At 34.4% G+C, this 57,671-nt stretch carries 45 protein-coding genes (1 of these 45 running past the window's edge); 30 read left to right on the top strand and 15 right to left on the bottom strand.

Going from position 1 to position 57,671, the window contains the following annotated elements; all coding sequences use genetic code 11:
• Nucleotides 1-699 precede the first annotated feature (699 nt).
• Both NCC77_RS22295 and NCC77_RS22300 read right to left on the bottom strand, forming a co-directional pair.
• Nucleotides 700-7,599: a S8 family serine peptidase gene (locus NCC77_RS22295; RefSeq protein ID WP_250837531.1), complete on the bottom strand. Its 6,900-nt coding sequence runs from the start codon at nucleotides 7,597-7,599 to the stop codon at nucleotides 700-702.
• Nucleotides 7,600-7,885: 286 nt separating this feature from the next.
• Nucleotides 7,886-8,569 (bottom strand): DUF4294 domain-containing protein, encoded by a 684-nt coding sequence (locus tag NCC77_RS22300; RefSeq protein WP_250837532.1) that lies wholly within the window; start codon nucleotides 8,567-8,569, stop codon nucleotides 7,886-7,888.
• Nucleotides 8,570-8,650: 81 nt separating this feature from the next.
• On the opposite strand from NCC77_RS22300, the gene NCC77_RS22305 reads away from it, so the two are divergent.
• The 6 genes from NCC77_RS22305 (at nucleotide 8,651) to NCC77_RS22330 (ending at nucleotide 17,376) form a co-directional block, all read left to right on the top strand.
• Entirely contained in the window at nucleotides 8,651-9,739 is a 1,089-nt protein-coding gene (locus tag NCC77_RS22305; protein ID WP_250837533.1) for a M42 family metallopeptidase, read from the top strand.
• A gap of 66 nt (nucleotides 9,740-9,805) precedes the next feature.
• Nucleotides 9,806-10,486, top strand: coding sequence for a response regulator transcription factor (locus tag NCC77_RS22310; RefSeq protein ID WP_250837534.1), 681 nt, complete (start codon nucleotides 9,806-9,808; stop codon nucleotides 10,484-10,486).
• A complete protein-coding gene (locus NCC77_RS22315) occupies nucleotides 10,483-11,844 on the top strand; it encodes a sensor histidine kinase (RefSeq protein ID WP_250837535.1) in 1,362 nt (453 codons plus the stop codon). The genes NCC77_RS22310 and NCC77_RS22315 overlap by 4 nt, the downstream gene beginning before the upstream one ends.
• Before the next feature lie 84 nt (nucleotides 11,845-11,928).
• A complete protein-coding gene (locus NCC77_RS22320) occupies nucleotides 11,929-13,176 on the top strand; it encodes a TolC family protein (RefSeq protein WP_095930002.1) in 1,248 nt (415 codons plus the stop codon).
• Between the two features lie 12 nt (nucleotides 13,177-13,188).
• Entirely contained in the window at nucleotides 13,189-14,274 is a 1,086-nt protein-coding gene (locus NCC77_RS22325; protein WP_250837536.1) for an efflux RND transporter periplasmic adaptor subunit, read from the top strand.
• Between the two features lie 3 nt (nucleotides 14,275-14,277).
• A complete protein-coding gene (locus NCC77_RS22330) occupies nucleotides 14,278-17,376 on the top strand; it encodes an efflux RND transporter permease subunit (RefSeq protein ID WP_250837537.1) in 3,099 nt (1,032 codons plus the stop codon).
• Between the two features lie 164 nt (nucleotides 17,377-17,540).
• On the opposite strand, the gene NCC77_RS22335 is transcribed toward NCC77_RS22330, so the two are convergent.
• Entirely contained in the window at nucleotides 17,541-17,921 is a 381-nt protein-coding gene (locus NCC77_RS22335; RefSeq protein WP_250837538.1) for an ankyrin repeat domain-containing protein, read from the bottom strand.
• 388 nt (nucleotides 17,922-18,309) lie between these two features.
• Here NCC77_RS22335 and NCC77_RS22340 point away from each other — a divergent pair, with 388 nt between their 5' ends.
• Nucleotides 18,310-18,846 carry an SRPBCC family protein gene (locus tag NCC77_RS22340; RefSeq protein ID WP_250837539.1) on the top strand — a complete coding sequence of 179 codons (537 nt, stop codon included), beginning with the start codon at nucleotides 18,310-18,312 and terminating at the stop codon, nucleotides 18,844-18,846.
• A 69-nt stretch (nucleotides 18,847-18,915) separates the two neighbouring features.
• Here NCC77_RS22340 and NCC77_RS22345 read toward each other — a convergent pair whose 3' ends face one another.
• The 7 genes from NCC77_RS22345 to NCC77_RS22375 form a co-directional block, all read right to left on the bottom strand.
• Nucleotides 18,916-19,311 (bottom strand): ankyrin repeat domain-containing protein, encoded by a 396-nt coding sequence (locus tag NCC77_RS22345; RefSeq protein WP_250837540.1) that lies wholly within the window; start codon nucleotides 19,309-19,311, stop codon nucleotides 18,916-18,918.
• 148 nt (nucleotides 19,312-19,459) lie between these two features.
• The gene (locus NCC77_RS22350; protein WP_250837541.1) at nucleotides 19,460-20,593 is read right to left on the bottom strand and encodes a glycoside hydrolase family 26 protein; all 1,134 of its coding nucleotides are present in this window, start codon (nucleotides 20,591-20,593) and stop codon (nucleotides 19,460-19,462) included.
• Between the two features lie 31 nt (nucleotides 20,594-20,624).
• The gene (locus NCC77_RS22355) at nucleotides 20,625-21,578 is read right to left on the bottom strand and encodes a phosphoribosylaminoimidazolesuccinocarboxamide synthase (RefSeq protein ID WP_250837542.1); all 954 of its coding nucleotides are present in this window, start codon (nucleotides 21,576-21,578) and stop codon (nucleotides 20,625-20,627) included.
• Between the two features lie 132 nt (nucleotides 21,579-21,710).
• Complete coding sequence (locus NCC77_RS22360; RefSeq protein WP_250837543.1) at nucleotides 21,711-22,541, bottom strand: Cof-type HAD-IIB family hydrolase; 831 nt, start codon at nucleotides 22,539-22,541, stop codon at nucleotides 21,711-21,713.
• Between the two features lie 138 nt (nucleotides 22,542-22,679).
• Nucleotides 22,680-23,042: a DUF1801 domain-containing protein gene (locus NCC77_RS22365; protein WP_250837544.1), complete on the bottom strand. Its 363-nt coding sequence runs from the start codon at nucleotides 23,040-23,042 to the stop codon at nucleotides 22,680-22,682.
• A gap of 3 nt (nucleotides 23,043-23,045) precedes the next feature.
• Nucleotides 23,046-23,543 (bottom strand): hypothetical protein, encoded by a 498-nt coding sequence (locus NCC77_RS22370; RefSeq protein WP_250837545.1) that lies wholly within the window; start codon nucleotides 23,541-23,543, stop codon nucleotides 23,046-23,048.
• 132 nt (nucleotides 23,544-23,675) lie between these two features.
• Nucleotides 23,676-24,626 (bottom strand): PhoH family protein, encoded by a 951-nt coding sequence (locus NCC77_RS22375; protein WP_144212431.1) that lies wholly within the window; start codon nucleotides 24,624-24,626, stop codon nucleotides 23,676-23,678.
• Nucleotides 24,627-24,887: 261 nt separating this feature from the next.
• Here NCC77_RS22375 and NCC77_RS22380 point away from each other — a divergent pair, with 261 nt between their 5' ends.
• The 6 genes from NCC77_RS22380 to NCC77_RS22405 all read left to right on the top strand — a co-directional run bounded on the left by NCC77_RS22380 (nucleotide 24,888) and on the right by NCC77_RS22405 (nucleotide 31,252).
• Nucleotides 24,888-25,715, top strand: a complete 828-nt coding sequence (locus tag NCC77_RS22380; protein WP_095930015.1) for an SAM hydrolase/SAM-dependent halogenase family protein — start codon at nucleotides 24,888-24,890, stop codon at nucleotides 25,713-25,715.
• A gap of 320 nt (nucleotides 25,716-26,035) precedes the next feature.
• Nucleotides 26,036-26,332: a putative quinol monooxygenase gene (locus NCC77_RS22385; RefSeq protein WP_095930016.1), complete on the top strand. Its 297-nt coding sequence runs from the start codon at nucleotides 26,036-26,038 to the stop codon at nucleotides 26,330-26,332.
• Nucleotides 26,333-26,479: 147 nt separating this feature from the next.
• A complete protein-coding gene (gene gldF, locus NCC77_RS22390) occupies nucleotides 26,480-27,205 on the top strand; it encodes a gliding motility-associated ABC transporter permease subunit GldF (RefSeq protein WP_095930017.1) in 726 nt (241 codons plus the stop codon).
• On the top strand, nucleotides 27,205-28,890 hold the full coding sequence (gene gldG / locus NCC77_RS22395) for a gliding motility-associated ABC transporter substrate-binding protein GldG (protein WP_250837546.1): 1,686 nt from the start codon (nucleotides 27,205-27,207) through the stop codon (nucleotides 28,888-28,890). Before gldF ends, gldG begins: the two co-directional genes overlap by 1 nt.
• Nucleotides 28,891-28,997: 107 nt before the next feature.
• Nucleotides 28,998-30,116, top strand: a complete 1,119-nt coding sequence (dnaN, locus tag NCC77_RS22400; protein ID WP_095930019.1) for a DNA polymerase III subunit beta — start codon at nucleotides 28,998-29,000, stop codon at nucleotides 30,114-30,116.
• A gap of 506 nt (nucleotides 30,117-30,622) precedes the next feature.
• On the top strand, nucleotides 30,623-31,252 hold the full coding sequence (locus tag NCC77_RS22405; protein ID WP_250837547.1) for a DsbA family oxidoreductase: 630 nt from the start codon (nucleotides 30,623-30,625) through the stop codon (nucleotides 31,250-31,252).
• A gap of 90 nt (nucleotides 31,253-31,342) precedes the next feature.
• Here the strand turns inward: NCC77_RS22405 and NCC77_RS23000 are convergent, their stop codons facing one another.
• Entirely contained in the window at nucleotides 31,343-31,474 is a 132-nt protein-coding gene (locus NCC77_RS23000; RefSeq protein WP_256469706.1) for a hypothetical protein, read from the bottom strand.
• 222 nt (nucleotides 31,475-31,696) lie between these two features.
• On the opposite strand from NCC77_RS23000, the gene NCC77_RS22410 reads away from it, so the two are divergent.
• From NCC77_RS22410 to pdeM, 6 genes are read left to right on the top strand one after another with little or no spacing between them, the layout of a single operon-like run.
• Nucleotides 31,697-32,017 (top strand): hypothetical protein, encoded by a 321-nt coding sequence (locus tag NCC77_RS22410; RefSeq protein WP_250837548.1) that lies wholly within the window; start codon nucleotides 31,697-31,699, stop codon nucleotides 32,015-32,017.
• A gap of 17 nt (nucleotides 32,018-32,034) precedes the next feature.
• Nucleotides 32,035-32,421 (top strand): YidH family protein, encoded by a 387-nt coding sequence (locus NCC77_RS22415; protein WP_172426903.1) that lies wholly within the window; start codon nucleotides 32,035-32,037, stop codon nucleotides 32,419-32,421.
• 41 nt (nucleotides 32,422-32,462) lie between these two features.
• A complete protein-coding gene (locus NCC77_RS22420; RefSeq protein WP_250837549.1) occupies nucleotides 32,463-33,473 on the top strand; it encodes a ligase-associated DNA damage response exonuclease in 1,011 nt (336 codons plus the stop codon).
• 40 nt (nucleotides 33,474-33,513) lie between these two features.
• Nucleotides 33,514-35,115, top strand: coding sequence for an ATP-dependent DNA ligase (locus NCC77_RS22425; RefSeq protein WP_250837550.1), 1,602 nt, complete (start codon nucleotides 33,514-33,516; stop codon nucleotides 35,113-35,115).
• The gene (locus NCC77_RS22430; RefSeq protein ID WP_250837551.1) at nucleotides 35,116-37,575 is read left to right on the top strand and encodes a ligase-associated DNA damage response DEXH box helicase; all 2,460 of its coding nucleotides are present in this window, start codon (nucleotides 35,116-35,118) and stop codon (nucleotides 37,573-37,575) included.
• Nucleotides 37,576-37,581: 6 nt separating this feature from the next.
• Nucleotides 37,582-38,220 carry a ligase-associated DNA damage response endonuclease PdeM gene (gene pdeM, locus NCC77_RS22435; RefSeq protein ID WP_250837552.1) on the top strand — a complete coding sequence of 213 codons (639 nt, stop codon included), beginning with the start codon at nucleotides 37,582-37,584 and terminating at the stop codon, nucleotides 38,218-38,220.
• 165 nt (nucleotides 38,221-38,385) lie between these two features.
• On the opposite strand, the gene NCC77_RS22440 is transcribed toward pdeM, so the two are convergent.
• The 3 genes from NCC77_RS22440 to NCC77_RS22450 are packed head-to-tail and all read right to left on the bottom strand — an operon-like array spanning nucleotide 38,386 to nucleotide 39,797.
• Nucleotides 38,386-38,907 carry a hypothetical protein gene (locus NCC77_RS22440; protein ID WP_250837553.1) on the bottom strand — a complete coding sequence of 174 codons (522 nt, stop codon included), beginning with the start codon at nucleotides 38,905-38,907 and terminating at the stop codon, nucleotides 38,386-38,388.
• Nucleotides 38,885-39,346: a hypothetical protein gene (locus tag NCC77_RS22445; RefSeq protein ID WP_250837554.1), complete on the bottom strand. Its 462-nt coding sequence runs from the start codon at nucleotides 39,344-39,346 to the stop codon at nucleotides 38,885-38,887. The genes NCC77_RS22440 and NCC77_RS22445 overlap by 23 nt, the downstream gene beginning before the upstream one ends.
• A 4-nt stretch (nucleotides 39,347-39,350) precedes the next feature.
• On the bottom strand, nucleotides 39,351-39,797 hold the full coding sequence (locus NCC77_RS22450; RefSeq protein WP_250837555.1) for a hypothetical protein: 447 nt from the start codon (nucleotides 39,795-39,797) through the stop codon (nucleotides 39,351-39,353).
• A 247-nt stretch (nucleotides 39,798-40,044) separates the two neighbouring features.
• On the opposite strand from NCC77_RS22450, the gene NCC77_RS22455 reads away from it, so the two are divergent.
• The 3 genes from NCC77_RS22455 (at nucleotide 40,045) to NCC77_RS22465 (ending at nucleotide 43,270) form a co-directional block, all read left to right on the top strand.
• On the top strand, nucleotides 40,045-42,063 hold the full coding sequence (locus NCC77_RS22455; protein WP_250837556.1) for a sensor histidine kinase: 2,019 nt from the start codon (nucleotides 40,045-40,047) through the stop codon (nucleotides 42,061-42,063).
• A 3-nt stretch (nucleotides 42,064-42,066) separates the two neighbouring features.
• Nucleotides 42,067-42,807, top strand: coding sequence for a LytR/AlgR family response regulator transcription factor (locus NCC77_RS22460; protein WP_095930034.1), 741 nt, complete (start codon nucleotides 42,067-42,069; stop codon nucleotides 42,805-42,807).
• A gap of 133 nt (nucleotides 42,808-42,940) precedes the next feature.
• Nucleotides 42,941-43,270 (top strand): DUF4870 domain-containing protein, encoded by a 330-nt coding sequence (locus NCC77_RS22465; protein WP_095930035.1) that lies wholly within the window; start codon nucleotides 42,941-42,943, stop codon nucleotides 43,268-43,270.
• Nucleotides 43,271-43,402: 132 nt separating this feature from the next.
• Here the strand turns inward: NCC77_RS22465 and NCC77_RS22470 are convergent, their stop codons facing one another.
• Nucleotides 43,403-43,696, bottom strand: coding sequence for a winged helix-turn-helix transcriptional regulator (locus NCC77_RS22470; RefSeq protein WP_250837557.1), 294 nt, complete (start codon nucleotides 43,694-43,696; stop codon nucleotides 43,403-43,405).
• A gap of 89 nt (nucleotides 43,697-43,785) precedes the next feature.
• Between NCC77_RS22470 and NCC77_RS22475 the strand changes: the two genes are divergently transcribed.
• The 8 genes from NCC77_RS22475 to nadB form a co-directional block, all read left to right on the top strand.
• Nucleotides 43,786-44,031 carry a hypothetical protein gene (locus tag NCC77_RS22475; RefSeq protein WP_250837558.1) on the top strand — a complete coding sequence of 82 codons (246 nt, stop codon included), beginning with the start codon at nucleotides 43,786-43,788 and terminating at the stop codon, nucleotides 44,029-44,031.
• Nucleotides 44,032-44,134: 103 nt separating this feature from the next.
• Nucleotides 44,135-46,489, top strand: coding sequence for a mechanosensitive ion channel family protein (locus NCC77_RS22480; protein WP_250837559.1), 2,355 nt, complete (start codon nucleotides 44,135-44,137; stop codon nucleotides 46,487-46,489).
• A gap of 210 nt (nucleotides 46,490-46,699) precedes the next feature.
• Entirely contained in the window at nucleotides 46,700-47,293 is a 594-nt protein-coding gene (locus NCC77_RS22485) for a phage tail protein (protein ID WP_250837560.1), read from the top strand.
• 48 nt (nucleotides 47,294-47,341) lie between these two features.
• Complete coding sequence (locus NCC77_RS22490; RefSeq protein WP_250837561.1) at nucleotides 47,342-48,472, top strand: ABC transporter substrate-binding protein; 1,131 nt, start codon at nucleotides 47,342-47,344, stop codon at nucleotides 48,470-48,472.
• A gap of 14 nt (nucleotides 48,473-48,486) precedes the next feature.
• On the top strand, nucleotides 48,487-54,756 hold the full coding sequence (locus tag NCC77_RS22495; protein ID WP_250837562.1) for an MBG domain-containing protein: 6,270 nt from the start codon (nucleotides 48,487-48,489) through the stop codon (nucleotides 54,754-54,756).
• Nucleotides 54,757-54,785: 29 nt separating this feature from the next.
• Entirely contained in the window at nucleotides 54,786-56,102 is a 1,317-nt protein-coding gene (locus NCC77_RS22500) for an OmpA family protein (RefSeq protein ID WP_250837563.1), read from the top strand.
• A gap of 260 nt (nucleotides 56,103-56,362) precedes the next feature.
• On the top strand, nucleotides 56,363-57,295 hold the full coding sequence (gene nadA, locus NCC77_RS22505; RefSeq protein WP_250837564.1) for a quinolinate synthase NadA: 933 nt from the start codon (nucleotides 56,363-56,365) through the stop codon (nucleotides 57,293-57,295).
• Nucleotides 57,296-57,324: 29 nt separating this feature from the next.
• Nucleotides 57,325-57,671, top strand: the beginning of a protein-coding gene (nadB, locus tag NCC77_RS22510; RefSeq protein ID WP_250837565.1) for an L-aspartate oxidase. Its footprint extends 1,168 nt past the window's final position; 347 of the gene's 1,515 nt are visible here — the first part of the coding sequence; it begins with the start codon at nucleotides 57,325-57,327; its stop codon lies off the right edge, out of view.

Consider the following 57,671-nt stretch of genomic DNA (forward strand, 5'->3'; position numbering starts at 1 on the left):
TTGAGATCTTTTCAATCCCGTTTTCTCTAATTTTTCTCCCAGTCTCTCAATGAACTTTCCGTGTTTTGCGGGGTGCAAATGTAAAAAGCATTTTCAAATCTCGCAAGCTTTTTCGAATCTTTTTTTTGAAAATTTCTTTTCGTCTGATTCTCCTTTCCTGCCAGTATTTCGATGAACGCCTTCGCTGTTGCGGGTGCAAAAGTAGAACCTTTTTCCGCTTTCGCAAGCTTTTTCAAAGAGTTTTTTTGATCTTTTTTTATCCTTTTTCTTAACGGTCTCATAACAGGTGGTTTACATTTTAACTTTTTTCAATTCCCTGTGCGGTTTTTCTTCGTTTTGCTTTTCTTTGGGGTATTCCGTCACAAAGGCGCTAGGGCTCAAAGCTGGATTTTATTTAATCTCGCAAAGGCACAGAGGCGCAAAGTTTCTTTTTGGTGCTGGTTTTTCTTCTGGGACCGTCCATTCTTCCCTGTTTTTTTTCTTCTGGAAACCGGTGCCCTAGCCCCGATAGAAGCGGAAATCCTTTTTGTGGCGGGGTTCGGCGCAAAAGATTGGAGCGGATAGCGGGATAAAGCTCCTTGTCAATATTAAAACGCCAATGCCGAAAATTGCAAATTCCAATAAAAACTCTTTTATAATATATGTATATAAAAAACGGTTACTATATAAGTAACCGTTTTCAATTGTTTTAAAAGTCTCTTATTTAATAATCAGTTTTTGAATTGTTGTATTTTCATCCTGCTCAACCTTTATTAAATATACTCCGCTTGAAAGATGCGAAACGTTCACTTCTTTTTTGTCTGTTTGAATTGAAACCAATTTTTTACCAGACATATCAAATATTAAAATCTTCTTTGAACTGCTAGATGATGTTTCTATATGTATTTTTCCTTCTATAACTGGATTTGGATACAATACAAAACCTTTGATAGTATTTTCAGGCAGTCCTAGAGTACAATTTTCAGCAGACACATTTACAGTACGTGTAATAACAGTTTGATTTTGGAAAGAATCTTTAACTGCATAGGTTAATATGTACTGTCCTGTTGTGTTTACATCAACATTACCAGAAACAATAACTGATGTAGTAATATCTGCATTTAAATTATCTGTCGCGACATAGCCTGGTTCTATAAATACGCATCCTTTATCAATTGAAATTATTTCATTGCCTAACAAAGTAATAGTTGGTTTAGCCATTTCGATTGTTACTGTCCAATATTCTATATTACCGTTTTGAGCTGTTACGTTATAAACTACTGGAGCGGTATAATTTAATGTCGTTACACCACTATTTTGAAGATAAGTACCTATACGTAATGCTGCAAAATCTGAGAGTTGCACGTTAGGCACTAATGTGCTTAAATTTGCATTGTTGTTTACTAAAACTTTTACAGTTTTAGCTATAGGATCAATTACAGATACTCCTACTTGATTTGCTAGGGTATAACTAAGAATACTTGCTTCGGAATTTTTCGCATTAATTGTAACTACATAATTTGTCTCAGAAAGTTTATTTTCTGAAACTACTGTTACAAAGAGACTGTTTCTATAATCGGAAGCGATTACTTTTGAGTTTAGCTGTTTTACTCCGTCTACATAAAGTTCTGCTCCAGGAGAAACACTAAAATCTGCTATTAGGTTTGAAACATTATACCCAAATGGCACTGTCTTACTTGCGTTGTTTCCAACAATATCTGTATTGATTTCCTGTACCAATCCAGGGTTTGAAACTGTTTTAAAATCATACGCAAGTAATTTACTTTCATTACTTAAACCTGTAATAACTTTAATTGTATAGGTTTCAGAAATTCCTGTATTGAACCCAACACCTTCTACTGTTAAAGTAACAGGATTTGTATAGTTGTTTGGTGTTACTCCGTTAACTTGTGTAATACCATTTATTCTTGCAATACTTTTCATTCCTAGAGAAAAATTAGCTATTGCGGCAGTTATGTCAGCTCCGTCATTTAATATTACCGAAAATGTTTTAGTAGAGGCATCGTAAGATGATGCTAATTGATTAACAAACTCTACTTTTTGCAGCAATACTGGTATATTCCAAAACTTACCTACTCCTATACCATCAGTATCTGCATTTGTAACTACAGCAGTATTGTCACTTATGGTACTATCAAAAACAAATGGTTTATCTCCTTCTGAAAAAGAATAATAAGCCAATAAACCTGGTTCGTTTCCAAAGTATTTTGTTAACGCATTTGCAATAATTGTAGCTTGATTTCTAACTCCTGCCCATATACGAACTTCATCTATGTTACCAATTAAACCACGAGCCAAACCTGCATTATTACCAATATAAGCTGGTGCTGACGCATTGCTAGAAGCTGCTCCAGCTGTACCAGTACTTGTATAAGGAACCGAAACTCCGTCAATATAAACAGTATAAACATTAGCAGCACTTACTGTATAAGCAATATGATGCCATGTATTTTGCTTAATAGAATTTGCTCCTGTATTAATTACGTACGAACCTGCTGCCGTTGTAATAGAAATTACTAGACTGTTTTCTTTATAAGTTGCTAAATTATTGTTGTTATGTATAAAAACCAGTGCTGTACTCTTATCTAATAGTCTTCCAAAAACCGATGGCTTATTTTGATTTACCCACAATTCATAGGTATAATTATTAGTAAGATTTAAAGCTGGTGTAACATCTGTTTTAATAAAATCATTTACCCCGTCAAAAGTACCTGCGACGTTTACAGGATAATTTGCAGCATGCGAAAGTGTAACTGATTTTAAATCGTTAGTTGGATCAGTATCTCCAGGTAATTTCGTATACACATCTATTGTATAATCTCCAGGGGCTCCGAGATCGGCTTTAGTGGTAAATGTAAAGTTGGCAGTGCCAGCTGCGGCTATTGAAGCTGTAAAATTTTGAACCACTTCTGTACCATTATTGATTTTGTAGGCTACTGGAAAATTTGTAATTGCTGAATCTGAATAATTTCGAATCACAGCAGTAACCGATACTGGCGCATTGCCTGGTTTAATTGGCGCCGCTATTCTTTCGATGCTTGCATTAGCGAGCGTATAAGGCAATACATTAATCGTATATTCTTCTACTTCAAAGTCGCCTCTTGAACTTGTTAATCCATCAAAAGTTGGTCCTAAATTAACATTATAATATTCTGATGGAGAACGGAACATATGTATTACACGCATTAATTTCTCTCCTGAAGTTGTACCCGCCGGAATGGTTAACCCTCCTGTTAAAGTAAAATTATTTCTAAAATAATGTGTACTTGTTGTTGATGCTATTGCAGGTGATGCAGAAGCTGGAACTGTATTCACCCAGAATGTTCCTGCATAAAATTCATCAGTTAAATTACCATCTCCATTCAAATCAATAACAATCATTGTAAAAACCCCTACTACCGATGCTGACTGATCTCTGGTAATTGGCGTTTCTGGTTTAGTAATTGTCACTTCAGGTTGATATGTAAAATCAGCATACACTGGAATTTTTATATTCTTGAAATCAGAATAAGCTGTTGTTCCTGAATTATTCACAACATCATTCCATTTTAATTTTGAAATTGCGTATCCATTTGTGTTTGTATGAACAGGCAACTCATTTTGATTGTATACAATTTTCTCTCGTATGTCATTTGCCGCGTTATCATCTGCTATATCAACTCCACTTTTAATGGTGTATGTCGCACCTACGACAGATAGATCTGCTTTCGCTGCAAAAGTAAAACTAACAGTAGAATAAGCAGCTATTGATGGAACTAGCTCGGTAACTTTTGCTCCATCATTGACCTGATAAAATACAGGATGATTTATTAAAGCAGTAGGTCCTAAATTAGAAACTCTAATTGTTACGTCATGAGTACTTGTTTTTTTTCCCAAAACCTCAGGTGTTACGATAGAAGCTATAGCTGCATCATTAACAATTGGTTTTGCAACACAGGTAATATCTGCAATCCATCCTCTTCCGTTTTCAATCTGATCTGAAACCAATCTAAAAGTCAGTTCTCCTCCAGAAGCTGTTGAAGTTAATGATGGTGGCAAATTACCTCCTGTAAATGTACCCATTAAAGGAGAAGTTGTTGTAGGACCATTATATACGTATAAATAATCATAATCCTGTTCCAAATCAAAATCAGTGAAGTTCACATTAATACTGCTACCAACCGTTTCTGGCTTAAAAGTAATAACTTGTGTAAGCTGGTCTCCATAATTTCCATAACGCGTTCCGTTATCTGTAAATACAGCTGAACAGGTAGATACCGAAGCTGCAGATCCCATTACAATATCAGATCCTACATTATAAATTGTCTTGTTAATTGTATTATTTGAATCAACAGCATCATTTGGATAATCTACTTTTCCAATTACGTTATATACACCTGCAACTGAAAAATCTGCTTTCTGAACAAAATCATAAGAAACTTCACTAAGTGGACTTATAGGTCCCGGAATAGTTTCAACTACTTCTGTTCCTCCATTGATTTTATAAGACACTGGAATATTACTTACTCCAGCCGGAGAATGATTATATACTTTTATCTTTACTGTTTCAGCAGCTGTAAGTCCGATATTGGGTATCAATGAAGATAATTCAAGGTCTGTAGCTGTGGCTTCAAAAATTGAGACATTGTCAATAAATACAGAACTATAAACATTCTCATTGCTCACTACTATTGCGTCATTATCTATAACCGATTCAAAAGCTATGCTGAATGTCGTTCCTGCATAAGCAGATAAGTCATATATTAACTCTTTACTTCCTGACAAAGCAAGTCCACCATAAACCCCAATATTTTCTTGGCTATTTAGTGGAGTCCCATTTACAGTAAGTCTAAAAAAGTTTTTATTTGCTGCACCAACACTATTCCATATCACATTAAATTTTACACGAATTGATTTTCCTGCTAGACTTATTGCGTCTATGTCGCAGAAAGATACTTTTTTAATAAAATTTGGATTGTTTGCAAAAGCATTAGCTGTTGTACTTGCTACCCATGGAGCTGCAGAAACATCACCAGAACCTGCCATTTTTGCTCCATCTAAAAATGTTGGGTTTATATATTCGTACTTGACAAGACCAGTTGTCCCTTTAGAAAAAACATAATTAGTTGCTTTTCTTGCATCAAAATTTTCTAAAAATGGTAAAGTCACTGCACTTAGTACAGGTGCAGAAACAGGCTCTACATTTATAGCTCTAACTCTTTCAGAAACAATTCCGGTTGCAATATCTACAGTTCTTACCGAAAACCAGTTATCCTCGCCAGAAGTCACATTTGTAAAAGTATAGGTAGGATCTGTTACTGTTGCAACAACATCAAATTTATATCCATTCATTTTCAGAACTTCATACTTTGCTCCTGCAATTGGATCCCAATCCATTTTATAAGAAGAAACACCACAAGCAGATGGGGCGATAACCAAATTTTTAGGTTCTGTAATAATATTAAAAACTGCGGTTGAAACATCTACCTTACTTCCGGCACTTACTCTTATTTTTGTATTTGCGACAATTCCTGCTGGAACTTTCCATGCAAAATTTCTTGCGGTCGATGGAATATCTTTAGCTATTAACTGATAAGTCACTCCTCCATCTAAGGAATATTCAAGTGTAAAGTTTTTTTCTTCACCTTCATAATCCCAACGAATATATTCTGTAGTTTCTGTATTAAATTTTTCTCCTCCTACAGGATAAGTTAAAATTAATTCAGGGGCTACATAATCATACACAACAGAGAATTCTTGAGTAGACAGAGGAACTTTTGTACCTGTAACAATAATTTTATAAGTCCCTGCTGAAGGATTATCCAAAGTTATCTGCTCAATATTATTCATGTTATCCACTCCACGTACAGCATTTACATTTGGTGTGGTTGGATTTAAAACCCATGGCAAAGTAGTTACACCGTCTTTTACAATTTTAACATCTAAATCATTTACCAGAACAGAAGTTGCTCCAGGAGTTCCTTGCACATCAGAATAAGCAAGCAAAACTTTCAGACTTACTAATCCTGCAGGAACTACAATCTCTTTTTCATAACTGGCTCCATTTGCAACGGCTCCGGTATAAAACATCTTATTATCTAAAACTTTAACTGCTCTTAAGCCATTTAGATTACCAAAACCGTATTTATAATCAGGACCTGGATTACCAACATCTTTTGCTGTATTTGTAACCAAAGCTTTCATTAAGGATGCTAAAGGTTTTGTTCCGTAAATATTTTTATATCGTTCGTAAAGTAAGGCTACCGTTCCTGTAGTTCCAGGTGTTGCCATTGAAGTTCCGCTCATTACCTGATAGGAATTACTATAATCTAAGGAATACACATCTGTACCAACTGCAGCAATTTGAGGTACTAAACGACCATCTATAGTTGGTCCAAAACTGCTGTAACTGCTAATTAAATCATCAGGATTATTTGCTGCAACATGCAAAGCATTCTTTGAGTTTTTTGTAGAAGTATTAAATCCGCCACCAGCAGGATAAGCCGTTTGCGCATTTCCGTTAGAATAAATCGTTAAAAGATAAGGAAACAAAGTAGTAACATTATCATCTCCACGATCTCCCGAATTATATCTTCCAGTATTAAACCCAGAAGTCAAATTTAGTCCAAAAGAATTGGAAGTGATCTCAATACCATCCTGATTAGCAGCTATAACTCTCTCCTGTTGTACTGTTAGACCATTAGACTGCGTATTAAAATTCCATCCAAACATTTGCACTTCTGGTGCCATACCTCTAGCTTTCGGGTCTATTAAACCTGCACCTCCAATTGTTCCTGAGACGTGATCACCATGCGAAGAATTTGATTCATATTCTCTATTAATAACTCTTCCAGTATGGTCTTTATGCTGTTCAAGATTTCCGTCCCAAACACCAATTTTAACGCCTTTGCCTGTTAATCCATAACCTAGTCCTGCGATTGAAGAACCCAAAATATTTGCTTTGTGCGAGCTTACACCTGGTTTATTATCACTTTCTACCGGTGCAGCTACTAACTCGATATTCTGAACCCAGTTAAATTTGGCTATTTCTTCTAGCTTTTCTTTGCTCGCCTGCACATAAACCTCGTTAAAGGTCGCATCATTTTTACTGCCTTTTAAAAACAAGCTTGCTAAATCCTGCGAAATAACCTTGACATCAACACCTTTAAAGTAACTAATCACTACTTTAATTCCATCTGCACCCTCTAGAGCAAAATCGGGTATCGCATTGTCAACAATCAATGGATCCAATTTATACTTTGGATCAATTGTTATTGAAGCTCTTATATTATCAGATACACTGCTCTTATTATAAAATTCCGAGCCTATTGCCGCATAGTACGCATTATTAGATAAGTAGCTCAATAAAGTTATTCCTTCGGATTTAAGTTTCTCCTGTTCTGCTACTGAAGGAATTTTTGTGAACTGTAACAGCGTATACTCCGTTACAGGATTTTGCCTACTTGTACTTTTCTTAGCTTTAAACTGCTGTTTAAAGTTTTCCGTAGTATAAATTTTATGTCCATTTACCGATACAGTATAATCTGAATCAGACCCCTTTTGCGACCATAAATGAATGGTCAAAAATAACATTAATGTACTAAGTAATTTTCTATCCATAAAAATAATATTTTGCTTAATAAATAACTGCGAGATAGTAAACGTACAAATTAAACTACAAAAAACAACTATTTCTTACCAATTACTTGTTAAAAAAAATACATATAAACAGCAAACTAGCCAAAAATCTAACAAAACAGCAACTTTATAATTATACAAAAAACACACATCAAAATAAATAACAACACTATTTTTAATATTTTGATTAATAATTGAAACGGTATTATTTCGCAAAAAAAAGACCCACAAATTCTGTGAGTCTTTTTTTGTATGAATAAATGTTTTTTTAATTTGTCGGTTTCTGGTTCTTTGCCTTTTCTTCCCAATGATTCATTAATTCGTCATAATTTATTGGAGTAGCTGGTTTTTGATTTGACAATCGACCAGATTCAAATGCTCTGACCAAAATGGTTTCTATCAAATAGTCTTCATTGACATCATAGGGTTTGTATTCTTCTTTTAAACTAATATCAAACAAATTGGCGGTGGTATTCGAAACGAAGGCTTTGAATCCGCTTTTTAGTGTTTTTATGAGTTCGTACGTTGTAATTCCTGTTTGGCGGTGGACCAGCTTTACTAAAATCTGCCCCTGTTTTCTAGAAAGCTTTTTAAGTCTTTCTTCAAATTCATTATTTAGATAATCTTCTACAATTTTGAAATACTTCTTTTTTTCACGGCTGGTTTTCAAACGTGCCATTCCGTTATTCAATGCCGTTAATCGTTCTGCAGCCAATTTTGCATACGGATAAACTTTGTAAACTCTATTTTGAAGAATTTGAAATTGTTTCATTTCTTCTGGGCTCATCTTCTGCCCTTTTGAAATAATTATTTCTGGGAGTTGAATGGTGTCGCCTAAAATAGAATCTTTCTCTGTTAATATATAACCCATTTGTTCGTTCTCTTTGGGAGTAACTTGGGCTTTAGAAGAAAAACAAACTAAGAGTATAAATAAAAAGGTGGTTAATCTCATTGAATCATAATTTAAGTGTAAAATTATATATTTATACACAACTCTAATACCAAATTTATATTTTAGCAGAAAAATATTTTTATGAGCACAAATTCTATCTTAAATGATACTTCTATAGCATTCTTAGAAAGCTACCTAAATAACGCTTCTCCTACCGGTTACGAAAGTGAAGGCCAAAAACTTTGGATGGAGTACTTGAAACCCTATGTTGACACTTTTATAACGGATACTTACGGAACTGCTGTGGGAGTAATCAATCCTGACGCACCCTATAAAGTGGTTATTGAGGGGCATGCTGATGAAATTTCGTGGTATGTGAATTATATTACGGAAGACGGTTTAATATATGTTATTAGAAATGGTGGTTCTGATCATCAGATTGCTCCTTCTAAAAGAGTCAATATTCATACTAAAAATGGAATTGTTAAAGGCGTTTTTGGATGGCCTGCAATTCATACTCGTTTGCGCGACAAGGAAGAGATTCCTAAACTAAGCAATATTTTTATTGATTTAGGTTGCGAAAACAAAGAGCAAGTTGAAGCTTTAGGCGTTCATGTTGGATGTGTTATTACTTATCCGGATGAATTTATGATTTTGAACGAAAACAAATTTGTCTGCCGTGCGATCGACAATAGAATGGGCGGTTTTATGATTGCTGAAGTTGCTCGTTTATTAAAAGAAAACAATAAAACCCTTCCTTTTGGTTTATATATTGTAAATTCTGTTCAGGAGGAAATTGGTCTTCGCGGTGCCGAAATGATCGCACATAGAATAAAACCAAATGTTGCGATTGTAACCGATGTTTGCCATGACACCACTACTCCAATGATTGATAAAAAAGTGGAAGGCGACCTTAAAATGGGGAAAGGTCCTGTTATTGGGTACTCTCCTGCTATTCAGAATAAACTTCGCGATTTGATTGTAGATACTGCCGAAGAAAACAAAATTCCTTTTCAGAGACATGCTACTTCTCGTGCAACAGGGACAGATACTGATGCTTTTGCTTACAGTAATGGAGGTGTTCCTTCTGCATTGATTTCGCTTCCATTGCGTTACATGCATACAACTGTAGAAATGGTTCATAGAGATGATGTTGAAAATGTTATTCAATTGATTTATGAGTCATTACAGAAGATTGAGAACAATGAGACGTTCTCTTATTTCAATTAAAACAATACCTTATATTAAATTCGGCTGTTTCTTAAAAATGGCCGAATTTATAAATTTCCTTCAAGAATGAAAATACTACTACTCGAAGACGATTTTACTTTGTCTAAAGAAATCTCAGCATTCTTTACCTCTAAGAAGTTCGAGTGTATTCCTTATTATGATGGTTCGTTGTTACTGAAAAAATATTTTCCGTACGAATACGATTTGATTATTCTTGACATCAATGTCCCTGGATTAAACGGAATAGAAGTTTGCAAAGGCATTCGTAAAATCGATAATAAAACGCCAATAATCATGCTGACTGCTTTTAGTGAAATCGAAGATAAACTTTCTTCTTTTGATAGTGGCGCAGATGATTATTTGGTTAAACCATTTCATTTTGAAGAATTATACGCTAGAGTACAATCCCTTTTAAGACGAAAGGAAGTTCCGCAGCAGATAGAAAGCAAAATTGTAGTCAAAGATTTAGAAATTTTTGAAGAAGATATGAAAGTTTTTAGATCTAATGAAGAAATTAAACTTACTCCGAAAGAATTTAAGTTGATTTTAATTTTGGCTCATGCCAAAGGAAAAGTGCTTTCGAAACAATTTATTGCTGAAAAACTTTGGGACTACCATATTGAAACCAATCAAAATACAATTGAAGTTTACATTAACTTTTTGAGAAAGAAAATAGACAAGGATCACGAAATAAAACTTATCCGTACTAAGGTTGGCTACGGCTATTATCTAAGCGATCAGGAATGACATTAAAAAATAGAATATCACTTTTAGTAAGTTTACTGTTTACCATCCTTTTCGGACTGGCATCTACAGTGATATTCATTTTGTATTCTAATTATAGAAAAGAAGAGTTCCGCGATCGATTAGAAATTAAAGCTTTATCGAACATCAAATTATTGGTGAATGTCAAACAGATCGATAACCAGCTTTTAAAAATAATAGATCAAAATTCTATTAACAAACTATATGACGAGAAAACCTTAGTTTTCGATTCTAATTATAAGCTAATCTATAGCAGTATTGACGACGCCAAAATTAATTGGTCGGTTGAAGACTTGAAATATTTAAAAAAGAATAAAACTTTTTTTAAGCAACAAGGAGATTATGAAGTCTATGGCGTTTTTTATGATACAAACGACAAGGACTTTTATGCTTTGATATCAGCAACTGATGATTATGGCAAAAAGAAATTACTTTTTTTAAGATACACATTAGTTGTTTCGTATATTTTCTTTACTACTATCTGCTGGCTATTAACTTCTTTTATGGTTAGAAAAGCGATGAATCCGCTTCTTGCTTTCCATCAAAAAATAAAAAACATTAACGAAAATAATCTCGATACCAGAATTGCATCCAACAGCACCAAAAATGAAGTCGATCTGCTTGCTGATGAGTTTAATTTTATGATGGATCGAATTGAAGTTTCGTATCAAAAACAGAAGGAATTTACCGCTCATGCCTCACATGAATTAAGAACACCGCTTTCTAGAATGACTTCTCAGATTGAAAACGCTATTGCTGATCCAGATCTAAAACCGAAGAATAATTCTTTCCTTAAAAATATATTGGCTGATGTCAATCATTTGGGCGAACTAATTAATTCGCTGCTTATTCTTTCAAAAATTGACAATAGAAATACAGAAAACATCGAAATTCAGCGTCTAGATGAAATTTTATTTTCTTCAATAGAAAAAATCAACAAAACATTTCCCGATTTTGTTATTCTTTTTGAAATGGAGGAAAGTGATGATCTGGATACTGCTTTGGAAATAAAAGGAAACAAAAATCTTTTGGAAATTGCTTTAACTAATATCTTAAAAAATGCCTACATCTATTCGGACAATAAACAGGCAAAAGTAAAAATAAGCACTGACCATTACCATCTTATCATTTCCGTTTCGAATACTGGAGACACTTTAAACGAAGAAGAACAAAAAAATCTTTTTGAGCCTTTTATGCGCGGGCAAAATTCAAAAAGAACTTCTGGCTTTGGACTTGGGTTACGAATTGTTCAGCGCATTCTTACGGTTCACAAAGCCAACATAACCTACTCAACTCCAAATATTAACACGAATTTATTTCAATTATTTTTCGAATTGTAAACTTTTTTAAGCTATTTTTAAGGTAGATTTTAAGCTCCCCTAAAGCCTGTTGATAGCATATTTGTATAACTCAAAATCAATACAATGAAAAAGTTATTCGCATTGCTGTTATTTGCAGTTTTGAATCAGACTGCAATAGCGCAAAAAACAGTCACTCTTCAGGACTGTGAAAGCCAATTTTTAAAAAAGAATTTATTCTTGCTGGCATCGCAATATAACATCGATGCTTCAAAAGCTCTAGCCATTCAGGCGCGCATTTGGGAAAACCCTGTAATAACAGCCGAACTGAATGCGTACAACCCCGAAAGAGATAAGTTTTTTGACATAGGCAAAGAGGGGCAAAAAGTATTTGGCATTGAGCAACTTATTTATCTTGGCGGTAAAAAGCGTAATGAAATCAAACTTGCGCAAACCAATGCGCAATTGGCAGAACTTTCATTCAATGATTTACTTCGCACTTTAAAACTACAGTTGCGTAAAAGCTTTTACACCGTTTATTACAATACCAAAAACCTTGAAAACACGGATAAACAGTTAGCTCATATCGAAAATTTGATCAATTCTTATTCAGTTCAAGCTCAAAAAGGGAATATTCCTTTAAAGGATGTTGTTCGTTTGCAATCGTTGTATCTCAACTTCAAAAATGAACGATTGGAAGTAATAAACAACAATATAGATGAACAAGCTAATTTGAAACTGCTGTTGAATGAAACTGAAAATGTAATTCCTTCTGTTAGCAAAGATGATTCGAATAAATATTTAAAAGTTATTGCTTTTGACCTTAAAAGCTTTGAAGAACAAGCCATTGCAAATCGACCTGATTATTTAGCAAAACAAAAAGAGATTGAAGCTAATGAATTGAATGTGAAATGGCAGAAATCACTTGCGATTCCAGATCTTACTCTAGGAGCCAATTATGATCAGCGAAGCGGAGCCTTCAACAACGAAGCCAATGTTAGTGTTGGGATTCCGTTGCCGTTATGGAATAAGAACAAAGGAAACATTAAATACGCCCAAACTATCTTAGAACAATCTAAAGTTGAAAAACAGAATTTTGAGCTACAACTTCAAACTGAAATTACTTCAGCTTGGACAAAATGGGATGAATCTAGGCAAAACTACAGTGTCATTAAGCCAACTGTAAACTCAGACTTTGAAGCCGTTTACAATGGAATGCTAACCAATTTTCAGAAACGAAATGTAAGCCTTTTAGAATTTACCGATTTTATGGAAAGCTACAATCAGGCAATAATTCAGTTAAACGAATTAAAGAAAAAAGTAGTAATAGCCGGCGAAGAATTAAATAGTACCATTAACAAAGATTTATTTTAAAACAGTAAAGAAATGAAACATACATTATTCATAGGAATCGCAATTGCAAGTCTATCCCTAACAGCCTGCAAAAAACAAGTAGAGAATCCTGAAACAAATACGTCTTTTGTTTTAAGTAATACTATGCTAAAAACCACTACAACAGCCGAAGCTAAAACTCAGCCTTTAAAAAACGAACTTAGTTTTTACGGAAAAATTACTGCTGACAACAATAAAATGATTGATGTCTACCCACTAGTTGGTGGAAATGTTATGAAGGTAAATGTTGAACTTGGTGATTATGTAAAAAAAGGACAAGTTCTGGCAACTATAAAAAGTACCGATGTAGCCGATTTTGAAAAACAATCTATAGATGCTAAAAGTGATTTGCTTGTTGCTAAAAATAATTTAAAAGTTGCTCAAGAATTGTTTGATGGTAAATTAAATTCTGAAAGCGATGTTCTCCAAGCAAAATCTGAAGTAAACAAAGCGCAGTCGCAATTAAGCAAGATTCAAGAAACGTATAAAATTTACAATATCAAAGCGGGATCTATTTACGAAGTAACAGCTCCTATAAGTGGTTTTATTATTCAAAAAAGCATTAATCAAGATATGCTTTTGCGTAACGACCGTTCTGAAAACATATTTGATATTGCAGAAATTAGTGAAGTTTGGGCAATGGCCAATATTAATGAAATTGACATCAATAAAGTAAAATTAGGAACTTCTGCTGCCGTAACTACTTTAAGCTACCCAGATAGAATATTTCAAGGAAAAGTTGACAAAATCTACAACGTAATTGATCCAGAAACTAAAGCAATGCAGGCTAGAATCAAACTAAGCAATCCAGATTATATGCTTAAGCCAGATATGAATGCTAATATTAAGTTGTCTTTCAACGAAAATCAATCTATGATAGCCGTGCCGAGTAAGGCAATTGTTTTTGATAAAAGTAAAAACTTTGTTGTGGTATTTAAAGACCGTAATAATATAGAAACAAGACAAGTAGAAGTTTACAGAGTTGTTGGTGATACTACTTACATTTCAAGCGGATTAAAAGAGAATGAAAAAGTAATCACAAACAATCAGCTATTTATTTATGGTGCTTTAAACAACTAGGACATGAACAAATTCATAAAAAACATTATTGCTTTCTCTTTAAAGAATAAAGCATTCACCTTCTTTTGGGTAGGATTATTGGCTGTTGCTGGATTTATTTCATTCAAAAATATGCCTATCGATGCTTTCCCAGATGTTACCAATACACAGATTATCATCATCACGCAATGGAACGGAAAAAGTGCTGAAGAGGTAGAGCGTTTTGTAACCTCTCCAATTGAAATTGCGATGAACTCTGTTCAAAAGAAAACAAGCGTTCGAAGCATTACAATGTTTGGCTTATCGGTTATAAAAATTATTTTTGACGATGGTGTAGACGATACTTTTGCCCGTTTTCAAGTAAACAATTTATTAAAGAATGTTTCACTTCCAGATGATGTAGAACCAGACGTACAGCCTCCTTATGGCCCAACAGGAGAAATTTTCAGATATATCGTAAAAAGCAACAGTAGAGATAGTAGAGAATTGTTGACTTACCAAAACTGGGTAATCGATAAACAGCTTCGTTCTCTTCCTGGCGTTGCCGATCTAAATGTATTTGGTGGACAAACTAAAACATACGAAGTTGGAGTTGATCCAATTAAACTAGCCAAATATAATATTACACCACTACAGGTTTATAATGCAGTAAATGCAGGAAACTTAAACGTGGGAGGTGATGTTATTGAGAAAAACGGACAAGCTTTTGTTGTTCGCGGTGTTGGTTTATTAAAATCAAAGGCAGATATTGGAAATATTATTGTTGATGATGCTGGTGGAAATCCTATTTTGGTTAAAAATCTAGCAGAAGTTTACGAAAGTTCCATGCCAAGAGTTGGTCAAACAGGCCTTGGAGATAATGACGATGCCGTTGAAGGAATTGTAGTAATGAGAAAAGGTGAAAACCCTCAAGAAACACTTGCCCTTATAAAAGCAAAAATCAAAGATCTCAACGATAATGTTTTGCCAAAAGACATTAAAATTGAAACTTTCTACGATCGTGATAATCTAATGAATTTTACGACCGAAACGGTAATGCACAACTTATTTGAAGGTATTATTCTGGTTACTGTCGTGGTATTCTTATTTATGGCAGACTGGAGAACTACTTTTACAGTTTCGATCGTAATTCCGCTTTCTTTATTATTTGCTTTTTTGTGTCTTAAAATGATGGGAATGAGCGCCAACTTATTAAGTTTAGGTGCTGTCGATTTCGGAATTATCATTGATGGAGCCGTTGTAATGGTCGAAGGCTTGTTTGTAGTTTTAGATCATCGAGCGCATCAATTGGGAATGGAGAAATTTAATAAAATTGCCAAAGGAAGCTTGATCAAAAGAACAGGAACTGAAATGGGTAAAGCCATTTTCTTTTCAAAGCTAATCATTATCACAGCTTTGCTTCCTATCTTCTCGTTCCAGAAAGTAGAAGGAAAAATGTTCTCTCCCCTCGCCTTTACATTAGGTTTTGCATTGTTGGGAGCCCTTATATTCACATTAACTCTTGTACCTGTTCTTTCGCATATTTTATTGAATAAAAATGTAAAAGAAAAACACAATCCGTTTGTTAATTTTTGGGATCGAATTGTTTCTAAAGGTTTTGCATGGACATTTAAGCATAAAGTTCAAACCTTAATTGCTTCAACAGGATTATTAGCAGCTGTTTTCTTTTCTGCAGGTTTTTTAGGAACAGAATTTTTGCCTCAATTAAATGAGGGTGCATTATGGGTTACCGCCGAATTACCAATGAGTACTTCTCTTCCCGAAAGTGTCAAAACGGCGGCAATAATCAGAAAAGACTTGGAAAGTTTTCCAGAGGTAAAAAAGGTATTATCGCAAACTGGACGAAGCAATGACGGAACCGATCCTAATGGTTTTGGATTTATTCAGCTGCAAGTAGACTTAATTCCGCAAAAAGAATGGAAACGTAAAATCTCTATGGATGATTTGATTAATGCAATGGATGAAAAACTAAAAGTCCACCAAGGGATAACCTATAATTACTCGCAACCTGTAATTGATAACGTTGCCGAATCGGTAGCTGGATTTAAAGCGTCAAATGCGGTTAAGATTTATGGCGATGATTTGAATAAATTGGATCAGCTCGCAAATGAAGTTTTGGCACAGATTAAAAACATTCCAGGTATTAAAGATGCAGGTATTTTGAGAAATGTTGGTCAGCCAGAAATAAGCGTTATTCTTGATAGAGAAAAAATGGCTGCTTACGGAGTAACTTTAAGTGATGCTCAAGCGGTTTTAGAATTAGCTTTTGGAGGAAAAACAGCAACTGAAAAATACGAAGATGAGAAAAAATTTGATGTTCGTGTTCGTTTTTCAAAAGAATATAGAAAAGATGAAAAAGATTTGGAAGAAATTAAAGTTCCAACCATCAGCGGAATCAAAATTCCTTTAAAAGAAATCTGTGATATTAAAACCATTACAGGTCCTGCGTTTATTTACAGAGATAATACCAAGCGTTTTATTGGAGTAAAATTCTCGGTTCGTGATCGAGATTTAGGAAGTACCATTGCTGAAGCACAATCAAAAGTAAATAAATTGAAACTTCCTGCTGGTTACACAACAGGCTGGACAGGAGAATTTGAAAATCAAGTTCGCGCTAGTGCTCGTTTAGCACAAGTTGTGCCCATCAGCTTAATTGGAATTTTTGTTCTTTTATTTATTTTGTTTGGAAACTTTAAGGATTCTCTTCTTGTTCTTGCCAACGTTCCATTTGCCATTATTGGCGGAATCATTGCGCTTCATATTACAGGAATGAATTTCGGAATTTCTGCTGGAGTTGGATTTATTGCTCTTTTGGGAATTTGTATTCAAAATGGAGTTATTTTGATCTCTGAATTCCATCATAATCTGAAAGCAAAATTCTCGCTCGAAGAATCCATTTTTAGAGGGGTAAAAGCTAGAACAAGAGCTGTAGTTATGACTGCCTTAATGGCTTCTATAGGTCTTATGCCTGCTGCAATTTCGACAGGAATTGGTTCAGAATCTCAAAAACCACTTGCTATTGTCATTATCGGTGGCTTAATGACCGCTACAGTCTTAACTTTATTAGTATTCCCAATTTTATTCTGGGTATTCAATAGAAAAAAAGATGTACCAATAGAATAGCAATCAAAATATTTAGTTTTTAAATCAATTTGTTGGGATTTAAAAAAGAAGAAGCATCATTTTCATAATGATGCTTTTTTATTTTAGAGTTCATTCTAAAACAAAAAAAAGACCTTCTGCTCACAAAGGTCTTTTTTTCTACTAACTCAAAACTTTTTATACTGTTATTTCAAATCTTTCAAAATTGCAATAGATTCTGAAGCATTTGATAATTCTGCATATTTCAATGCAGTAAAACCATTTTCATTTTTTGCACTAGCTTTTGCGCCATTTGCCAATAAAACTTTAATGATTTCAAATTTATTATAACGTGCTGCTGTCATTAATGGAGTAAGATCTTCTGAGATTAAATTTACATCTGCTCCGTACTCAATAAATTTCTTAACTGTTTCAATATCACCTTTGCTAATAGCAACATTTAAAGGGTTTGCTGTATAACCTGTACGTTCAATTGGATTTTTAACAGTTGAAACTCCGTTTGAAGCCATTGCTACATTTCCAAATGCTACTAAGGCTAGTCCTAAATAAATAACTGATTTTTTCATAATGATTGATTGTTTATTAATTGATTATTGATGATTTTTAATTTCTGATGTAAAAGTAATTCATTTTATCGTATTGTGTATTACAAAGTACCATGTTTTAACCAATTCTTAACAGTTACTTAATAATACGATAATTAAAGAACCCAAACGTTACCAAATTAATGGTTTTACTATAATAGACTACATAAAAAAGAAAATGTTACAATAAATCTTATTTATTTTTAATCTTTTTTGCAACCACCCTCATTTCAAACTCTCAAATAATTTTTTAAATTTACTATAGAATTAAAAATCAAAGAGATAACATTTTAATCTAAAAACCCTATAGATCTTTGTCTAGCAAAAAAAAAATCTATCCAAAAAACACTAACCTTAAAAACAAAAAACCATGATCTTCATTAAAAGATTACTAGTCATTTTAATTTTATTTATTTCGATTGTTTTAATTGTTGCTTATTTTATGCCCAAGGAATATTCGGTTGAAAGAGAAATTACGATCAACAAACCTGCTGATAGCATTTTTAAATATGTCAGATCATTAAAAAACCAAAATGAGTTTAGTGTTTGGGCCAATAGGGATCCAAAAATAAGGATTACTTATAAAGGTACTGATGGCGCAGTAGGCGCTGTATCTTTTTGGGAAAGCAATGTAAAAGAAGTTGGAGTTGGCGAACAAGAGATCACGAAAATAACAGAAAATAGACGTGTGGATTTTGCTCTTCGTTTTAAAAAACCTATGGAAGATATTGCAGTTGGATATATGTCTACCGACCCTGTTTCGGAAAATCAGACAAAAGTAAAATGGGGAATCAGCGGTGTAATTCCTTATCCAACAAATATTATGCTTCCGATGCTAAAAATGGATCAAATGATTGGAAACGATCTGCAAAAAGGTCTAGAAAATTTAAAAGAGAAAATGGAATAACATTATATCATTCTAAAATAAAAAGTGCAATTCCGTTTTTTTTGAATTGCACTTTTCTTTTTCTATTTATTATTTATTCTTACGATTCTCTTTTAGCGTCTTCAAAATAGTAATCGAATCTGCTGATTTTGCGTACTCTGCATAATGCAAAGCGGTTAAACCTTGTGAATTTTCGATTGAGGAATCTGCTCCATTCGCAAGTAATAATTTAATAATGTCACAATGGTTAAATCTTGCTGCAACCATTAATGGCGTCATATTATTCTCCATTTTATTTACATTGGTGCCATACAAAACGAACTTCTTAACGGCCTCTATATCGCCTTTGCTAATGGCGAGATGCAACGGAGATTTTCCATAAACTGAAAATTCTACTTGATTTTTAGCTGCAAATGCCGAATTTGATGCAATTGAAACATTTCCAAAAAGGAAAAATAATCCTAAAATAACTACTGATTTTTTCATGATGATTGTTTGTTAAATGATTGATGATGATGATGATTTACTAGTTAGACGACTTAAAACTCGAGAAGGTTGCATGATTACTTCAAAAAAATAAAAAAATGCAATTTAGTTTGACCTAAATTGCGTTCTTAATTTGTAGAAGAATACACTATATCTTAAATTTTTTGCTGTAAATGTTCTTCAAATCCTTTTCAAATAAAGTAAAAGGATCATCATAGAATTTTATAAAGTCTTTTTCGCTTACTTGTCCCGGAAAAGGCGCATAATAATGAGTTGGACTTGTAACATCATTTCGCCAGACTAAAACATAAGCCAATTGCAGATTATCTGATTTTAAAGTCTTAAGTAAAACTTCTGTCCACCAATTTCTATTAGGAATTGACTCTAGTCCAGTTTCTGTAAATGCAGCTAATTTTTTCTTTTTTATAGCCAAATCAGAAAATATTTTAAGTTTTCTTAATCCAGCATCTAGATCGTATTTGCCATCTCTTCCAAAATCTCCATAATCATCCATGCCAAGCATATCAACAAATTCATCGCCTGGATAACGCTCTAAATATTCTGCTTCAGAATTAAATTTATTATCAGGAGAAAAAGCATAAATAAAATTATGAACCCCTAAAGTATCTTTCAAATAAGAAACCGTAAACTGCCAAACTGCAATAAAATCTTCTCGAGAAGTATGCGTTTTCCCCCACCAAAACCAATCGCCATCAAATTCATGAAAGGGTCTGAAAATCATCGGGGAAAGTTTTCCATCTTTTGCTTTAACAGAATGTGCAAAATAGGCAATAGTTTTTAAAATCTCTTTGTATTCCTCGTGATGAGAACCTCCAGGCTTTATCAAAGACATGGAAGCTGCTGAAATTCCGCCTTTCCAATAAAATCCTCCTTCAGAAGCTGGATTATTAAAATGCCAAGAAACAGTTGTAATTCCGCCTCTTTCATAAGTATCGATTACGTTCTTTCTTAAAACTTCTTTTGTTTTTTCAATTTGGTCTTTGGAACGACCTGAAAAATCGCTAAAATCAATCCCAACAATGGCAGGATGCGAACCCGTAACCGATTTTACATCTGAACGATTAGGCTCGTTACTCCATCCATGTCCGTATTCAAGCGCGTGCTGATGCCCGAAAAGAATATGCTTTTCGGAAATAGTTTTAAGATTCTGATATAAGTTTTTAGTTTCCTTTGTCGCATTTTTATCAATCTGCGCAAAAAGAAAATGCCCTGCTGTAAAACATACAAATAGCAGGGCATTTTTTTGGGTTATAAATTTCATGGTTTAAATCGTTAGTTTAAACCCGAAATTACTATTTTGAAGAAAGGTAATCTAATACGTTTTTTTCAATACGTTGATCAATATTGTCAATATCAGCTTTTACAAATTTTTCTCCTAAAATATTCTCGAACAATTCGATATATCTTTCAGAAACAGATTCGATATATTCGTCTGTCATATTTGGAATTTGCTGTCCTTCTTGACCTTGAAAACCATTTTCGATCAACCAACGACGAACAAATTCTTTAGATAATTGTTTCTGCTCCTCTCCATTAGCCTGTCTTTCAGCATATCCGTCAGCGTAGAAATAACGCGAAGAATCTGGAGTATGGATTTCGTCAATTAAAACAACAATACCGTCTTTTGTTTTTCCGAACTCATATTTGGTATCCACTAAAATCAATCCGCGTTTTGCAGCGATTTCAGTTCCTCTTTGAAATAAAGCGCGAGTATATTTTTCTAAAACTAAATAATCTTCTTCAGAAACAATTCCTTTTGCTAAAATATCTTCACGAGAAATATCTTCGTCATGAGAACCATTATCTGCTTTTGTAGTTGGTGTAATGATTGGTTCTGGGAATTTATCGTTTTCTTTTAAACCTTCGGCCATAGTAACACCGCAGATTTGTTTTCTACCCGCAGCATATTCACGAGCTGCATGACCAGATAAATAGCCGCGAATTACCATTTCTACCTTAAAAGGCTCGCATAAATGTCCAACAGCAACGTTTGGATCTGGAGTTGCAATCAGCCAGTTTGGAACGATATCTTGCGTCAATTCCATAAATTTTGTTGCAATCTGATTTAGGATCTGTCCTTTATACGGAATTCCTTTTGGCAAAACTACATCAAAAGCCGAAAGTCTATCTGTTGCCACCATTACTAAAAGTTCATCATTAATATTATAAACTTCTCTAACTTTTCCGCGGTAAACTGATTTCTGATTCGGGAAATTAAAATCTGTAGTTGTGATTGTGTTGCTCATTTGTTGTGTTGTTTTTTATGAATGCAAATTTAAAATTATTTCAGAGAGTTACACCATGAAATTTTAAGATTCAGAAATAAAAAAATCCCTAAATAAAATATTTAAGGATTTTAGTTTGAATATGATTCTAAATTAAGTTGTCGCCAATTCTTTATCTAAAATTTTAGATGCAATATATCTTGCAACTCCGTCTTCTGCATTGGTTTGAATTACTTCTAAATCTGGTAAAGCATCTTTTAAAATTGAAGGAGCGTTCCCCATAATCAATCCTTTTCCAGTTGCTGACAACATTTGCAAGTCGTTAAAACCATCGCCAAACGAAACCGCTTGTTCCATAGTAAATCCTTCTTTTTCTAACACTTTTGCAATAGCAACCGCTTTATCTATCGATTTGTCCATAAATTCTAAACAAGTTGGCAAACTAAAAGCATGATGCAAATGCTCTGAAGAATTGGCCAAAACAGCGTCTCTCACTTTTACTAATTTCTCGTGATTATCGCATGAAAAGAAGATTTTAATTGCTTTGAAATCCTCTATAGTTTTGTAATCTACTAATTCTGGACGGTATTTTAATTCGGCTTGAAAAGAATTCAATCTTTCATTCCATTTATTGGTTTGCCATACATTTTCCTTAAATAACACAACCGTAACATCTGGATCGATTTCGATATTCAATGCCGCTTTCACTACATCGCTGTCCAAATTGAAGGCAAAAAGTTCTTCTTTATCTGGCGAATGAATTCTTCCTCCGTTAGAACTTACCAAATAAACCGGTACTGCAAGTGTTTCGATAATAGCCATGGCATCAAGGTGATGGCGTCCTGTAGCTACAACAATCAAATAACCTTGATTGTGAAGTTCTTGAAAAATTGATTTGGTGTAATCTGAAATTCTGTGTTGTGGGTTGAGTAAAGTTCCGTCAAGGTCACTTACTACAACTTTTATATTTTTAAGTTTTGTCATATTAATTATCAAATTCGATGATGTGCAAATTTATGGCTTTAAGCTCGGTTAGACAAAGATTACAGGCTTTGAAAGCCAAAATTGAGGTAAGTTTATTATTTATTTAACTATTCCATTAAATATTGCTGTTTAAACATTTTAAATCTTAACAATTCCTGTTTTATATAAATTTATTGCTTTTTGGATTATAGCTTCTATTTGCTCCAAAGGCAAATCTTCATTAACATCAAACATCATAATTTTCATTCTCGAACGATTTTCCTGAATTAGAAAAGGCTCATCAAAATGTTTTCCTTCTACAATTCCTATATAAGGCTTTTTGAGTTTTTTATGAATCCATAAATAGCAGAACATCTTTTTTTTATAACAGAAAAATGGCATTCCGTATTTTAAAGTATTTGTAATATCTGAATCTTGTTTTAGAATGATTTCTTTTAATGCCAAGAATAATTCTTTTATAGGTTCTTCTTGGTTTAGGTAGAAATCATCTAATTGTTTCATTTTTTAATACGTTTTTTTAATTTTCGCAGTACGCGCATAAACTCTTTTTAACGTGTCATAACTTGGACAATTAGAACTAGCTTTAAATTCATAAACTAAAGAATCATTTTTAAGATAGAATCTTTCTTTTGAAAAAATTAAAAAGTCGGCATTTTGGTTAGGATTACAATTTGGAATAGTCAACGTATCTTTTCTTCTAGTTTCACCAAATTTTATACATCTTGTATATGGAAACATTCGATAACATGTATCGCTGCTCGTGCTGTTTAATTCAATAAAATCCCCTACTAGTTTCCATTTCCCTTTGGAAATTACTCTCCAGTCGCACCCCGCTCCTTTATAAGAAAAAGTGCTGTCTTTATTTATCTTTAACAAATATCTGCCTGGCACAATATACTCCGTATCATACCAAACCCCAACAAATTTATTTACTGGTATTTCTGTTTTTTTACATGAAAAAAAACAAATCAAAATTAAAAGACTAAAAATTCTTATCGTCATTGATTTTTTATATTAATATGCTTCAAAAAAAAATATTCGTTTTGCACGTTTACTAGAAACGTACAAAACGAATATTAATAAATGTTAAAACACAATTCACGATTTACATTTAACGTTTCACTACAATAATTATTAATCGTGATTTTCGATTTGTTTATAAGCGTCAATCACCTTTTTAACCAATCTGTGGCGAACGATATCTTTATCATCCAAATAAATAATTCCGATACCCTCTATGTCTTTCAGAACCAAAATAGCTTCTTTAAGACCCGAAATAGTTCTTCTTGGTAAATCGACCTGTCCTGGATCACCCGTAATCATAAATTTGGCGTTTTTTCCCATACGGGTTAAAAACATTTTCATTTGTGAATGTGTGGTGTTTTGTGCTTCATCAAGGATTACAAAGGCATTGTCAAGCGTACGCCCACGCATAAACGCAAGTGGCGCAATCTGAATTATTCCTTTCAAAATATAATCCTCTAATTTTTCATTCGGAAGCATGTCACGCAATGCATCATATAATGGTTGCATGTAAGGATCTAGTTTTTCTTTCATATCCCCAGGAAGAAATCCGAGATTTTCTCCCGCTTCAACCGCTGGACGCGTTAGAATGATCCTTTTTACCTCTTTATCTTTTAGCATTTTAACCGCCATAGCGACACCGGTATATGTTTTTCCGGTTCCAGCAGGACCAATAGCAAAGACCATATCGTTTTTCTTAATCGTATCAACCAGCAATTGCTGATTTGGCGTCATTGCTTTGATAATCTTACCGCCAACACCATGAACTAAGATTTTATCATGATCATAAGCTCTTTTTTCTTCCTGACCATCACTCATAATTACACGCTCAATTACATTATCGTCAATATTATTGTAACGTGTAAAATGAAGCATTAATCTTTGAAATCTTTTTTCGAATTCGTCTAAAACTTCTTTTTCGCCAAATGCCTTTAAAGTTGTCCCTCGCGCTACGATTTTAAGCTTCGGGTAATACTTTTTAATGATTTCTAAATGGCTGTCCTGTGCGCCCCAAAATTCTTTTGGTGCAATATCTACTAGCTCGATTATTCTTTCGTTCAAATGAAGTAGTTTTAAATTAAAAATTCCTTTTAATATTTAGTGGTTGTCGGGTCTTTTTTTAATCACCGTATTCAGTGGCGGTTTTCAGTTTTATCAAAACAAACTTAAATCCGTGTTACTGAATATTGTAACTTGCAAATGCTTTAAAAATTACAAATTGTCTTTTCTTTCTTTCAATTTGTGTTTACTATTATTAGCTTTGCATTTCTCAAATTTAATGAAATTTAGATTTAAATACTATCAATAGTTATAAACAAAATTATGTCAATAATTACCCTTACTACAGACTACGGCTTGAAAGATCACTTTGTGGGGTCGCTGAAGGGTAAAATACTTTCTGAAAATCCAGAAGTTCAGATCATTGACATTTCTCATGACATTGATCCCTTTAATACTGCCGAAGCAAGTTATATTATTGGAGCCGCTTATTTGAGCTTTCCAAAAGGAACGGTTCACCTTATTGGCGTTGATATTGAGCGTAATAAAGAGAACCAGCACATTGCTATGCAGTGGAACGATCATTATTTTATTTGTGCCGATAACGGAATCTTAAGTATGTTGACGCAAAAAATAGTTCCGCAGAAAATTGTGGCAATTAATATCCATGATCGTTTCCCGATTGAAGCTACCGATTTGGATATTTTTATTCAAGTAGCTTCTCACCTATCTAGAGGTGGCTTATTGAATGTAATTGGAAAAGAGATTTCATCTATTAAAGAAGCTACCGAATTGCAAGCTCTTGTAGCCGACGACGGAAATTCTATAAAAGGAAACATTATTTACATTGATCATTTTGGAAACGTGGTAACGAATATTTCTAAAAAACAATTCTTAGAAATTTCACGCGGACGTCCGTACGAAATTGTGATGAGTCCAAAAAGCATCAAAACCATTCTGCCCAATTATTCGGCAATTGCAACTTCAGATAAATATCCGATTAAAACATATGAAGGAGAAAAACTGGCTATTTTTAATGAAGCCGGTTTTCTGGAAATTGCTATTTTTAGAAGCAATCCTTCTAAAGTAGGTTCTGCAAATAGTCTCCTTGGTTTGAATTATCGTGATGTGATTACGATTAAATTCTCGTAAATTAATTTTAGATTTTAGAATTCAGACTTTAGATTAATTCTCTCGCAGATTTTGCTGATTGAGCAGATTATTCATTACATCATAAACATAGCCCGTGGTTTCAACCACGGGGACGCATTATTATAAACGTTGTGTTCCCGTGGTTGAAACCACGGGCTATATTTGAAAAACTTGTTCTGATTATAATTTGAAAAACATGATTTTATAATATTTCATTTTTTATTTAAAACAACAATCAAATTTGGTATTTTTGCGCACCTGTAAGACTTTAGCTTTCAAAAAAATCTAAAATCTGAATTCTAAAATCTAAAATTGAATACATGTTTGTTCGAATAGTAAAAATGAGTTTTCACGAAGAAAAAATTCCTGATTTTCTAGAGAATTTTGAATCGGTGAAAGAGAAAATACGAAATGCAGAAGGAAATCGTTTTTTAGAATTGTATCAGGACAAAAACGATAAATGTATCTTTTTTACCTACAGTTATTGGGAAACCGAAGAAGATTTAGAAAATTACAGAAACTCTGAACTATTTAATACCGTTTGGGATTTTACAAAAAAATTATTCAATGCAAAACCAGAAGCGTGGAGCGTTGATAAATTGGTGAGTTTAAATTAAAATGATATCTAACCGCAAAGAACGCAAGTTTTTTTCTTAACAAGCTTTATAAAAACGCTAAGTTCGCAAAGCTTTCAGCAAAAACTTTGCGAACATTGCGTAAAACTTTGCGTTCTTTGCGGTTAGAAAAAACTTGAAACAAAATATATGAAGTCTATAATTCTAAGAGAAATAAAATCCTTTTTTGGTTCTCCTATTGGCTACTTGGTCATTGCGATTTTCTTAATCAGCAACGGACTCTTTTTATGGGTATTTGAAGGAGATTACAATATTCTAAATACAGGTTATGCCGATTTAACTCCGTTTTTCACTTTGGCGCCATGGATTTTAATTTTCTTAATTCCAGCCGTAACCATGAGAAGTTTCTCTGACGAAAAAAAACAAGGAACTTTAGAATTGTTATTGACAAAACCTTTATCAATCTGGGAAATCGTTAATGGAAAATTTTTTGGTTCATTTCTATTGATCATTTTAGCGATTATTCCAACCTTAATTTACGTAAAAGTAATTTCAGATTTAGGTTCGCCAGAAGGCAATATTGATATGGGAAGTACAATTGGTTCTTACTTCGGACTGTTATTTCTAATTGCTTCTTATTCCGCAATCGGAATCTTTACTTCTACACTTTCCGAAAATCAGATTGTGGCTTTTATTGTTGCCGTTTTCCTATGCTTTTTCTTTTATTTTGGTTTCGAAGGGCTGGCTACTTTAATACCTGGTTCAAACAATTTTATTTCGGTTTTAGGAATGCAGAATCATTTTAAAAGTATGAGCCGTGGCGTTATCGATACTCGAGATATTATTTATTTCTTAAGCATTGCTATTGCTTTCTTGTCTTTTACTGTTTACCAATTAAAATCTTTTAAAGCCTAATGAAACTATCTACAAAGCAAAATTTAAAGACATTAGGCATCACTATTTTTATTTTAGTTGTTCTAAATGTTCTAGGAACACTCTTTTTTCATCGTTTTGATTTAACAAAAGACCAACGTTATACCTTATCGCCAACTTCTTTAGGGATTGTAAAACAAGTTCAGAATCCGCTTTCTATAAAAATTTATATGGCTGGCGATCTTCCTGCAGATTTTAGACGTTTGCAGCAGGAAACCAAACAGTTATTAGAAGAGTTTCAAGCCTATAACAGCAATATTGTTTTTGAATTTGTTGATCCGTTAGAAAATGAAGAAGAAAGCGACGAATTGACAAAATCGCTTTTCCAAAAAGGATTAACTCCAATAAATATTACGGTCGACGATAAAGGAAAACAATCTCAAGCAATGGTTTTTCCTTGGGCAGTTGCAGTTTACAACAACAAAGAAGTTAATATTCCTTTATTGAAAAATATAATGGGAGCTTCTACAACTCAGAAAGTAATCGGATCAATTCAGCATTTAGAATATTCTATTGCCGATGCTATCAATAAAATCACAAAAGACAAACAGAAAAAAGTTGCGATCATAAAAGGAAATGGCGAATTGAACGAAGTTCACGTTGCCAAAATGCTAATGCAGATTCGCGAAAGCTATTTCATTGGCCCTTTTACTTTGGATTCTGTTGCTAAAGATCCGAATGGGACTTTAAATGCATTAAAAAAATACGATTTAGCCATTATTTCTAAACCAACAGAAAAATTCTCTGACGAAGAAAAAGAGGTTCTGGATCAGTTTATTATGAACGGCGGAAAAACGCTTTGGCTAATTGACCAGGTGGCTGCCGATATGGATAGTTTGTATAATGATATGGGCGCAACTCTGGCCTATCCAAGAGATTTAAATCTAAACGATATGTTCTTTAAATACGGATTTAGAATTAATCCTGATTTAATTAAAGATGAACAAGGAACTCCGATAAAATTGGCTACTGGCGAACAGGGAAGCGCTACACAATATCAGGATTTCATCTGGAAATTTGCTCCTCAGGTTTATCCAACGAGCCAGCATCCTATTGTTAAGAATCTAGGCGGAATTAAATTCGATTTTGCAAATCCGATTGACACTTTGAAAAACGGAATCAAGAAAACCGTTTTATTGCAATCTTCTCAATACTCTAAAACAATTGGTTCTCCTGTAGAGGTTAACCTGAACATGGTTACCGAAAAAACAACTCCGCAGGATTATTTGAATAAAGGAAATAAACCATTAGCGGTATTATTGGAAGGTTCTTTTCATTCTGCTTTTGAAAACAGAGTATTGCCTTTTAAAGACAATTCTTTTACAGCACAAGGAAAACCAAATAAAATGATTGTGGTTGCTGACGGAGACATTGCAAGAAATCAATTGGACAAAAACATGATGCCAGTTGAGTTAGGTTACGACCAAAGAACAGGAAACCTATATGATAATAAAGACTTCGTTATGAATTGTATCAATTATCTTTTAGACGATACTGGACTTATTAACATTAGAAGTAAAGATGTAGAACTGCCTTTATTAGATAAAGAAAAAGTTTACGAAAGCTACACCTTTACGCAATTCATAACTATCGGAGTTCCAATTCTAATTTTATTGGTTTTCGGACTTGTATTTACTTTTGTAAGAAAAAGAAAATACAGCAAATAGATGTTAATAAAAAAATGTAATACTTTAGATAGTTTAAGATATATTTGTAATCCGTATATTTAGCCCTTTATTTGCTAAAGCATCCATCAAAAAATAAAATAAAACAGATGAAATTTATAGTATCGAGTTCGTACTTATTAAAACAATTACAAGTTTTAGGTAGTGTAATCAATAGCAACAATACGTTGCCAATTTTAGACAACTTTTTGTTTGAACTAAACAATAATGAGTTGACCGTTTCAGCTTCAGATCTTGAAACGACTATGTCGGCTACATTATCAATCGATTCTACAAGCAAAGGAAGTGTAGCTGTTCCAGCGAAACTTTTGCTTGAAATTTTAAAAACTTTTCCTGAGCAGCCGTTAACTTTTACTGTTGAAGATAACAACACAGTAGAAATTAGTTCTAACTCAGGTAAATATGCCTTGGCTTATGCTGCAGGAGAAGAATTCCCTAAAGCAGTAAGTCTTGAAGATCCATCTGTAACACTTGTTCCTGCAGAGGTTTTAGCAACTGCAGTAAGCAAAACTATCTTCGCAGCAGGAAACGATGATTTACGTCCGGTAATGTCTGGAGTTTTCTTTCAGTTTTCACCAGAAGGATTAATCTTCGTAGCAACAGATGCTCACAAATTGGTAAAATACTCTCGTACAGATGTTAAAGCGTCTCAAGTTGCAGATTTTATCATGCCTAAAAAACCTTTAAACATTTTAAAAAGTATTTTAGGAACTTCTGATGCTGAAGTAAAAATCGAGTACAACGATTCAAATGCAACTTTCTCATTTGACAATTATATCTTAATGTGTCGTTTAATTGACGGAAAATACCCGAACTACGAAGCGGTAATTCCGAAAGAAAATCCAAATAAATTAATGATTGACCGTTCTTTATTCTTAAGCTCTGTTCGTCGTGTTGCGATTTTCTCTAACAAAACTACGCACCAGATTCGTTTGAAAATTGCTGGAGCAGAATTGAACGTATCTGCAGAAGACATCGATTACTCAAACAAAGCAGAAGAAAGATTGACTTGTGATTATCAAGGTGATGATTTGCAAATTGGTTTCAACTCTCGTTTCTTAACTGAAATGCTAACAAACCTGCAGTCTGACATGATTATGCTTGAAATGTCTTTACCAAACAGAGCTGGTATTTTAACGCCAGTTGACGGTTTAGAAGAAGGAGAAACAGTAACAATGCTTGTAATGCCTGTAATGTTAAATAGTTAACATTAAAGTTTCTTTCTGTTACAGGGATATTTTTTAGTTTTAAATAAAAGATCTATCATTGTAAAAAAAAAGATATCGCTATTAACCAACCATTTTTTATACCTAGAAACCGCAATTCCCATAAAGAGTTGCGGTTTTTTATTTAGGTTTATTTTGAGTTTCAGGTTTCATGTTTCAAGTTGATATACTATTTGTATATTTTTTTACCGCAAAGAACACAAAGATTTTACGCAAAGTTCGCTAAGTTTTATGTTTAATTTTTTTAAGAATGCTAAGAACACAAAGCTTTGTGTACTTATAATCTTTATTAAAGACTTTAGAAAAAAAACTTAGCGAACTTTGCGTAAAATCTTTGTGCACTTTGCGTTCCAAACAATCCGAAACAAAAACCTTTGCGAACTTTGCGTAAAATCTTAGCGCACTTCGCGGTTAGAAAAACGCATAGCATATCAACTTGAAACCTAAAACATGAAACCTGAAACAACAATTTTCTATATCTTTGTAAAATGAAAATAGAAATTTGGTCGGACATCATGTGTCCGTTTTGTTACATCGGAAAAAGACAGTTGGAAACTGCGCTTGCAGTATTTCCTAATGACGAATTTGAAATTGAATGGAAAAGCTTTCAGCTGGATCCAACAATCACATCGCAACCAGATATGGATGTTTACGCGTTCTTAGCAGAAAGAAAAGGCATGTCAATAGAACAATCTAAAGAAATGCATAAAGGTGTTGCAGAACGCGCTAAAAGCGTTGGTTTAGATTATAATTTTGATAAGGCTGTTATCTCAAATTCTTTAAACGCGCATAGAATCATTCAATTGGCTAAAACTAAAAATATTGGCGATCGAATGGAAGAAATTTTCTTTAAAGCTTATTTTACTGACGGAGAAGATCTAAACAATGGTCAAACCTTGATTAAATTAGGAATTCAGGCTGGTTTACAAGAAAATGAAATTAGAGAAGTTCTAGAAAGCGAAGACTTATTTCTTAAAGAAGTACAATCAGATATTAAAGAAGCTGCCGAAATAGGAGTTCAAGGAGTTCCTTTCTTTGTATTTGATCGCAAATATGCTGTTTCGGGTGCTCAGCCTATTGAGACCTTTGTAAAAACAATTCAGGAAGTTTTAAAATAAAACTTTAAGCTTAATAAAACGTAAAAACGTGCTGTTTATATATAAACAGCACGCTTTTATTATTTAGTTCTACTTAGAAAACTAAAAAAATTAATGCCCAGCTCTACCTTTTGAATCTGTTGATTTTGTTGTAGTGCTTTTTGCTCTAGAACCAGAAGTTGATTTTTGAGTTTTTCCAGAATCTTTCATTCCAGATTTCGAATCTTTTCTTGAAGTTTCCATAATGTTATAATTTTTAAATAATTAATATATACAAAGTTGCAAAATACGTAAGTGCTTATTTTACAGAATTATAATTGATTTTTATAAAATAAAAATTAAGTCAAAATTTTGCAGAAATAAATCATGTAAAATTAAAATCAAATCTTATAATTTTTTCAAGTAGCTAATTTTCAAATTTGTATATATCAAAAGTCGAAAAATTACAACTTAAAAATAGTAGTTATGAGAACAGATAATGACAACCTAAAAATTGCAAGATTAAACAATCTTAAGTGCAGAAAACCTGATCATATTGATACTGCACATGAAAATGAAGCTTTGGATGAAGAGTTTACTTCTGGGCAAAATCCAGATACCAACTACAGAAATCAATACAATTGCCATTCTAATGATTGCTATGAAATTATTGAAAGCGGATTAAATCTTGCTGAGGACAATACTCCTTTTTCAACTTATGATGATGCTAATCCTTATGACAGCTATAACCTAGATAATGAGGATGATAAATATAATTGTCCACCTTATACAAATTTTGAATATTAAAGAATCTTAAAACAGTTATGTCGCCAAAAAATGATCAGGAAGTTATGAATGAATACTTGTCTAATGAAAGAACTTTATTAGCATGGCTTCGCACTGGAATTGGGATCATGGTTTTCGGATTTGTAGCAGTAAAATTTTCGTTATTTTTAAAACATGTTCCCGCTAAACATTTAGCAGAAACCGTTCCGCCCAATAGTAACTTTACCATCTATTTAGGGATTGGTTTATTAATTGCCGGCGCATTGACCATTTTGTTGTCATATCTGCGTTACATTCACACTATCAAACTATTAAAAAAAGGAAAGTATCAATATTCAACCGCAATGCTTACCTTTATTACAATGATGCTGTTTGTATTGAGCATATCACTCATAGCCTATCTCATTATCGCTGCAAGCGCATAAAATGATCTAATTGCCAAATTTTCTAATTATCAAATTAAAAAATGAATCCGCCATTATTACAATTTAACGATAAAGGAATTTACTGCCAGCAGGCCGATGTTTATCTGGATCCATGGCGACCGGTAACTAATGCCATTATTACACATGGCCACTCTGATCATGCGAGATGGGGACACCAAAATTATATTACACATTATTCCAATATTCCAATAATAAAACATCGTTTGGGAGACATTAATGTTTCGGGCAAAAACTGGAATGAAACTTTTACTATAAATGGCGTAAAATTCTCTTTTCATCCAGCAGGACATATTATTGGTTCGGCACAAATTAGAGTGGAATACAAAGGAGAAATCTGGGTTTTTACAGGCGATTATAAGACAGAAGACGACGGAATTTCAGTTCCGTATGAAGTTGTAAAATGCCATTCCTTTATAACCGAATGTACTTTCGGACTTCCCGCTTTTAAATGGGAACCGCAAGCAGATGTTATGACTGAAATTAATAATTGGTGGGCTGAAAATCGTGCAGAAGGAAAAACCTCTGTCTTATTTGGATATTCTTTAGGAAAAGCACAAAGATTATTAAAAAATCTCGACACAAGCATTGGACAGATTTACACGCATGGCGCAATTGAAAATATGACCAATATTGTGCGCCCAATGATTGATTTGCCTCCAACTATACGAGTAACTGCCGAAACTAAAAAAGAAGAGCTACTAGGCAATATCGTAATTGCTCCGCCAAGCGCACATGGAAGCACTTGGATTAGAAAAATGACTCCTTTTGTAACAGGAACAGCAAGCGGTTGGATGGCTTTTAGAGGAGCTAGACGCAGACGAGCCGTTGACCGCGGATTTGTCTTAAGCGATCACTGCGACTGGACTGGTTTATTGGAAAGCATAAAAGCAACAGGCGCAGAAAGAGTCATATGCACTCATGGATATTCTGATATTTTTTCGAGATATCTAAGAGAATTAGGTTACGATGCCAGAACAGCCAACACACAATACGAGGGAGAAACGAACGATGCAAATAATGATGAATTGTAAATTATTAATTTCAAACTCATAACTCAAAATTTATAATTAAATGAAAAACTTTGCCGAGCTTATAAAAACCTTAGACAGTTCTAATAAAACATCGGTAAAAGTTGATGCGCTGACGAATTATTTTCTAAAAGCAAACGACGAAGACAAAGTCTGGACAATCGCTATTCTTTCGCATCGTCGCCCTCCCCGACCGGTTAATACGACTTTATTGCGTTTATGGGCAAACGAATTGGCTAATATTCCACTTTGGCTCTTTGAAGAAAGTTACCATATTGTGGGGGATTTGGCCGAAACGATTGCTTTGGTTATTCCAACCACAAAAGAACATTCTGATAAAAGTCTGACCGAATTTTTACAGGAAATCATTGCTTTAAAAAAGAAAACCGACTCAGAGAAAAAAGAATATTTGCAAACCAATTGGCTAAATTTAAATTACTACGAAAGATTCGTTTTCACTAAATTAATAACGGGTAGTTTCAGAATTGGTTTAAGTCAAAAGTTAATGACTCGAGCGCTTTCTAAAGCTGAAAATATTGACGAAGATACTCTTGCTTATAAATTAATGGGCGACTGGAATCCGAATACGATTACGTTTCAAGAATTGATTTTGGACGAAAGAAGCAGCGATTATTTATCAAAACCTTATCCGTTCTATTTGGCTTATCCAATTGAAAGCGAACTTGAAAATCTGGGCAATCCTGAAGATTGGAGTGCCGAACATAAATGGGACGGAATTCGATCTCAAACTATTATTCGCGACAATGAAATTTACGTTTGGAGTCGTGGTGAAGAATTAGTAACCGATAAATATCCTGAATTTCAATCTTTCATTGGCAATATTCCCGACGGAACAGTTATAGACGGCGAAATTCTTCCTTTTATTGAGAATCAAATTGGGACATTTAATGATCTGCAAACCCGAATTGGCCGTAAAAATGTATCGGCTTCTGTTTTAAAAAATACACCTGTTATTATTAAAGCTTACGATTTATTGGAATGGCAGGGTAAAGATATTCGAAATCTTCCTTACGAAGAACGCCGAACCATATTAGAAGAATTATTTACGACTTTAATCGGAAAAGAGATCCCGTTACAGCTTTCAGAAAGAATTCATTTTTCGACTTGGGAAGAGGTAACAAATGAAAGATTAAAGTCTCGCGAAATGAAAAGCGAAGGTTTAATGCTGAAGCGAAAAGATTCTCCCTATTTAGTTGGAAGAAAAAAAGGAGATTGGTGGAAATGGAAAATTGAACCTTTAACGATTGATGCCGTTCTCACCTACGCTATGCGCGGTCACGGAAGACGATCCAATCTATTTACCGATTACACTTTTGCTCTTTGGCAGGAAAATGAAAACAACGAACGTGAACTTGTCACTTTCGCGAAAGCGTATTCTGGTTTAACCGATGCGGAATTTAGAATGGTCGATGATTTCATCAAAAAAAATACTTTAGAAAGATTTGGTCCCGTAAGAAGCGTTACGCCAAAATTGGTTTTTGAGATTGGTTTTGAAGGAATTGCACTTTCCAAAAGACATAAAAGCGGAGTGGCAACCCGTTTTCCGCGTATTTTAAGATGGCGACACGATAAAAAAATTGAAGATGCCAATTCAATCGAAGATTTAAAAAATATGATTTTATAGATGAATAGAGAGCAGTTATTTAAGATCGCCAGCGAATGGTTTGAAAGTCAGGGATGGAAACCTTTTCCGTTTCAGACTCAGACTTGGACTGCTTTTCTGCAGGGCAAAAATGGCTTGCTAAATGCTCCAACAGGAAGCGGAAAAACCTATGCGCTTTGGCTTCCCATCATTTTAAACTACATCAAAGAAAATCCGAATTACAAAAATAAACATAACTCAGGATTAAAAGCAATTTGGATTACGCCTCTACGGTCTTTATCTGTTGAAATAAAACAAGCTGCTGAGCGAGTTTTAACAGATTTAGATATTCCAATGACAGTTGGAATTCGTTCCGGAGATACGTCTTCTGCAGAACGTGCCAAGCAAAAAAACAAAATGCCCGATTTGCTCATTACAACTCCCGAAAGTCTGCAACTACTTTTAGCAACAAAAGGGTATGCTAATATTTTTAAAAATTGCAGTTCAATCGTAATTGACGAATGGCACGAATTACTCGGAACCAAACGTGGCGTGCAAATAGAATTAGGTTTGTCAAGATTGAAAACTATCGCGAAAAATATTCGTATTTGGGGAATCTCAGCCACAATTGGTAATCTACAGCAAGCGCAGGAAGTTTTGCTTGGAGTAGATTCTGAAGCGTATAATAATTCTGTTTTAATCAAAGCGGTAATTAACAAGAAAATAAAAGTCATTTCCATAATTCCAGAGAAAATGGATACGTATCCATGGCGCGGACATATGGGTTTGCATCTGATTGATGAAGCGGCAAAAATTATAAAAGCCAGTAAAACGACGCTTATTTTTACCAATGTTCGTTCGGCTTGCGAAATATGGTATCAGAGATTATTAGAAAAATATCCTGAATTTGCTGGCGAAATGGCGATGCATCACGGAAGCATTGACAGAGAAACCAGACTTTGGGTAGAAAATGCTATTCGGAATGAAGAATTAAAAGTCGTAGTCTGCACTTCTAGTTTAGATTTAGGTGTTGACTTTGCTCCTGTCGAATCGATTATTCAAGTTGGAGGGCCAAAAGGCGTTGCTCGATTTATGCAGCGTGCCGGACGAAGCGGACATCAGCCTGGAAAAGAAAGCGTTATTTATTTTCTTGCCACTCATGCCATTGAATTAATCGAAGCTTCGGCCTTGAAAAAAGCGGTTGAAAATAGTGTTATTGAAGATCGTGTTCCGTATTTAAACAGCTGGGATGTTTTGGTTCAATACCTTAATACGTTGGCAGTTTCTGACGGATTTTATCCAAACGAAATTTTCAAAGAAATTCAGGGAACTTTTAGTTATCAAACCATTTCGGATGAAAATTGGAACTGGATTCTAAATTTTATTACACAAGGAAGTCAAAGTCTTCATGCTTACGACGAATTTAAAAAAGTGGAAATTGACGAAAATGGCTGTTACAAAATAAACAGCAGAATGATTGCCATGCATCACAGAATGCAGATCGGAACTATTGTTGGCGATGCTGTGATGAATGTAAAATACATCAGCGGTGGTTATATAGGCACGATTGAAGAATGGTTTATTTCGAAATTAAAACCTGGCGACACTTTTATTTTCGCAGGAAAAAAACTCGAATTGTTCAAAATCAGAAACATGCAGGTTTTGGTAAAAAAAGCGAGTCCGAAGAAAGAATCTAAAATTGCGAGCTGGATGGGCGGACGCTTGGCTCTTTCTTCTCAAATGAGTGAATTGCTTCGACAGGAATTATATCGCGCCAATACCGATAATCTTTCGCCAGAATTAAAAGCTTTACAGCCTTTATTTAAAAGACAGCGAAAAGAATCTATCGTACCGAGTTCTGATGAATTTTTAATTGAAACTTTTAAAACCAGAGAAGGATTTCATGCGATTTTTTATCCTTTTGAAGGACGTTTTGTTCATGAAGCTTTAGCCAGTTTATTGGCCTTTAGAATAAGTTTATTGCAATCGATCACATTTTCTTTAGCTTATAATGATTATGGTTTCGAATTACTTTCCGATCAGGAAATAGATATCGAAGCCGTTTTAGACAATAATCTATTTTCAACCGAATATGTGCATCACGATTTGCAGAAAAGTTTAAATTCGACCGAAATGGCAAGAAGAAAATTTAGAGATATAGCGGTAATTTCAGGATTAGTTTTTACCGGTTTTCCAGGAAAAATGGTTAAGACTAAACATTTGCAAAGTGGTTCTCAGCTGTTATTTGAAGTTTTCAGAGATTTTGAACCTGATAATTTATTATTGCATCAAGCCTACCGTGAAACTTTTGAACATCAATTAGAAGAAGGACGTTTGATTTTGGCTTTGGAACGAATTGCAAATCAAAAAATAATCTGGAAGCAATGTTTAAAACCAACTCCTTTTAGTTTTCCTATAATTACTGATCGATTGAGAGAAAAACTTTCGAGCGAAACTTTGGCTGAAAGAATTCAGAAAATGACTGCATCTTATATGAAATAGATCTTTATGAATATTCAAATACAAAACGAAAACTTTATACTTCATTCAAGCGGAGCTGTTTTTTGGGAAAAGCAAAAAACGGTCATTATTTCTGATGTGCATTTGGGTAAAGTAACGCATTTTAGAAAACACGGAATTGCTATTCCGCAAAATGCCATTTCTGAAAATTTTAGAAAAATCACAGAAGTTTTGGATTATTTTCTACCTGAAAAAATCATTTTTTTGGGAGATTTATTTCACAGCGCCAAAAATGCTGAATGGGATTTATTTGAAGAATGGATTTCCAATCATAATCAAGAAACTTATTTGATTGCAGGAAATCATGATATAATAGACCAAAAACATTATTACCAAATTGGAATTCTTGTCATTGATTCATTAGAGATTGATCATTTTCTCTTCACCCATCATCCTACAGAAAAAGAAAATTTTTTCAATTTCTCAGGACATATCCATCCTGGAATAATCCTCCGCGGATTAGGGCTTCAAAGCTTGAAACTGCGTTGTTTTTTTCAAAAAAACAATCAAATGATAATGCCTGCTTTTGGAGAATTTACTGGAAAATTTATCATGAAACCTGAACCAGAACATACCGTTTTTGCTATCGCTGGAGATGAAATTATTTTGATAAACAAAAACAATTGAAACAATCTATTTGACTTATTTACAATATTATAAAAAAGCAAATCTAAAGTATCCATTGAATTATCTCCAGCTCTAACTGGAGATAATTTTAATAGATATATTTTACGTCTGCAGCATTGCATCTGCCCTAACCTTTTAGTATACGTGGAAGGACTTCTTACCGAATTAATTATTGCGATTGGAATTTGCATTTTCTTGAAGCTTACCGATTTTTACTAGAATAAAATTCTCATACGCATCTTGCCTTTCGTCGCTTTTTCTCCCTGAACTAAATCCTTCACTAATTCTATAATTCTTAACAAACTGGCTTTTCTTTGCTCCTAAAGCATAATGCCAGCTTCCCATTTCTGATTGAACAAAAATTATGGCTTCATCCAGATTCATTATTTTCTTTTTTGAAATTAACGGACTTGTTTTATAAACGGCATTATTACGAGCATCAAACGTAAACCGAATTTTAGAAGCTATTTGAATATCATATAAAAAATGAATCAAAAAGTATATTAAGAATATACCAATCACCCAACGCATTTCTTCTCCTAGATCATTAAAAAACAATAGTAAAGCTATTACTCCTGCCGTTATTCCAGCCAAAAACCACCAGGATTGATTTACTGATGGTTTTTGCGGATTAAATGAAAAAGAATACAGCGTTTCTTCGATGTTATATCTTTCTCGAATGTTCATCTAAAATTTCATTAATTTCATTAATCAAATTCTGCATGGATCTAGCTGTAAAACCTTGTGCAATTCCAGTGCATTTCTCCTTGTTATCTTTTCTGTAATAAAGATTTAAGCAAACGTTTGTTGTGATAAAATTATGTCTGACTTTGACCACTTCAAAATTGAGAAAATCAGCAATCGGAATCAGAACGGGTTTATTAACCAATCCGTTTTTTATTCTAAACTCCTTTCTGTCGAGATCAATACTAAATCCTTCCTGCCAAATCGAAATAAAGCATAAAACAGCCAAGACTCCAAAAATGCCAATTACTGCATTATTTTTATAATAAATGCCTCCAATAGTAAAAGCAATCATTCCGAGTACCACAATTAGTCCAAAGCCGTATTGCCTTTTCATGACATACAGATTTCCTTCTTTTGTGAATTTCTTAAGTTGATTCATTTCTCTACTCAATTTTAACGCCATCAATAATCAGAGAATCACAAAGAAGTGAAATGTAAGCACTGGTATAATCGGCAGTTAATTGATCGCTTAAAGAATCTATTCTTCCTTTTGTAAAATCAAATTTTCTCGTAGGTAGCTTTCCAAATATATCGGTCATGGTAATTTGACCATCAACTCCTGCTTTATTTTTCATTAAAACTGCCAGCAAGGCAATATCTTGTTTTTCAAAATCAAGAGAAAAATAATAATTGTTTTTTACCTCCGATTCTGTTCCGCTGACAGTAGATTTTGTAAAAGAAAATGTAGCAGATCTCAATACAGCTTTTGTCGTTTTGTTACCATCTTTCAAAGCGATTTCAATTTTAATGCGTCTATCTTCTTGCCCATAACTTAATGATGACATAAAAAGGCAAGCTACTACTAATAATGTAAAAAAATTCTTATTCATAATTTTATAGTTTTAAAAATAATTTATAACAGCAAGATTACTACGAAGATCAACTTGCCACAATTCGAAATTGGCAAATGGATGCTTTAGATTTTTATTTGGTAATTGTATACCAGTATCGAGAAAATACGCTCTTTAACCACTTCTACACAGAGACTTTACAAAGGATTTTCTTGTCCAATTTGCAGTCAGTTTTTTTTGGTTAGTCTATTTTCAATTTGTACTTTGGCTTTAATTACCACAATGTATGCACGAAAAAAACACTTTAAATCAGATAAAAAATAAGGAAACGAAATGGCTATTCTCGTTTCTTATTTTGTTTTTCATCACCACTATAAATGCACAAATTTCGGCTGTCGAAAAGATTGCATCCTATGGCTATTCCAAACGTTTTTCCGATTCATCTGCGAGTAAAAAAATACAGCAACAAGCTCTTACTTTAGCCAAGAAAAAAAAGAATATCGACGATGAAGTTATTTGTTATTCGTATCTCGCTCTTACACAAAGGCGTTTATTGCATTTAAAAGAATTTACTCGTTATGCAGACACTGCTTATATTTTAGCTCAAAAAAGCAACAAAATAAGAGTTAAAGCTTTTGCTTCTCTGGCAATGGGAAATTTAAAGTCTTATATAGACGACAAACCTCAGGCCATCGATCATTTATTGCATTCGTATACGCTTTTCTCAAAAATAAATGCTCATGATCAATGTGCTAAAATTGCGTCCGATATATCCTATCTATTTTCTCCGGCATCGCCAGAAAAGGTTCATAAATATGCGCAAGAGGCTCTTGAACATGCTTATAAAGCAAAAGATCCAGAAAGTAAACTGTATGCAAGATTAGCTTACGGAGGTTATTTGACCGATAAACTGGAATCTGGAACAGAGAAAGATTGGCAAAAGACTTTGGATTTTTTAAAAACTACAGCATCACTTGCCGAAAAAGAATCTTTTGATATCATTAGCAAAAGCAATATCGGAATCGCCTACATTAATCTGGCAGATCTTTATTCTAAAGGTCCGAAACCAATTAATGAAACTGCATTGTTTGACAACCTTGAAAAAGCTACTGCAATTGCCAAAAAATACAATATTAAAATCATTTACAGAAGCGCTATTGGCCTTCAAGGTTTTTATTATACCGAAAAAGGAAATTATGTAAAAGCCGAAATGCTTTTTATTGAAGGAATAAAATACCAACTTAGTTTACCTTACACCGATAATTATTTATTGGCTAATTTTTACAATTGCTTAAAAGAAGTTTCTGCAAAGCGTCATGATTTTGAAGCCTATTATGCATACGATACCTTGTTTACGAAATACAATCAGTTAAAATATAATGAAACCACTCAGAAGCTTTTGCAAAATGCAGATGCCAGATTTGAGTCTTCCAAAAAAATGGAGCGTATAAAACAGCTTGAATTGGAAAATGAACTGGAGCAGCAAAATAAACTTTTAGGTTATGGAATTGCTGGAGTTCTTTTGCTTGGACTTGTTTTTATGTTTCGTTCTTATTATTTCAGGCAGCGTTATTATTTAAAGCGTGAAGAAATTTTAAAGCAAGAACAAACCAACAGTGAATTGAAGCTGCAATTAATGGAAAAAGAAACCATTGAAAACCTTGCAACTAGACTTTCGTTAGAAAGAAGACTATTGCGTTCTCAAATGGATCCGCATTTTATTTTTAATGCTTTGGGAAATATTCAGAGTATGATTTTGCAGAAAGATACAATTCCGGCAGTTTCTTATTTGAATAAATTTGCCAAACTCACACGCCAAATTCTAGAACAATCGAGAAAGGAAACCATTTCGTTAGAAGAAGAAATTGGCACTTTAAAAAATTATATCGAATTGCAGCAGTTGCGTCTGAATAATAGTTTTGAATATGCGATTGTTTGCGACGAATCTGTTGAAGAGGATGTTCTTATTCCGCCACTTTTGATTCAGCCTTTTATTGAAAATGCTGTTGAACACGGATTAAAGCCAAAACCAAAAGAAGAAAAAGGTCTATTGCAGATTAATTTCTCACAGCAGACCGAACAAAAAAATCTAATCTGCACCATAAAAGACAACGGAATCGGACTTACAGCTTCGAGAAAATTGAAAACAAACGAAAATCATAAATCTCTTTCTACCACAATTACTGACGAAAGATTAGCAAAAATGCAAAAAGATCATCCGCATGCTGGTTTTCAGGTTTTAGAGCGCAATGCAGACAACGGAGAAACGGGCTGCATTGTTATTATTAATATTCCAATATTGTAAAAAATGTACAAAACAATCATTATAGAAGACGAACAACGCATTCGCGAAGCTTTATCCATTATGTTGGAAATGGTTGCTCCAGAAGAAATTCAGATTATTGCTTACGCGGAAAGTGTCGAAGAAGCTGTAAAATTAATTGACCGCATGCAGCCCGATTTGGTTTTTATGGATATTATGCTTCAAAACGGAACTGGGTTTGATGTTCTAAAACAAATTTCCTTCAACTCTTTTCATCTTATTTTTACAACTGCTTACGAACAGCACGCCATTAATGCTTTCAAATACAGCGCAATAGATTATCTGCTAAAACCAATTGATCCAGACGAACTTAGAACTGCAATTGAAAGGATTTCGCTTTTACAAGAAAGAGTTTTAGAAAAACAGCAATTAAGCGAATTGCAAAATAACCTTACCAAAACTCCCGACCGCATTATATTGCCCACGCAAGAGGCTATGTATGTAGTTAAATTAGAACAAATTACAAGATGCGAAACTTCTGGTTCTTATACCACTTTCTTTTTGACCGATGGCCGAAAAATTATGGTTTCTAAACCTTTAAAAAATTATGAAGATTTGCTGGAACCTCCAATGTTTTTTCGCATTCATCAGTCGCATTTGATCAATGTAAATTCTATTATAAGTTATTCTCGCGAAGGAATGGTTCACATGAATGACAAATCGGTTGTGCCTATTTCAAGAGGAAAAAAGGAGCAATTTTTCAAATTAATGAAAGAGGAAATTTAACCTTTTGAAAAATAAATTTTACCTCTTACCGATTTAAATACAACCAATACCAACCAAAAAGCACAGTAGACAAAGTAACTATTTCAGGTCCTATTCCTAGCATCTATTTTTGACCCAATAAATAACTTAAACTATGAATAATAAAACCCTTTCTATTCTTAGCTATGTCACTATTATTGGTTGGATTATAGCTTTTGTTAAAAGTAAAGATTTAACACCTAAAAGTGATTTGGTGAGATACCATTTAAAACAAGGATTCGGAATTTTTCTGGTTTCTTTAGTCGTAAATGTTGCTTTGTCTATTATTGTAACGATCGTTCCAGCGCTTTACTTTTTAAGCTATATCGGATACGTTATTTTTATTTTATGGATTTTCGGAATCATAAATGCGGCTAACGAACAAAAGAAACCAATTCCGTTAGTTGGACAAGTTTTTGAAGATAAATTCAGCTTTATTGACTAATCAGTCTTGCTTTTTTTAGCTGACGTTTTTATTTTTTGGATGTAGGAGATGATTCTCAGAGAACTTTTGTGGCTATGGTAGCACTGAATAGTATTTGAGGATCTTTCTACTTTTAAAGCAAAAACTAAAAACTTATGCCAACCCTTCCAATTGCTGAAAAACAGGAATTAAAGCTTTTCCTTTTTCTGTTAAATTATACTCGATATGAAGAGGTTTCAGTTTAATAGTTATCTTTTCTAGTAAACCTTCTTCTTCCAATTCTTTTAAAGCTGTAGCCAAAGATTGCTTATTTGAGCCCTGAATTTGGCGAAGCAAATTATTAAAACGTAAAGGCGATTCTGTAGCCAAACGAAAAATTTCTGCCTTCCATTTGCCCGATAGCATTTTTAGGAGTCTTTGTGCTGGACAAGTTTCTATTTCTTCCATAATTATTGTGGGTAGTCAAAAAAAATTGACCTATTGTTTTCGAAAGTATTTTAATTAAAATTTGCTTTAATTCTAAGTAAAAATATAAAATGAAAGCAAAGAAACCAAGCGAAATGACTGTCGAAGAGTTATTAAAAACGCAAAAAACAATTAAAACAACCATTAAGGTTTTGATTCTAATTGCCATCTTATTACTTCTCATAATTGTATTTATTTTTCTCGAGAAAGGATTTTTAACTTTAATGATTTTTCCTTTATCTATGGCTTTTCTTATTGTCAATTCTAATTTTCTTAAAGAAATTCAAGAGGAAATCGCTTCAAGAAACCTAGAGTAGCATCACAAAATGAAATCGGTTTCTTTATTTAAATTTCATTTTTCTTAACTGAAAGTCTTGCAAAAAAAATTACATTTGAGCTCCCTAAATAAGCCCATAAATTATGATTATTAGCAAAAAGACTTTTTATTTTTTCGCCCTATTTTTACTTCTATTATTTTCGCAGTTGAACTACGCGCAACAGCAACAAACCCTTAAAAAAGAAAGCCGAGGCAGACTATTTAACGACTCTACAGCTACAGATAGCGATTATTTAATGGCCATTGAAAAAGCCAGCGAAGTATTAGAATCTGCCTACAATGATATTGATTTTGCAGGCGATACGCGTCATCTTTTTGGCGATATGAAACGTACAGAAAGCAAGCTGGATTTAATCTTAGCTAGTTTAAAAGGAGCAAATCCGAATGTGCGCAACCAACAGATGTACCGATTGGTTTTACAAGAAATCCAACAAGAATTAGAAGAACAGAACAAAGCAATTAATGCAAAAAATCTGGATCTTGAGAACATCAAAAAACGTGTAATTGATCTTCGTAAAGACAAAACTTTAATTAGTTTATTAAAAGACACTATTCGTCGAAAACAGTTTCAGAAAGAATTCGGAAATCTTAGAAAAAGATATCTTGCCACTGATAGTTTAATGACGAGTAACCAGACTACTTTAAACAATAAAAAACGACTTACCGTACAACGAAAAATTTCTGTTTCTAATGCCTTGGTGGCGGTTGAAGGAAAACTGGAGAAATCTGGAATCAGTATTTTCAATAAAGAATATCCTTCTTTATGGCAGATTAACGATTCTGCAGCAAAGAAAAAAGTAACACACAATATAAAAGCAAAAATCATAATTGAAGAAAATGTTGCCGCTTATTACTTAGGTTACAAAGCAGGCGGACTTATTACGCTATTTTTCTTTATGGGTCTTTTATTTTGGTATATTTCTCGAAACATCAAATACTTGAATACAAACGGTTATGCTGAAAACCTACAGCTTTTAAACTTTAAATACTTAAATCGAGGAGTTTTATTGCCTGTTTTAGTCATTGCACTAAACATTGCTGTAGTGACCAATTTATACGCTCCTGCTCTATTTTTAGAATTAATTCAGCTTTTCTTGCTTGGGGTTTTAATCTTCCTTTTCAAAAATCAATGGTCTGGAGTTGCCATGAGAAATTGGCTTTTCCTTTTAGGATTATTCTTTGCCCTTTGTTTCCTAGACTTGTTTATCACAATCGGATTATTGCAGCGCTTTGCTTTTGTAGCAATTAATGTTTTAGGTATTCGTTATGGTTTGGTTCAGATTAAAACACTTAAAGAAGAACTTTATATAAAAGGCTTTTTTAAATGGGCAAGTATCATTTTTATTAGCTTAAATGTCTTATCTATTCTTTACAATTTATTCGGAAGAGTTTCCCTTTCTAATATGTTAAGTATTACCGCTTTTATATCACTTACTCAAATTGTTGCTTTAAGTGTGCTTTTGAAGATTATTTTGGAAATTATTTTGCTTCAAATCTACACGACTAGAGTAAAAAGAGGAATTGAAAAAATGTTTGATTACGAAAGTTTATCAGACACTTTGAAAAAGCCATTTATTATTGCCATTAGCTATATGTGGCTAATTGTAATTGCTTCAAATTTGAACATCTGGGAATCACTTCGCGGTGCTTTAACGAAGTTATTAAGTCATCCAAATACCATTGGAAGCATTACGTTTACTTTAGGTAATGTTGTTTTATTCTTTATTATTATTTGGGCGGCGCATTTACTACAGAAATATGTTGCTTATTTCTTTGGCGAAATTGACGATGAAAACGAAGAGAACATCAATAAAAGACAGCACTCCAAATTGCTTATTACACGATTGGTTGTTTTAATAAGCGGTTATCTACTTGCTGTTGCAGCTTCTGGAATGCCATTAGATAAATTGAGTATTCTTTTGGGAGCTTTAGGTGTCGGTGTCGGACTTGGGCTTCAGAATGTGGTTAATAATTTTGTTTCGGGAATTATTTTGATTTTTGATAAGCCTATTCAGGTTGGCGACGTTGTAGAAATTAGTTCAGAATCTGGCCGAATCAAGTCTATGGGACTTCGTACGACTAAAATTAATGCCCCAAACGGTGCTGAAATTATTATTCCGAATGGTAACTTATTATCTCAAAATATCACCAACTGGACGTATACTGACAATTTTAAATTGGTTGAAATTACTTTTGAAATTAATGGAGAAACAATTCCAGAGGAAATTAATACTGTGGTAAATGAAACGCTTGCTAATCTACCTTTGGTAAACAATTCAAAACCATCACAAATATATTACAGCTCAATTTCTGACGGAAAATATAAACTTTTAATAAAGTTTTGGTGCAGTATTTATCGAACGGAAGAAACGATAAGTTCGGCACGACAGGAACTTTATATCAGTTTTAAAAACAAAGGTTTAACTTTCTCAAGTTAGATTCAAGACAAAAAAGGCGGTAATGGATTACCGCCTTTTTTTATGAACTCCTATTTATAATTTTTCTTATTTTTATAGTAATATGTTAAATAATAGCATTTTACTAAAAACAGGTAAAAACCCGTGCACCCACAATTTAGTTATAAAGTAATTTAGCATTGTAGTAAAATACTACCAAAAACTAAAATTAACTATTAAATCTAAAAAATTATGATGGAAGTTTACCTCGGAACAATTTTGAGTTTCGCATTTAATTACCCACCTAGAGGCTGGGCTGCTTGTAATGGCCAGCTGGTAGCAATCACTCAGAATTCAGCTTTATTTTCATTGCTTGGCACAATTTATGGCGGTGATGGCGTCACCACATTTGGTTTACCTGATTTAAGAGGTAGAACCCCTATTCATTATGGTCAAGGACCAGGTTTAAGCAATTTTGTAATAGGACAAAGAGCAGGTAGCGAAACGATGACTTTGTTAGTAAATAATATGCCTGCTCACTCACATCCCCTTGCAGGAACTGCTACAGCAGCAGTAAGCGTAACTGCAAATTCTGTAGTTGGAGGAACAATTACAAATATAACTGATGCTGGAAATAACTCTTTTTCCTCAGGTGGTTCAACACCAAATGTATACAGTGAACCAGGAGGAAGCGGAACAGACGCAATTGGTGGATTTACTGCGGCTGCAGCAATTGGAGGTAATACAGGAGTAATTGGAGGCACTCAGCCTTTTGGTTTACACAGTCCCTTTCTTGTTGTCAATATGTGTATTGCAACATCTGGGATTTTCCCTTCTAGAAATTAACAAACTTAAATAGAGGCAAAAAAATGCCTCTATTTCTAATCTCATTTTATGGATAACGACATTAAAATAGGCATTTTAATTCCGAAGTCGCAACAGTATCCTTCCTTAGATAAAGATTTTATAAGGGGTTTAAAACTCAATAATTTAAATGTAAAATTTTTTGTAGAGAGTATTGGTGTTGGCGCTGATGAAAAACTAATAATTGACAAAATTCAGAAACTTAACTTTCAAGAAGATGTATCAATTATAATTGGTTTTATGGGACATTGCAACATGTCTGAAGTTTATAATTATGCTTCTAATAATGATATCTTATTTTTGGCCGCAGATTTAGGAGCAACAACTCCTTATCAAACATCTGAATACGAAGGTATATTTATAAATTCATTAGGACTAACAGATTCATGCTATTATTTAGGCCAATACTTTACCAATAAAAAATATCAAATAGCCTCTTCTACTTCATTTTATGATTCAGGATATGGTTTGCTTGCTGCATTAGAATATGCATTTAAAGAAAAAAATCAATTTACAGGACATTACATTACTCCTTTTATCCCAAGAGAAAATGAAGCATTGCATATGGATCACACTATAAATACACAGCAACCCAATGCTGTTTTTGCGTTTTATAGTGGTTTATATGCTGAAGAGAATGCTACTTTTCTGAAACAAAATAAACTTACTCAAAAGTATCCTTTTTATGTAACTCCTTTTTTTATTAACGATAAAATTTTGGAGGAGTATAAAAATAATCCTTCTGAGCTTTATGTAGTGAGCAGCTGGATGCAAAATGATACTACTTCAACCAATTTCACTTCACTTTATAAAGAGGTTTACAACGATATTCCTTCTTTTTTTTCAGTCTTAGGATACGAAAATGGATTAATATTAAAGAATATACTTTTAAATGCTGACAGTTTAAAAACTAGCTCTTTAATTGAAGAAATGTACAAATTAGATATTGATGGACCAAGAGGTAATATCCGATTTGATACCACAACCAACAGAACACTATTCAATCACTATATATACCAATTAAATTTGGATTCTTTTAACACTATAAGCTTTAGAAAAATTGAAACATTGTTAAACGATGGCGGTTTTATTAAAGCTTTTGCCTCACTAACAAAACCTGACCATATAGGAGGCTGGGACAATGCTTATCTATGTCATTAACTAAATTGTATGTTATGAAAAAAAAATTACTCTTATTTTTTACGTTCTTTTGCGTCTTTGGTTTACATCAAAATATAAAAGGACAAACTTTAGGACCCGGTGATATCGCTTTTATTGGCTTTGATACCGGAGGCCAAGATGGGTTTAGCTTTATAGCCCTAAAAAATCTACCTGCTGGAGAGATTGTATACTTTACAGAAGAAGGATTATCTGCTTCTGGATGGATAGGCAGTAGCGAACCACATATTAAATGGACTATACCTCCTGGGGTAACTTGTGGAAAAATAATTTCTGTTATAGAAACTGCTGCAAATACTTTTACAGTAACAGGAGGAATTCCTTCTGATTTTCTAATTAATCCAGAAGGTCCCGTTTACAGTTTTAACTTGTCTGCAGGTGACCAAATGCTAGCATACCAAAGTGCTACTAATGGCATGAGGCCTGCAATTTCACCAACTACTATAACTTTCTTAGCTGGTGTACATGGTGATTTTAATCCTAGTAATTATGATATTGGAAGTACCTGGAATAGCCCGCTAATAACAACAGGTCTTGGCGGTGCAGAAAGTATCTTACCGCAAGGGCTAACTAATGGAGTAAATTGTGTCTCATTATTTCCTAATATAACTGAGCCAACTCAGTATTTCGCAAAATATACTGGTACTTTAACTGGTACTTCTACTGCTTTAAGAGCAAGTATCAATACCTATACTAATTGGACAATCACATCCGCAAGTACAACTCCTCCTGGTACTACCCAAGGAATTTTACCTAGCAACTATTCTCCAAATGTAACTTGTACATCACTACCATCTGTAGCGACTACGACTCCTGCTACAAATATTGGAGCACTAACTGCTACATTAGGAGGTACAAACACTGACGGTGGTGACACAATACTGAGCAGAGGTATTGTTTGGTCACTAATGCCAAATCCTGTTATTGGTGGCCCAGGCGTAACCAATTTGACAACAAGTACAGGCACAGGCCCATTTACTATAAACGCAACTTTACTTCCTTCGGGTACTACTATATATTATGCGGCTTATGCATCGAATTCAGCTGGAATTACTTATGGCACTCCCGCATCATTCATGACCAATGCTCCCCTATCTGCTACACAATTACAAACAAATACTTGTAATGGTACCAATAACGGGACAGCAACAGTAGTTCCTTCGGGAGGAAAAGCCCCTTATTCTTTTGCATGGTCTAATGGTTCGACTACAGCAACAATAACAGGTTTATCACCATCTAATTATTCTGTTAACATAACAGATGGCGAAGGAACTTTGATATCCAAAATCTTTAATATAGGACAAGATTCAGCTATACAAGGAACAACCAATATTACTAATGTATCTTGTAACGGAGGCAATAATGGATCTATAGACCTTACTCCTTCAGGTGGCAGCGGATCTTATACTTATAACTGGGGAGGAGGAATAACAACTCAAGACAGAACAAGTCTTCCTGCAGGCACATATTCTGTTACCATTACCGATTCTAACAATTGTAGTGTGGTTGTAAGTAATATAGCAGTTGGCCAGCCAGCAGCGGCACTTGGCGGAACAACTGTTGTAACCAATGTAGCTTGCAACGGAGGAAATACAGGAGCAATAAATCTTACTCCAACTGGAGGAACTGGACCTTATACATTTTTATGGAATGATGGAATAACAACAACTGAAGATAGAACAGGGCTTACTGCAGGCTCATATTCGGTTACCATTACCGATGCTAATTTATGCCAAGCAACGATTAACGGCATTGCCGTAATTCAGCCTCCTGCAATTACAGGGATAGGTTCTACAACTCAGGTTGCGTGTTATGGAGGAAATACAGGAGCTATAAACGTTACCCCTGGCGGAGGAATCGGACCTTACACCTACAAATGGGATGATGGACCTACTACCGAAGACAGAATGCTACTTACTGCTGGTACATACAGCATTACGATAACTGATGCTAATTCATGTCAAAAAACATTCTCTTACACTATTAATCAGCCTGCAGCAGCTTTAAGTGCAACAACGGGAGGAGGAAAAACAGATATATCTTGCAATGGAGGTGCTAATGGTACTGCAACTGTAACACCAAATGGAGGAACTCCGGGTTATACCTATTCTTGGAATACGACTCCTGTTCAAACAACTGCTACAGCAACAGGACTTGCTGCAGGTACTTATACGGTAACGGTAACTGATTTTTATGGATGTCAAACAACTAGAAGCTTTACGATTAACCAGCCAGCAACATCTTTAAGCGCATCTGCAGCTGGACAGACCGATATTTTATGTAACGGATATGCCACAGGATCTGCAACTGTTAGTGCAACAGGAGGAACACCAAATTATACTTATTCATGGGCACCTTCTGGAGGAACTGCGGCAACAGCAACAGGTCTTACTGCTGGAACTTACACTGTAACGGTTACTGATGCTAATAGTTGTCAAGCAACACAATCCTTTACTATTACAGAACCAGGGGCTTTAGTTGCAAGTCCAGCATCACAAACCAATATAGCCTGTCGTGGTGGTTTAACTGGATCTGCTACTGTTACTGCAACAGGAGGAGCAGGAAGCTACACTTATTCTTGGGCACCTTCTGGAGGAACTGCGGCAACAGCAACAGGACTTGCTGCCGGAACTTACGTCGTAACTGTTACTGACGCTAATAATTGTCAAGATACTCAATCATTTACACTTATAGAGCCCCCAACGGTACTTACAACCACAGCAGGTACTATAAACAATACTTCGTGTTATGGAGGCGCTAACGGAACAGCAACGGTTATAGCATCAGGAGGAACTCCTAATTATTCTTATTCTTGGAATACAAATCCCGTTCAAACAACTGCTACCGCATCAGGACTTTCTGCTGGTACTTATAGGGTAACGGTAACCGATTTGTTTGGCTGTGAAGCAATCAGAGACTTTACCATATCCCAGTCACCTGCTCTATCAATAACTCCAAGCCAAACTAATGTTTCTTGCAATGGAGGTACGAATGGTACGGCCACGGCATCTGTTAGTGGAGGAACTGGAACTTATACTTACTCTTGGTCACCTACTGGAGGAAATGCTGCATCAGCAACTGGTCTTCAAGTTGGGACCTATACAGTTACAGTTACAGACGCTAATAACTGTCAGATTACACAGAGTTATGATATTACGCAGCCATCAGTCCTAACAGCAACACAATCACAAACGGAAGTTTTGTGCAATGGTTCTGCAACAGGTACAGCAACAGTTGTTGCCTCTGGCGGATCTCCTAACTATAGCTATTCATGGTCACCATCTGGAGGAACTGCTGCAACAGCAACTGGATTAGCCGCTAACACCTATACTTGTACCATCACAGATAACAATGGTTGTTTCATAACAAAAACATTCATTATTACTCAGCCAGCTGCTCCATTAACTGCTACTACTTCTCAAAATAACGCTACCTGTTCAACAGGTGGACAAGCAGGTGTATCACCAGCTGGGGGTGCGGGAGGTTATAGCTATCTTTGGTCGCCAGGAGGTGAAACAGCACCTATCATTACAGGTAAAGCAGCAGGTAATTACAGCTGTGTAATTACAGATGCTAATGGATGTTCTATTACCAAAAACTTTACTATCTATACAACTAATACGCTCGTTGCTAGCACCTTTAAAACTGATTTACTTTGTAATGGAGGAAACACTGGTTCTGCTGGCGTAGTTCCCTCTGGAGCTCCTGGACCATTTACTTATGTTTGGTCTCCTTCTGTCAGCGCTACTGATACAGCGGTGAATCTTAGCGCAGGAAACTATTCGGTAACGATTACTTCTGCAAATGGGTGTTCTATTGTCAAGAATTTTACAATTACTGAACCTTCAGCAATTAATATAACTCCATCGCAAACAAATGTTAGCTGCAACAGTGGATCAAACGGATCTGCTTCTGTAACCGTAACTGGAGGAACTGGAACTTATACCTATGCATGGTCTCCTTCTGGAGGAACTGCAGCAACTGCAAATGGACTTTCGGCTGGAACTTACACTGTAACTGTTACAGATGATAATTTATGCTCCAAAACACAAAGTTTTACCATAGCAGAACCTGACGCACTTACTCCATCAGTATCTCAAACAGATGTTTCTTGTAATGGTGGTTCAAACGGATCTGCAACTGTAAACGTTACAGGAGGAACTGGTACTTATAGCTACCAATGGTCTCCTTCTGGAGGAACTGCTGCAACCGCAACTGGCCTATCGGCGGGAACCTATACTGTACTTATAAAAGATAGCAACTTATGTGAGACAACAGCAACTGTAACTATTGCTGAACCTGCTTTACTTACTGCGACAATAGATAAAACAGATGTTTTATGCTATCAGGCCAATAATGGTACTGCAACGGTAATCCCTTCTGGAGGAACTGGAACTTATACGTACTCTTGGTCACCATCGGGAGGAACTGCTGCAACAGCAACCGGATTAAGTCCAAACACTTACTCTGTTACCGTAACCGATGCAAATGGATGTTTTATAACAGAAACTGTACAAATTACAGAACCTACCCCTCTTTCGGCTACAGACACACAAACAAATGTATCTTGTAACGGAGGAAATAATGGTACCGCATCTGTAGTGGCTTCTGGAGGAACAGGAAACTACAGCTATTTATGGGCACCTTCTGGCGGAACTGCTGCAACTGCAACGGGTCTTACAGCAGGAACTTATACGGTAACCGTTACAGATGAAAACTCATGTTCTGTTACCAATACGATTGTAATTACAGAACCAGATGCTTTAAATTTAACATCGACTCATACAGAAGTTTCATGTTATAATGGAAATAATGGCTCGGCTACAGTAAACGCAACTGGCGGTACAGGTTCTTACTCCTACTCTTGGTTTCCATCTGGAGGAACGGCTGCAACAGCAACGGGTCTTACAACAGGAACTTATACAGTAACTGTAACAGATGACAATTCTTGTACTGCTTCACTAACTGTAGAAATATTGCAGCCTGCAAATCCTGTTACTTTAAACACCGCTGTTATTTCACAAATAACAGCAAGTGGTGCTTCTCTATCTGGAAGTGCATCTTCTAACGGAATAAATACAGATAGCGGATCTTGTTTAACAGAAGTTGGATTTGTATATGCACAGCACGCAAACCCAACTACAGCAGATACTAAAATCAATATTTCTGCCGCATTAGGAACATTCACAAATTCTTTATCTGGACTTAGAGGAAATAGAACTTATTACGTTAGAACTTATGCGATAAATAGTAATGGTTTTGTGAATTATGGAAACGAAGTTAGTTTCACGACTCAAAAATATACTCTTACTATAACTGCAGCAGCAGGACATACAAAAGTATACGGTACAGAAGATCCTGCGTTTAATTACACACCACTAGGTTTTGCTAATGGAGATACAAGCTCAATCATTACAGGTCTGCTTTCTAGAGATGCTGGCGAAAATGTTGGAAAATACAATATTAAGTTAGGATCAATTAGCGCTGGCGCGGATTATACAATTGCTTTTACCGGTGCAGAATTTGAAATTACTAAAGCGGACCAAACAATCACTTGGGACCAAACTTTAGAATTTGGATGTATAGATTCTAATAACGTAGCCTTAACTGCAACAGCAGACAGCGGATTGCCAATTTCGTACACTATTGCAAATGCAGCATTAGGAACAATTTCTGGATCAACATTAAACATCACTGGATCAGGAAGCTCAACAATTACAGCTGTACAAAATGGTGATCAAAATCATAATGCTGCTACAGCAGTTGTTAAACCAATAGAAGTTAGCCATTCTGGACTTGTAACACAACAGTGGGCAAATGTGCTATTCTTTGATAATAAATCGAACAATTACGTAGCATGGCAATGGTATAAAAACGGAGTAGCTGTTTCTGGTGCAACTCGTCAGTATTATAGTGAGGTTCAACCTTTAAACGGAAGCTATTACGTAATTGCAAAAGACAAAAACGGAAATTCAATTAAATCTTGTCCAATTGAGACTACAGGAACAGTTTTTACCAAAAAGATAAAAATCTATCCAAACCCAGTTAAACCTGGAGCTGAATTTACTTTAGAGTGTGACTTTAGCGATTCTCAATTAAATGGATCTGAGGTGGTTATTTATGACATTACAGGAAAATTAGTTCAGACTATTTCAAATGTAAAAGCCAAAAATGAAATCATCGCTCCATCGCAGGCAGCCTTATATGTTGTCGTTCTTAAATTGGCAAACGGCCAGTTAAAAACAATCAACTTATTGGTGAAATAAAAATGAGATTTAATTTAAAATTACAAGCAATGAAAATTAAAACCACAATAGCCATACTACTACTGTGTAGTGTCACAATAAAAGCGCAGGAAATTAATGTCAAGATTAATGGAGGTCCGTCTGGAATTCTTTATGATAGCAATATCGGAGACGGAAAATTAAAATTTGGTGGAGGAATAGGTGTTGGATACACCTATTTCTTCAGCGATCACTGGGGAGTTTCCACAGGGGTTGATGTTACTTACAATCAAAATAGTTTTAAATTAAATAACGGAACGACAATCTCAACTTATGAAGTTGACGACCAGACTTCTGCATTTGAGTATCAGGTCACTCCTACTAACTACAAAGAAGATCAGCATTTTATTGGTTTTGCTATTCCATTAATGATGCAATACAGAACTTCAATTGCCTCTCAGACGCAATTGTACTTTGGATTCGGAGGAAAAATTATGTTTCCAGGAAAACAAACTGCAAAAGCTTCGGCTTCAGAACTACAGTTAAGTGGTTACTATCCAGATATAAATCTTTTGGTTGATGATCTACCTTCTCACGGATTTGGAAAAGTAACCAATTGGCAGGATAAAGCAACCGTAAGCTTAGATCCTTCTTTTCTTTTAAGTGTTGAAACAGGTCTTACTTTCAAACTAAAAGAAAATACACAGCTTTATACTGGTGTATATGTGGACTACGGTTTGACAGAAATGGCCAAAGAAAATGCCAATCTTAACATCGTTGCGTACAACCCTAACGGACTGGATAATATTCAAGCAAATGGTACGAGTGGCAATAGAAAAATTGTTCAAGAAAGCCGTTACTTCTCTGCAGGTGTTCAACTGAAATTAGGTTTTATGCTAAATAAAAACAAGCCAGAACCAGTAGCCGTACAACAAAAAGAAGAAGTGGTAACTAAAACTGAAGCGCCTGTTCAAGAAAAAGCGCCTGTGCAGCAAAAAGTAGTTGAAACTCCACCAGCTAAAAAGGAACTTACCACAACTGATCGGACATACGTTGAAAAACCGCTTGCTTTCCAAGAAGTCGGAAACACCGATGTAACGCCGCAATTGGCTACAAGATTGGATGAAATTGCTAAAATTCTAAAATCAAATAAAGATATTGATCTTAATATTACAGGATATACTTGTGATATAGGAACAGAAGCACGCAATCTTGAAATTGGAATGAAAAGAGCGCAAGCTGTTTCAGATTATTTACAGAATAAAGGAATTGAATCTAATCGCATGCATTTATTTTCGAAAGGTGAAAGCGAACCTTTGGTTCCAAATACTCCAGTAGAAAACAGGCCGCTGAACAGAAGAGTAACTCTTACATTAGTAGATAGATAAATTCTAAAAATCTATAATTTTAAAAAGCATGAAAAGAACTTCCTTTTCATGCTTTTTTTATTGGTAAAACTCAAATTATCAAGGTTAACATATAAAAACAAAAATTAAACAGTATGATTAGAATCATGTTTTGAAAAAAATGATGATAATATATTTACCCTATTAAAATTATATGCTTAAATATATTTTGATACAAGCTTAAAAAATAAATACCCAACAGCTTTATAGGTTAGCGAAGCCGAAAATACAAAGAATAAAAAATGAACAAGAACTTTTTAGTACAGGAGATCATCCGATTGAAAAAAGAAAAAAATGCCGTTATCCTGGCTCATTATTACCAAGATGAGAATATTCAGGAAATAGCAGATTTTATAGGTGATAGTCTTGAATTGGCTAAAAAAGCACAAAATACTAATGCTGATATTATAGTTTTTGCAGGAGTTCATTTTATGGCAGAAACAGCAAAAATTTTAAACCCAAATAAAAAAGTGGTATTGCCAGACTGGAACGCTGGCTGTTCGCTTGCTGACGGCTGTCCGCCCGAAGATTTTAAATTGTTTAAAGAACAGCATCCCGATCACATTGTGGTTACTTACATTAACTGTTCTGCACAAATAAAAGCTATGAGCGATTTAGTCTGCACATCGGCAAATGCCAAAAAGATAATCGAATCTATTCCAGCAGAACAAAAAATAATATTTGCTCCAGATGAAAATTTAGGCAAGTATCTTCAAAAAGAAACCAAGCGCGAACTTGTCTTATGGAAAGGCTCATGCGTTGTGCACGAAGCCTTTTCATTAGACAAATTAATAGAAATATATAACAAAAATCCGACTGCAAAAATTGCAGCTCACCCTGAATCTGAAAGTCATATTTTAAAAGCAGCACATTTTATTGGCTCGACTTCGGGAATTATTAATTTCATTAAAACGGATCCTGCTGCCGTTTTCATTGTGGCCACAGAAGCCGGTATCTTGCATGAGCTTACAAAAGCGGTACCTGATAAAACGTTGATTCCGGCTCCTACCACAGAAGACAACAGCTGTGCTTGCAGCGAATGTGCTCTTATGAAAATGAATACACTCGAAAAATTGTATTTGTGCCTTAAAAATGAAAGGCCAGAAATGCTTATTAAAGATGAACTGAGAATAGAAGCGCTAAAGCCTATTAAAAGAATGCTTGAATTATCATAAAAAACGCAATAACCTTAAATCAAAATAACATGCTTAAAACAGATATACTTATCATCGGTTCTGGTATTTCGGGATTATTTTTTGCCATGAAAATAGCAAAAAAACGTCCAGACTTATCTATTGTTATAATGACGAAAGAAACAGCCAAAAATACCAATACACAACTCGCTCAAGGCGGTATTGCTGTAGTTACAGATCATTTAAAAGACAGTTTCAATAAACACATTCATGATACGCTTCGTTCTGGAGGTGGTTTGTGCGATAAAGAAATTGTCAATATGGTGATTACGCAAGCTCCAGAAAGACTTCAGGAATTAATTGAAATTGGAACTTCTTTTGACAAAGATGAAAAAGGCCAATGGAATCTAGGTTTAGA

The organism is Flavobacterium tyrosinilyticum (genome assembly GCF_023656565.1).
In the GTDB taxonomy this organism is placed as follows: domain Bacteria; phylum Bacteroidota; class Bacteroidia; order Flavobacteriales; family Flavobacteriaceae; genus Flavobacterium; species Flavobacterium tyrosinilyticum.

What these genes read in the sequence shown, in the direction of transcription:
- NCC77_RS22490 (WP_250837561.1), top strand. Translation starts at nt 47,342, where the DNA reads ATGGATAACGACATTAAAATAGGCATTTTAATTCCGAAGTCGCAACAG.
- NCC77_RS22350 (WP_250837541.1), bottom strand. Translation starts at nt 20,593, where the DNA reads ATGAAATTTATAACCCAAAAAAATGCCCTGCTATTTGTATGTTTTACA.
- NCC77_RS22355 (WP_250837542.1), bottom strand. Translation starts at nt 21,578, where the DNA reads ATGAGCAACACAATCACAACTACAGATTTTAATTTCCCGAATCAGAAA.
- NCC77_RS22340 (WP_250837539.1), top strand. Translation starts at nt 18,310, where the DNA reads ATGATCTTCATTAAAAGATTACTAGTCATTTTAATTTTATTTATTTCG.
- nadA (WP_250837564.1), top strand. Translation starts at nt 56,363, where the DNA reads ATGAACAAGAACTTTTTAGTACAGGAGATCATCCGATTGAAAAAAGAA.
- gldF (WP_095930017.1), top strand. Translation starts at nt 26,480, where the DNA reads ATGAAGTCTATAATTCTAAGAGAAATAAAATCCTTTTTTGGTTCTCCT.
- NCC77_RS22475 (WP_250837558.1), top strand. Translation starts at nt 43,786, where the DNA reads ATGAAAGCAAAGAAACCAAGCGAAATGACTGTCGAAGAGTTATTAAAA.
- NCC77_RS22460 (WP_095930034.1), top strand. Translation starts at nt 42,067, where the DNA reads ATGTACAAAACAATCATTATAGAAGACGAACAACGCATTCGCGAAGCT.
- NCC77_RS22485 (WP_250837560.1), top strand. Translation starts at nt 46,700, where the DNA reads ATGATGGAAGTTTACCTCGGAACAATTTTGAGTTTCGCATTTAATTAC.
- NCC77_RS22440 (WP_250837553.1), bottom strand. Translation starts at nt 38,907, where the DNA reads ATGAACATTCGAGAAAGATATAACATCGAAGAAACGCTGTATTCTTTT.
- NCC77_RS22380 (WP_095930015.1), top strand. Translation starts at nt 24,888, where the DNA reads ATGTCAATAATTACCCTTACTACAGACTACGGCTTGAAAGATCACTTT.
- NCC77_RS22330 (WP_250837537.1), top strand. Translation starts at nt 14,278, where the DNA reads ATGAACAAATTCATAAAAAACATTATTGCTTTCTCTTTAAAGAATAAA.
- NCC77_RS22425 (WP_250837550.1), top strand. Translation starts at nt 33,514, where the DNA reads ATGAAAAACTTTGCCGAGCTTATAAAAACCTTAGACAGTTCTAATAAA.
- NCC77_RS22495 (WP_250837562.1), top strand. Translation starts at nt 48,487, where the DNA reads ATGAAAAAAAAATTACTCTTATTTTTTACGTTCTTTTGCGTCTTTGGT.
- NCC77_RS22315 (WP_250837535.1), top strand. Translation starts at nt 10,483, where the DNA reads ATGACATTAAAAAATAGAATATCACTTTTAGTAAGTTTACTGTTTACC.
- NCC77_RS22480 (WP_250837559.1), top strand. Translation starts at nt 44,135, where the DNA reads ATGATTATTAGCAAAAAGACTTTTTATTTTTTCGCCCTATTTTTACTT.
- NCC77_RS22305 (WP_250837533.1), top strand. Translation starts at nt 8,651, where the DNA reads ATGAGCACAAATTCTATCTTAAATGATACTTCTATAGCATTCTTAGAA.
- NCC77_RS22465 (WP_095930035.1), top strand. Translation starts at nt 42,941, where the DNA reads ATGAATAATAAAACCCTTTCTATTCTTAGCTATGTCACTATTATTGGT.
- NCC77_RS22415 (WP_172426903.1), top strand. Translation starts at nt 32,035, where the DNA reads ATGTCGCCAAAAAATGATCAGGAAGTTATGAATGAATACTTGTCTAAT.
- NCC77_RS22405 (WP_250837547.1), top strand. Translation starts at nt 30,623, where the DNA reads ATGAAAATAGAAATTTGGTCGGACATCATGTGTCCGTTTTGTTACATC.
- NCC77_RS22295 (WP_250837531.1), bottom strand. Translation starts at nt 7,599, where the DNA reads ATGGATAGAAAATTACTTAGTACATTAATGTTATTTTTGACCATTCAT.
- NCC77_RS22320 (WP_095930002.1), top strand. Translation starts at nt 11,929, where the DNA reads ATGAAAAAGTTATTCGCATTGCTGTTATTTGCAGTTTTGAATCAGACT.
- dnaN (WP_095930019.1), top strand. Translation starts at nt 28,998, where the DNA reads ATGAAATTTATAGTATCGAGTTCGTACTTATTAAAACAATTACAAGTT.
- NCC77_RS23000 (WP_256469706.1), bottom strand. Translation starts at nt 31,474, where the DNA reads ATGGAAACTTCAAGAAAAGATTCGAAATCTGGAATGAAAGATTCTGGA.
- NCC77_RS22445 (WP_250837554.1), bottom strand. Translation starts at nt 39,346, where the DNA reads ATGAATCAACTTAAGAAATTCACAAAAGAAGGAAATCTGTATGTCATG.
- NCC77_RS22325 (WP_250837536.1), top strand. Translation starts at nt 13,189, where the DNA reads ATGAAACATACATTATTCATAGGAATCGCAATTGCAAGTCTATCCCTA.
- NCC77_RS22420 (WP_250837549.1), top strand. Translation starts at nt 32,463, where the DNA reads ATGAATCCGCCATTATTACAATTTAACGATAAAGGAATTTACTGCCAG.
- NCC77_RS22385 (WP_095930016.1), top strand. Translation starts at nt 26,036, where the DNA reads ATGTTTGTTCGAATAGTAAAAATGAGTTTTCACGAAGAAAAAATTCCT.
- NCC77_RS22370 (WP_250837545.1), bottom strand. Translation starts at nt 23,543, where the DNA reads ATGACGATAAGAATTTTTAGTCTTTTAATTTTGATTTGTTTTTTTTCA.
- NCC77_RS22500 (WP_250837563.1), top strand. Translation starts at nt 54,786, where the DNA reads ATGAAAATTAAAACCACAATAGCCATACTACTACTGTGTAGTGTCACA.
- gldG (WP_250837546.1), top strand. Translation starts at nt 27,205, where the DNA reads ATGAAACTATCTACAAAGCAAAATTTAAAGACATTAGGCATCACTATT.
- NCC77_RS22455 (WP_250837556.1), top strand. Translation starts at nt 40,045, where the DNA reads ATGCACGAAAAAAACACTTTAAATCAGATAAAAAATAAGGAAACGAAA.
- NCC77_RS22345 (WP_250837540.1), bottom strand. Translation starts at nt 19,311, where the DNA reads ATGAAAAAATCAGTAGTTATTTTAGGATTATTTTTCCTTTTTGGAAAT.
- NCC77_RS22410 (WP_250837548.1), top strand. Translation starts at nt 31,697, where the DNA reads ATGAGAACAGATAATGACAACCTAAAAATTGCAAGATTAAACAATCTT.
- NCC77_RS22310 (WP_250837534.1), top strand. Translation starts at nt 9,806, where the DNA reads ATGAAAATACTACTACTCGAAGACGATTTTACTTTGTCTAAAGAAATC.
- NCC77_RS22470 (WP_250837557.1), bottom strand. Translation starts at nt 43,696, where the DNA reads ATGGAAGAAATAGAAACTTGTCCAGCACAAAGACTCCTAAAAATGCTA.
- NCC77_RS22360 (WP_250837543.1), bottom strand. Translation starts at nt 22,541, where the DNA reads ATGACAAAACTTAAAAATATAAAAGTTGTAGTAAGTGACCTTGACGGA.
- NCC77_RS22450 (WP_250837555.1), bottom strand. Translation starts at nt 39,797, where the DNA reads ATGAATAAGAATTTTTTTACATTATTAGTAGTAGCTTGCCTTTTTATG.
- NCC77_RS22365 (WP_250837544.1), bottom strand. Translation starts at nt 23,042, where the DNA reads ATGAAACAATTAGATGATTTCTACCTAAACCAAGAAGAACCTATAAAA.
- NCC77_RS22335 (WP_250837538.1), bottom strand. Translation starts at nt 17,921, where the DNA reads ATGAAAAAATCAGTTATTTATTTAGGACTAGCCTTAGTAGCATTTGGA.
- pdeM (WP_250837552.1), top strand. Translation starts at nt 37,582, where the DNA reads ATGAATATTCAAATACAAAACGAAAACTTTATACTTCATTCAAGCGGA.
- NCC77_RS22300 (WP_250837532.1), bottom strand. Translation starts at nt 8,569, where the DNA reads ATGAGATTAACCACCTTTTTATTTATACTCTTAGTTTGTTTTTCTTCT.
- NCC77_RS22430 (WP_250837551.1), top strand. Translation starts at nt 35,116, where the DNA reads ATGAATAGAGAGCAGTTATTTAAGATCGCCAGCGAATGGTTTGAAAGT.